52 protein-coding genes are annotated in these 56063 nt (G+C 65.4%); 25 read left to right on the top strand and 27 right to left on the bottom strand.

Annotated features, from left to right (window positions below):
• Window positions 1–93 precede the first annotated feature (93 nt).
• Window positions 94–1614, top strand: a complete 1521-nt coding sequence (locus ARC23_RS06650; protein ID WP_057496515.1) for a tetratricopeptide repeat protein — start codon at window positions 94–96, stop codon at window positions 1612–1614.
• A gap of 98 nt (window positions 1615–1712) precedes the next feature.
• Here the strand turns inward: ARC23_RS06650 and ARC23_RS06645 are convergent, their stop codons facing one another.
• Both ARC23_RS06645 and cycA read right to left on the bottom strand, forming a co-directional pair.
• Window positions 1713–2489: a lytic transglycosylase domain-containing protein gene (locus tag ARC23_RS06645; RefSeq protein ID WP_057496514.1), complete on the bottom strand. Its 777-nt coding sequence runs from the start codon at window positions 2487–2489 to the stop codon at window positions 1713–1715.
• 215 nt (window positions 2490–2704) lie between these two features.
• Complete coding sequence (gene cycA, locus ARC23_RS06640) at window positions 2705–4078, bottom strand: D-serine/D-alanine/glycine transporter (protein WP_057496513.1); 1374 nt, start codon at window positions 4076–4078, stop codon at window positions 2705–2707.
• A 228-nt stretch (window positions 4079–4306) separates the two neighbouring features.
• Between cycA and ARC23_RS06635 the strand changes: the two genes are divergently transcribed.
• Window positions 4307–5923, top strand: coding sequence for an EAL domain-containing protein (locus tag ARC23_RS06635; protein ID WP_057496512.1), 1617 nt, complete (start codon window positions 4307–4309; stop codon window positions 5921–5923).
• Between the two features lie 79 nt (window positions 5924–6002).
• Here the strand turns inward: ARC23_RS06635 and ARC23_RS06630 are convergent, their stop codons facing one another.
• Both ARC23_RS06630 and ARC23_RS06625 read right to left on the bottom strand, forming a co-directional pair.
• On the bottom strand, window positions 6003–7187 hold the full coding sequence (locus ARC23_RS06630) for an MFS transporter (RefSeq protein WP_057496511.1): 1185 nt from the start codon (window positions 7185–7187) through the stop codon (window positions 6003–6005).
• The gene (locus ARC23_RS06625; protein ID WP_057496510.1) at window positions 7184–8362 is read right to left on the bottom strand and encodes a serine hydrolase domain-containing protein; all 1179 of its coding nucleotides are present in this window, start codon (window positions 8360–8362) and stop codon (window positions 7184–7186) included. The genes ARC23_RS06630 and ARC23_RS06625 overlap by 4 nt, the downstream gene beginning before the upstream one ends.
• Before the next feature lie 227 nt (window positions 8363–8589).
• On the opposite strand from ARC23_RS06625, the gene ARC23_RS06620 reads away from it, so the two are divergent.
• Entirely contained in the window at window positions 8590–9489 is a 900-nt protein-coding gene (locus ARC23_RS06620; RefSeq protein WP_057496509.1) for a LysR family transcriptional regulator, read from the top strand.
• A 221-nt stretch (window positions 9490–9710) separates the two neighbouring features.
• Complete coding sequence (locus ARC23_RS06615; protein ID WP_057496508.1) at window positions 9711–11318, top strand: ATP-binding cassette domain-containing protein; 1608 nt, start codon at window positions 9711–9713, stop codon at window positions 11316–11318.
• Window positions 11319–11422: 104 nt separating this feature from the next.
• Here the strand turns inward: ARC23_RS06615 and ARC23_RS06610 are convergent, their stop codons facing one another.
• Entirely contained in the window at window positions 11423–12748 is a 1326-nt protein-coding gene (locus ARC23_RS06610) for a GTP-binding protein (protein ID WP_057496507.1), read from the bottom strand.
• A 69-nt stretch (window positions 12749–12817) separates the two neighbouring features.
• On the opposite strand from ARC23_RS06610, the gene ARC23_RS06605 reads away from it, so the two are divergent.
• Entirely contained in the window at window positions 12818–13192 is a 375-nt protein-coding gene (locus ARC23_RS06605) for a MerC family mercury resistance protein (protein ID WP_057496506.1), read from the top strand.
• 95 nt (window positions 13193–13287) lie between these two features.
• Here the strand turns inward: ARC23_RS06605 and ARC23_RS06600 are convergent, their stop codons facing one another.
• Entirely contained in the window at window positions 13288–13572 is a 285-nt protein-coding gene (locus ARC23_RS06600) for a metal-sensing transcriptional repressor (RefSeq protein ID WP_053511351.1), read from the bottom strand.
• A 49-nt stretch (window positions 13573–13621) separates the two neighbouring features.
• Between ARC23_RS06600 and dmeF the strand changes: the two genes are divergently transcribed.
• Window positions 13622–14566: a CDF family Co(II)/Ni(II) efflux transporter DmeF gene (gene dmeF, locus ARC23_RS06595; protein ID WP_057496505.1), complete on the top strand. Its 945-nt coding sequence runs from the start codon at window positions 13622–13624 to the stop codon at window positions 14564–14566.
• Window positions 14567–14654: 88 nt separating this feature from the next.
• Here dmeF and ARC23_RS06590 read toward each other — a convergent pair whose 3' ends face one another.
• Window positions 14655–14939, bottom strand: a complete 285-nt coding sequence (locus ARC23_RS06590) for a hypothetical protein (protein ID WP_057496504.1) — start codon at window positions 14937–14939, stop codon at window positions 14655–14657.
• Window positions 14940–15029: 90 nt separating this feature from the next.
• Between ARC23_RS06590 and ARC23_RS06585 the strand changes: the two genes are divergently transcribed.
• The 3 genes from ARC23_RS06585 (at window position 15030) to ARC23_RS06580 (ending at window position 17277) form a co-directional block, all read left to right on the top strand.
• On the top strand, window positions 15030–15446 hold the full coding sequence (locus tag ARC23_RS06585; protein ID WP_057496503.1) for a hypothetical protein: 417 nt from the start codon (window positions 15030–15032) through the stop codon (window positions 15444–15446).
• Between the two features lie 127 nt (window positions 15447–15573).
• Window positions 15574–16284, top strand: a complete 711-nt coding sequence (locus ARC23_RS20735) for a hypothetical protein (RefSeq protein WP_152985217.1) — start codon at window positions 15574–15576, stop codon at window positions 16282–16284.
• 150 nt (window positions 16285–16434) lie between these two features.
• Window positions 16435–17277 carry a class I SAM-dependent methyltransferase gene (locus ARC23_RS06580; RefSeq protein WP_057496502.1) on the top strand — a complete coding sequence of 281 codons (843 nt, stop codon included), beginning with the start codon at window positions 16435–16437 and terminating at the stop codon, window positions 17275–17277.
• Between the two features lie 3 nt (window positions 17278–17280).
• On the opposite strand, the gene ARC23_RS06575 is transcribed toward ARC23_RS06580, so the two are convergent.
• Together ARC23_RS06575 and ARC23_RS06570 are read right to left on the bottom strand one after the other, a co-directional pair.
• Complete coding sequence (locus ARC23_RS06575) at window positions 17281–18249, bottom strand: polysaccharide deacetylase family protein (protein ID WP_057496501.1); 969 nt, start codon at window positions 18247–18249, stop codon at window positions 17281–17283.
• Between the two features lie 65 nt (window positions 18250–18314).
• Window positions 18315–18968 (bottom strand): hypothetical protein, encoded by a 654-nt coding sequence (locus ARC23_RS06570; RefSeq protein ID WP_057496500.1) that lies wholly within the window; start codon window positions 18966–18968, stop codon window positions 18315–18317.
• Between the two features lie 132 nt (window positions 18969–19100).
• Between ARC23_RS06570 and ARC23_RS06565 the strand changes: the two genes are divergently transcribed.
• Window positions 19101–19781 carry a hypothetical protein gene (locus ARC23_RS06565; protein ID WP_057496499.1) on the top strand — a complete coding sequence of 227 codons (681 nt, stop codon included), beginning with the start codon at window positions 19101–19103 and terminating at the stop codon, window positions 19779–19781.
• 27 nt (window positions 19782–19808) lie between these two features.
• Here the strand turns inward: ARC23_RS06565 and ARC23_RS21060 are convergent, their stop codons facing one another.
• Window positions 19809–19982: a hypothetical protein gene (locus ARC23_RS21060; protein ID WP_203226344.1), complete on the bottom strand. Its 174-nt coding sequence runs from the start codon at window positions 19980–19982 to the stop codon at window positions 19809–19811.
• A 9-nt stretch (window positions 19983–19991) separates the two neighbouring features.
• Window positions 19992–20804 (bottom strand): alpha/beta fold hydrolase, encoded by an 813-nt coding sequence (locus tag ARC23_RS06560; protein WP_057496498.1) that lies wholly within the window; start codon window positions 20802–20804, stop codon window positions 19992–19994.
• A gap of 219 nt (window positions 20805–21023) precedes the next feature.
• Here ARC23_RS06560 and ARC23_RS06555 point away from each other — a divergent pair, with 219 nt between their 5' ends.
• Entirely contained in the window at window positions 21024–21503 is a 480-nt protein-coding gene (locus ARC23_RS06555) for a nuclear transport factor 2 family protein (protein WP_057496497.1), read from the top strand.
• Window positions 21504–21588: 85 nt separating this feature from the next.
• Here ARC23_RS06555 and ARC23_RS06550 read toward each other — a convergent pair whose 3' ends face one another.
• Together ARC23_RS06550 and ARC23_RS20985 are read right to left on the bottom strand one after the other, a co-directional pair.
• Entirely contained in the window at window positions 21589–22266 is a 678-nt protein-coding gene (locus ARC23_RS06550; protein WP_057496496.1) for a GAD-like domain-containing protein, read from the bottom strand.
• Window positions 22263–24116 (bottom strand): PAAR domain-containing protein, encoded by a 1854-nt coding sequence (locus ARC23_RS20985; RefSeq protein ID WP_057496495.1) that lies wholly within the window; start codon window positions 24114–24116, stop codon window positions 22263–22265. Before ARC23_RS20985 ends, ARC23_RS06550 begins: the two co-directional genes overlap by 4 nt.
• Window positions 24117–24287: 171 nt before the next feature.
• Between ARC23_RS20985 and ARC23_RS06540 the strand changes: the two genes are divergently transcribed.
• A complete protein-coding gene (locus ARC23_RS06540; RefSeq protein ID WP_057496494.1) occupies window positions 24288–25250 on the top strand; it encodes a hypothetical protein in 963 nt (320 codons plus the stop codon).
• A gap of 114 nt (window positions 25251–25364) precedes the next feature.
• Here the strand turns inward: ARC23_RS06540 and ARC23_RS06535 are convergent, their stop codons facing one another.
• Window positions 25365–26510 carry a YncE family protein gene (locus ARC23_RS06535; protein WP_057496493.1) on the bottom strand — a complete coding sequence of 382 codons (1146 nt, stop codon included), beginning with the start codon at window positions 26508–26510 and terminating at the stop codon, window positions 25365–25367.
• Window positions 26511–26797: 287 nt separating this feature from the next.
• Here ARC23_RS06535 and ARC23_RS20730 point away from each other — a divergent pair, with 287 nt between their 5' ends.
• The 5 genes from ARC23_RS20730 to ARC23_RS06510 all read left to right on the top strand — a co-directional run bounded on the left by ARC23_RS20730 (window position 26798) and on the right by ARC23_RS06510 (window position 31190).
• A complete protein-coding gene (locus tag ARC23_RS20730; protein WP_152985216.1) occupies window positions 26798–27625 on the top strand; it encodes a hypothetical protein in 828 nt (275 codons plus the stop codon).
• A 174-nt stretch (window positions 27626–27799) separates the two neighbouring features.
• Window positions 27800–28843 (top strand): McrB family protein, encoded by a 1044-nt coding sequence (locus tag ARC23_RS20725; protein ID WP_057496491.1) that lies wholly within the window; start codon window positions 27800–27802, stop codon window positions 28841–28843.
• An 86-nt stretch (window positions 28844–28929) separates the two neighbouring features.
• The gene (locus ARC23_RS06520) at window positions 28930–30150 is read left to right on the top strand and encodes an McrC family protein (protein WP_203226343.1); all 1221 of its coding nucleotides are present in this window, start codon (window positions 28930–28932) and stop codon (window positions 30148–30150) included.
• A 56-nt stretch (window positions 30151–30206) separates the two neighbouring features.
• On the top strand, window positions 30207–30422 hold the full coding sequence (locus tag ARC23_RS06515; RefSeq protein ID WP_203226342.1) for a hypothetical protein: 216 nt from the start codon (window positions 30207–30209) through the stop codon (window positions 30420–30422).
• Between the two features lie 393 nt (window positions 30423–30815).
• Window positions 30816–31190 (top strand): hypothetical protein, encoded by a 375-nt coding sequence (locus tag ARC23_RS06510; protein ID WP_057496489.1) that lies wholly within the window; start codon window positions 30816–30818, stop codon window positions 31188–31190.
• 176 nt (window positions 31191–31366) lie between these two features.
• Here the strand turns inward: ARC23_RS06510 and ARC23_RS06505 are convergent, their stop codons facing one another.
• The 4 genes from ARC23_RS06505 to aceE form a co-directional block, all read right to left on the bottom strand.
• On the bottom strand, window positions 31367–32572 hold the full coding sequence (locus tag ARC23_RS06505) for a PP_RS20740 family protein (RefSeq protein ID WP_152985214.1): 1206 nt from the start codon (window positions 32570–32572) through the stop codon (window positions 31367–31369).
• 3 nt (window positions 32573–32575) lie between these two features.
• The gene (locus ARC23_RS20360) at window positions 32576–34540 is read right to left on the bottom strand and encodes an ATP-binding protein (protein WP_080393037.1); all 1965 of its coding nucleotides are present in this window, start codon (window positions 34538–34540) and stop codon (window positions 32576–32578) included.
• Window positions 34537–35616 (bottom strand): DNA cytosine methyltransferase, encoded by a 1080-nt coding sequence (locus ARC23_RS20355; protein ID WP_080393038.1) that lies wholly within the window; start codon window positions 35614–35616, stop codon window positions 34537–34539. The genes ARC23_RS20360 and ARC23_RS20355 overlap by 4 nt, the downstream gene beginning before the upstream one ends.
• Before the next feature lie 205 nt (window positions 35617–35821).
• Window positions 35822–38509, bottom strand: coding sequence for a pyruvate dehydrogenase (acetyl-transferring), homodimeric type (gene aceE / locus ARC23_RS06495; RefSeq protein ID WP_057496486.1), 2688 nt, complete (start codon window positions 38507–38509; stop codon window positions 35822–35824).
• Between the two features lie 545 nt (window positions 38510–39054).
• Here aceE and ARC23_RS06490 point away from each other — a divergent pair.
• Complete coding sequence (locus ARC23_RS06490; protein ID WP_057496485.1) at window positions 39055–39615, top strand: PadR family transcriptional regulator; 561 nt, start codon at window positions 39055–39057, stop codon at window positions 39613–39615.
• 60 nt (window positions 39616–39675) lie between these two features.
• Complete coding sequence (locus ARC23_RS06485; RefSeq protein WP_057496484.1) at window positions 39676–40473, top strand: siderophore-interacting protein; 798 nt, start codon at window positions 39676–39678, stop codon at window positions 40471–40473.
• A gap of 130 nt (window positions 40474–40603) precedes the next feature.
• Here ARC23_RS06485 and ARC23_RS06480 read toward each other — a convergent pair whose 3' ends face one another.
• Window positions 40604–41437 (bottom strand): hypothetical protein, encoded by an 834-nt coding sequence (locus ARC23_RS06480; RefSeq protein WP_057496483.1) that lies wholly within the window; start codon window positions 41435–41437, stop codon window positions 40604–40606.
• A 210-nt stretch (window positions 41438–41647) separates the two neighbouring features.
• Here ARC23_RS06480 and ARC23_RS06475 point away from each other — a divergent pair, with 210 nt between their 5' ends.
• Window positions 41648–42049 (top strand): hypothetical protein, encoded by a 402-nt coding sequence (locus ARC23_RS06475; protein WP_057496482.1) that lies wholly within the window; start codon window positions 41648–41650, stop codon window positions 42047–42049.
• Window positions 42050–42293: 244 nt separating this feature from the next.
• Here the strand turns inward: ARC23_RS06475 and ARC23_RS06470 are convergent, their stop codons facing one another.
• Together ARC23_RS06470 and ARC23_RS06465 are read right to left on the bottom strand one after the other, a co-directional pair.
• A complete protein-coding gene (locus tag ARC23_RS06470; RefSeq protein ID WP_080393036.1) occupies window positions 42294–43010 on the bottom strand; it encodes a YceI family protein in 717 nt (238 codons plus the stop codon).
• An 85-nt stretch (window positions 43011–43095) separates the two neighbouring features.
• Window positions 43096–43686, bottom strand: coding sequence for a malonic semialdehyde reductase (locus tag ARC23_RS06465; RefSeq protein WP_057496481.1), 591 nt, complete (start codon window positions 43684–43686; stop codon window positions 43096–43098).
• Between the two features lie 126 nt (window positions 43687–43812).
• On the opposite strand from ARC23_RS06465, the gene ARC23_RS06460 reads away from it, so the two are divergent.
• The 4 genes from ARC23_RS06460 to ARC23_RS06445 all read left to right on the top strand — a co-directional run bounded on the left by ARC23_RS06460 (window position 43813) and on the right by ARC23_RS06445 (window position 46963).
• A complete protein-coding gene (locus ARC23_RS06460) occupies window positions 43813–44772 on the top strand; it encodes a mitochondrial fission ELM1 family protein (protein ID WP_057496480.1) in 960 nt (319 codons plus the stop codon).
• A 155-nt stretch (window positions 44773–44927) separates the two neighbouring features.
• Window positions 44928–45776: a DUF2145 domain-containing protein gene (locus ARC23_RS06455; RefSeq protein ID WP_057496479.1), complete on the top strand. Its 849-nt coding sequence runs from the start codon at window positions 44928–44930 to the stop codon at window positions 45774–45776.
• A 35-nt stretch (window positions 45777–45811) separates the two neighbouring features.
• A complete protein-coding gene (locus ARC23_RS06450; protein ID WP_057496478.1) occupies window positions 45812–46327 on the top strand; it encodes a hypothetical protein in 516 nt (171 codons plus the stop codon).
• A gap of 75 nt (window positions 46328–46402) precedes the next feature.
• A complete protein-coding gene (locus tag ARC23_RS06445) occupies window positions 46403–46963 on the top strand; it encodes a queuosine precursor transporter (RefSeq protein ID WP_057496477.1) in 561 nt (186 codons plus the stop codon).
• Between the two features lie 168 nt (window positions 46964–47131).
• Here ARC23_RS06445 and glnE read toward each other — a convergent pair whose 3' ends face one another.
• Window positions 47132–49927, bottom strand: coding sequence for a bifunctional [glutamate--ammonia ligase]-adenylyl-L-tyrosine phosphorylase/[glutamate--ammonia-ligase] adenylyltransferase (glnE, locus tag ARC23_RS06440; protein ID WP_057496476.1), 2796 nt, complete (start codon window positions 49925–49927; stop codon window positions 47132–47134).
• Between the two features lie 373 nt (window positions 49928–50300).
• Between glnE and ARC23_RS06435 the strand changes: the two genes are divergently transcribed.
• Window positions 50301–51815, top strand: a complete 1515-nt coding sequence (locus tag ARC23_RS06435; protein ID WP_057496475.1) for an acetyl-CoA hydrolase/transferase family protein — start codon at window positions 50301–50303, stop codon at window positions 51813–51815.
• A gap of 131 nt (window positions 51816–51946) precedes the next feature.
• Here ARC23_RS06435 and hglS read toward each other — a convergent pair whose 3' ends face one another.
• The 5 genes from hglS to ARC23_RS06410 form a co-directional block, all read right to left on the bottom strand.
• Complete coding sequence (hglS, locus tag ARC23_RS06430) at window positions 51947–53308, bottom strand: 2-oxoadipate dioxygenase/decarboxylase HglS (RefSeq protein ID WP_057496474.1); 1362 nt, start codon at window positions 53306–53308, stop codon at window positions 51947–51949.
• Between the two features lie 164 nt (window positions 53309–53472).
• On the bottom strand, window positions 53473–53961 hold the full coding sequence (locus tag ARC23_RS06425; protein ID WP_057496473.1) for a hypothetical protein: 489 nt from the start codon (window positions 53959–53961) through the stop codon (window positions 53473–53475).
• A gap of 31 nt (window positions 53962–53992) precedes the next feature.
• The gene (locus ARC23_RS06420; RefSeq protein WP_057496472.1) at window positions 53993–54745 is read right to left on the bottom strand and encodes an HAD family hydrolase; all 753 of its coding nucleotides are present in this window, start codon (window positions 54743–54745) and stop codon (window positions 53993–53995) included.
• A 95-nt stretch (window positions 54746–54840) separates the two neighbouring features.
• Window positions 54841–55251, bottom strand: a complete 411-nt coding sequence (locus tag ARC23_RS06415) for an EF-hand domain-containing protein (RefSeq protein ID WP_057496471.1) — start codon at window positions 55249–55251, stop codon at window positions 54841–54843.
• Window positions 55252–55483: 232 nt separating this feature from the next.
• Entirely contained in the window at window positions 55484–55855 is a 372-nt protein-coding gene (locus ARC23_RS06410; RefSeq protein WP_057496470.1) for a hypothetical protein, read from the bottom strand.
• Window positions 55856–56063 lie beyond the last annotated feature (208 nt).

Raw genomic sequence — 56063 nt, 5'->3', positions numbered from 1 at the left:
AATTTTGCGCTTGAACACCAGAATCCGCTTCCTCGCGCTTGTTCTCGCTGGCTGCAGCGGGTTCAATGCGGTTCCCACGGATGGAGAATCTCCATGCCCCGCCTTCTCCCGCTCACCGCCCTGCTGCTGGCCGCAATGGCCAGCGCACCCGCCGCCGCCTCGATCACGGTGGTTCCGCAGAAGCCGTCGGCCACCGCCAATGCCGTACACGCGGCGTACGCCACACGCTGGGATGAAGCCATCCAGCAGGCACGCGGCGGCAACACGCTGGGCGCGCTGATCAGCATGGAGCGGCTGATGGAAGACCCGCTGCTGGACGACTTCGATGCCGAGCATCGTGGCCGCGCCGCGCAGGTCGCCGGCTGGACCGCACTGATGCAGAAGAAGCCGGCACTGGCCCGCCGCTACCTGCAACAGGCGCAGGAGGCGCTGCCGGAGGATGCACAGATCCTGCTCACCCAGGTGTCGGTGGAACTGTCGGACAACCAGCCGGCCGCAGCGACGACGTTCCTGGTGAAGGCGCTGAAGCATGCCGAGGCACCGCTGCCAGTCGATCACCACGCCATCAATTACCTGCAATACCGCCTGCGTGACCAGCCGCAGCAGCGCATGGACCTGCTGCAGGCACTGTTCGACAACGGCTGGAAGAGCGGTGGCCTGGAGCCGACCGGGCTGTGGCTGGCGCTGGCCACGCTGCAGGCCGACCATGGCCGCGGCGACAGCGTTGCAGCCACGCTGGCACGCATCGACAGCCCGGCCGAGATCATCCGCCTGCGCAGCGACAAGCGCTTCGACCGCTATGTCGACCGCAGCGACGCGGGTTTCGATCCGGTGCAGGCGGCACAGCGCCACCTCGATGAACTGCGTGTCTCGGGCCTGCTCGACCGCGCACTGGACGCGCGCATGGCCGAGTTCAGCACCACCTTGCTGATGCTGGACCGCAACGAGGAAGTGCTGTCGTTGACCGAGGGTATGGCCCGTGCGGCAAGCAACGGCGAATCGCCTGCCGCCGCAGAAGCGGAATGGGTGGCCTGGCTGCTCAACAGCCGGCTCACCGCGCTGCGCCGGCTGGGCCGCGCCCATGAGGCACTGGCTACGGCGCAACAGGCCGCACGCATCGGCGCGCTCGGCCCCGATGGAGCCGAGCACCAGATGAATGTCGGCTTCGTGTTCAGTTCGCTCGGGCGCATGCAGGACGCTGCGCAGGCCGTGAATGACATGCCGGGCCTGGCCGGTTACGGCAAGGCCGCGCAGGCGCTGCTGCAGTTTGCCGCCGCCGGTGAGCGCGGTGATGCCAAGGCGCGCGAGGCGGCACGCGCGGTGATCCTGGCCCAGCGCGATGACGCCCGCCTGTTCCATCGCGAAATGTTGCTGGAAGAAGGCAACCTGGACGGTGCCGCCGCCGTGCTGATCGAACAGCTGCGCTCGCCGATCGAACGCGGTGAAACCCTGGCCAGCCTGCAGGACATGCGCACCTATGCATCATGGCCGGGCGAAGTGCGCATCGATGCCGCATGGCGTGCACTCAAGCAGCGTGCCGACGTGCAGGCCGAGGTCGCCCGCGTCGGCCGCATCGAGCGCTACGAACTGGTCAGCACCTCCACCTCGCGCTGAGCGGCTTTTGTGTAGAGCCGAGCCCATGCTCGGCTGCAATTGGCGCAACCGAGCGTCGGCTCGGCTCTACAACGCCACGTGCAGGAAGCACCGCCCGCCTAGCGTGCCGGCACCTCGGTACGAATGCCCATCGCCTCGCGATAGCGCGCATACAACGCCATCACCTTGTCCACATAGGCCAGGGTCTCTGCATACGGCGGTACGCCCTTGTAGCGGGTGACCGCGCCGATGCCGGCGTTGTAGGCGGCTGCGGCCAGTGGCCGGTCACCGTTATAGCGGCGCAGCAGCGCGCGCATGTAACGTGCACCGCCATCAATCGACTGCTGCGGCGAGAACGGATCACGCACGCCGAATTCCTGCGCGGTCTCGGGCATCAGCTGCATCACGCCCTGTGCGCCCTTGCTCGAGACCGCCAGCGCATCGAAGTTGCTTTCGGCATGGGCGATCGCGCGCAGCCACGCATCGTCGACGCCGGTGGCCTTGGCCGCGGCCTTGAACTGCTTGGCGTGCTGCGCCAGCTGCGGCCTGCCGACCTGGCCCAGGCCTTCGTGGGCCGGTTCCCCCGGCGGGGTGGCCACGGTGAACTTCAGGAACACCCGCGAGCCGGGCAGGTTGCGGGTCGAGTACACCAGCGCACCGTCCTGCTCGCGTTCGTACAGCACGCCACTGAACACCCCCATGTTGCCCCACAGGTTCGGGGTCTGGATGGCGTTGTCGTCGATCTCCTTCGGTGTGCAGCGCGAGCCCGGTTCCGGCGCCGTCGCCAGGCTGACCGTGTTGCCCTGCACGCAGCGGTAGACGGTGCGCGCGCTGGCCAGCCCGGGCCAGAGGCCGGGCAGCAGCAACAGGGCAAGCAGAAGGGGGCGGTGGGTCATGGCGGCCGGATGATCCAGCCGCGGCCGCTAACGCCAAGTGAATGGGGTCGGCAGGGCTGCGCCCTGCACCCGTGGTAGTGCCGGCCGCTGGCCGGCAACCTCAACGCCGGGGTGGGTCCCGCGACCTGCCGGGGTCAGATCCCGTTGCTGAGCAACGGGATCTGGCCCCACTTCAGAGAGATGCCTGGATCAATCAATGGAACGCAGACGTCGGATCACTTCGCGGCCCTGCGCCGCACCCAATAGCCCAGGCCCAGCAGGACGAACCACGCCGGGCTGGCCATCAGCGCCTGGCGGGTATCACCCTGCAGGCTCAGCAGCACCAGCACGCCAGCGAAGAACAACAGGCAGGCCCAGCACATGGCCACGCCGCCGGGCATCTTGAAGATCGAGGCAGCGTGGCGCTCCGGGTAGCGGCGGCGATAAACCATGTACGCCACCAGGATCAGCGACCAGACGAAGATGAACAGCACCGTGGCCAACGTGGTCACCAGGGTGAAGGCGGTCACCAGGTTGGGAATCAGGTAGATCAGCAGCGTGCCGCCCAGCAGGCACAGGCAGGAGAACAGCAGTCCGCGCGCCGGCACCGCCGCGCGCGACAACCGCGACAGCCCGCGCGGTGCGTGGCCTTCTTCGGCCAGGCCGTACAGCATGCGGCTGGTGGAGAAGATGCCGCTGTTGGCCGACGAGGTGGCCGAGGTCAGCACCACGAAGTTGATCAGGCTGGCGGCGGCGGGAATGCCGGCCAGCACGAACAACTGCACGAACGGGCTCTTGTCCGGCACCACCTGACGCCACGGAGTGACCGCCATGATCGCGACCAGCGCCAGCACGTAGAAGATGATGATGCGCACCGGAATCGAATTGATCGCCTTGGGCAGGTTGCGCTCCGGGTCGGCGGTTTCGGCGGCGGTGGTGCCGACCAGCTCGATGCCCACGAACGCGAACACCGCAATCTGGAAGCCGGCGAAGAAACCGACCAGGCCCATCGGGAACATGCCCCCGTCATTCCACAGGTTCGACAGCGAGGCGGTATGCCCGCTGGGCGAAGTGAACCCCCACGCCACCAGGCCAGCGCCGGTGATGATCAGCGCGCAGATCGCCACGATCTTGATCAGCGCGAACCAGAATTCCATTTCGCCGAACAGCTTCACCGTCACCAGGTTCAGGGCCAGCAACAGCAGCACGCAGGCCAGCGCCGGTATCCATGCATCCAGCCCGGGGAACCAGAACTGCGCGTAGGCCGCGATGGCGATCACATCGGCAATGGCGGTCACGATCCAGCAGAACCAGTAGGTCCATCCACAGAAGAATCCGGCCCAGGGGCCGAGCAGATCGGTGGAAAAATCGATGAAGGACTTGTACTGCAGGTTCGACAGCAGCAGTTCGCCCATCGCGCGCATCACGAAGAACAGCATCGCGCCGATGATCAGGTAGACAAATACAATGGACGGCCCGGCCAGGCTGATGGTCTTGCCCGAGCCCATGAACAGGCCGGTGCCGATGGCACCGCCGATGGCGATCAGTTGCAGGTGGCGGTTGGACAGGCTGCGGCGCAGGTGCTCGGGGGACGATGCGGGCTCGGTCATGGGCACGGGAAGGGACGGGCGAAGCATTCGACGGTAGTCCTCCCCGGCCCGGAGCGCCAGCACCAGACCGGCCGGTAACGTCATACAGGTTCGCTTTCACCACAATGTGACCCAATACCGTATTGATCCCATTCCGTCCGGCCCGGCACCGTGTTCAGATAGCCGCACCTGCCCAAGGACCGGCCCGACCATGTGCTCTGCCCCGACCGCCCTGCCGGAGCCCCGGCCATGAGCCGCCTGCGCGTCATCATCGGTGGCACCGCGCTGGCGCTGCTTGCCGCAGCCGTGCCCATCGCGGTGATGGCCTATGCCACCTGGGACCGGGCGGTCAGTGTCGAGCAGGAACGCCTGCGCGATATCGCCGGGCGCACCCTGCGCCGCTCGGACCTGTCCTACCAGGAAGCGCTGGCCGCATTGAAGTCAGTCCAGGCCGGCGCCCACGTGCCGTGCAGCGCCGACCACATCCGGCGCATGCAGACGCTGGTGATGACCACCTCGTCGATCGAGCAGATGGGGTACTTCGAAGGCGGCAAGCTGCGCTGCACGTCCTGGGGGCCGTTCCTGTCCGACGTGGACCAGCCCAAGCCCGACCATGTCACCAGCGACGGCGCCGGCATCGCGGTGGACGTGCGCCCGGAAGCAAGCGGGCGCCGCCAGATGCTGGCCGTCCTGTACGGCTCCTACGACGTGCTGGTCGACCCACGCCGCTTCGTGGATGTCATCGCCGATCCGCACGTGCGCCTGGCCCTGGCCAGCCCCGATGGGCGTCTGCTGGCCAAGCAGTCCGGCGTGGACCCGAAGCTGCTGCTGGCACTGCTGCGCGATCCCGGCCAGGGCCTGGACCAGAACACCCTGTACGCCACCTCGCGCAACGAGGAGTGGCTGGCGATCGCCACCACGCCCCGCACCGCATTGGCCGCCACCTTCCGCCAGCAGGCATGGCTGTATGTCCCGCTGGGCCTGTTGCTGGCCGCGGCCGGTGCCGGCCTGGTGATCTGGCTGTCGCAGCGCCGGCTGTCGTTGCGTGGCGAGCTGGCCACGGCCATCCGCCGCCGCGAGCTTTACCTGCACTACCAGCCGATCATCGAACTGGACACCGGCATCTGCGTCGGCGCCGAAGCGCTGGTGCGCTGGCAGCGTCCCGATGGCACCCAGGTGCGGCCGGACCTGTTCATTCCGCTGGCCGAAGAGGCCGGCATGATCGCCGACGTCACCGACCTGGTGATCGAGAACGTGGTGCGCGACATGCGCGAACTGCTGGTGGCCGACCGCAGCGCGCACATCGCCATCAACCTGGCCGCCGAAGACATCAGCAGCGGCCGTGCGCTGAAGATGATCTCCAGGCATATGGCCGGCAGCGGCATCCTGCCGCAGCAGATCTGGATGGAAGCCACCGAACGCGGCTTCCTCGACCTGGATCGTGCACGCACCATGCTGGCGGCAGCGCGGCGCGCCGGGCACAGCGTGGCCATCGACGATTTCGGCGTGGGCTTCTCAAGCCTGCAGTACCTGGAACAGCTGCCGCTGGATGCGCTGAAGATCGACAAGTCCTTCATCGATGCGATCGGCACCGAAAGCGCGACCAGCCCGGTCACCCCGCACATCATCGACATGGCCAAGGAACTGGGCCTGTGGGTGGTGGCCGAGGGCGTGGAGACCGAGGCGCAGCTGGCCTACCTGCACAGCCGGCACGTGGAATTCGGGCAAGGCTGGCTGTTCTCGCGGCCGTTGCCACGCGACGAGTTCGTGGCATTCCATCACAAGCGGCAGCAGCAGTATGGCGCCGCGCGCGAGCACATGCAGAACCCGCGCAGCGTGCCGATCGAGCAGGCGCCGAAGGAGTAGAAGCGCCGGCCGCAGCGCCGAGCCCACGCTCGGCGGCGGTGCCGGCCGCTGGCCGGCACCCAACTGCCGTGATCGTCGTCTACAGCCACGCCTGCGGCCGCGCCAGCAGCCACCCTGCACTGACCACCAGCAGCAGCAACGGCAACCACCCCAGCACGCCAGCGCCGCCGGCCTGCAGCAGCACGCCACCGGCCACACCGCCGGCAGCGATGGCCAGGTTCCAGCCGGTCACCAGCATCGACTGCGCCAGATCGGCCGCCGCCCCGGCCCGGCGCGCCAGCGCAGTCTGGAACAGCGTCGGCACCGCACCGAAGGCCACCCCCCACATGATCGTGGCTGGAAGCAGCGCGCCCGGTTCACCCGGCCACAGCAACAGCGCCAGCACCGGCAGCAGGAAGCCCACCACCGCCGCCCAGACCAGGCGGCGCAGGTGACGATCCACGCCCCAGCCGGCGATGCCGATGCCGACGATCGCCGCCACGCCGAACGCCAGCAGCAACCGGTCCAGCCACGCACCGGCGCCAGCGTCCACCGCCAGGGGTTCGATGTAGGTGTAGAGCACGTTGTGCGCCAGCACGTACAACGCCATCACGGCCAGCGCGCTGCGTACCCCGGGCATGCGCCACACCGAGCCCAGCGATGTGCGCTGTCCGGCCCCGGCAGCGGTCAGCGCCGGCAACGCCCAGCGCGCGTAGGCCAGCAGCCCGACGCCCAGCACGCTCATCAGCGCGAATGCCCAGCGCCAGCCGATCTGCTGGCCGAGCAGCGTGCCCGCCGGAACCCCCAGCGACAGCGCCAGCGGTGAACCGACCATCGCCACCGCGATCGCCCGGCCCTGCAACGACGGCACCACCATGCGCGCGGCGTAGCCGGCCACCAGCGACCACAGCAGGCCACCGCAGACGCCGGCCAGGAAGCGTGCGGCCAGGATCAACGGATAGCTGCTGCTCAACGCGGTCAGCGTGTTGACCACCACGAAGCCGGCAATCGCCGCCAGCAGCAGCGGCCGTCGCGGCAAGCGCTGGGTCAGCGCGGTCATCGGCAACGCCGCCATCACCGAGCCCAGCGCGTACACGCTGACCAGCTGGCCCACCGCGGCATCGCTCACGCCCAGGCTCTGCCCCATCGGCCGCAGCACGCCGGCCGGCAGGGTCTCGGTCAGCAGCGTGATGAAACCGCCGCCGGCCAGCGCCAACAGGCCCGCCCACGGCAGGCGCGTGGCCTCGCCGGCCGGGCTGGCCGCATCGAGGGCATGACCACTCATGGGGTGGCCTCCAGATCGGCATACACGGCATCGCGCAGCGCATCGACAAAGGGACCATCCATGCCTTCGTAGAGGGTGTTGGTCAGCGCCACCACGCTCAGCCCCCGCGCCGGGTCAACGAACCAGCTGTGGCCATAGGCACCGCCCCAGCGCCAGGTACCCACGCTCTGCGGTGTCCCACTGGCGGCGGCATCACGCAGGACCGCAAAGCCCAGCCCGAAACCCCAGCCGGCCGGCTCGGGCGGTCCCTGTTCTCCCACCTGTGGCGTGCCCATCTCTGCCACCAGTGCCGGCGGCAGCAGCCCCGACGCCCGCACATCACGCAATGCCTCCAGCACCGCCATCACCTCGTCGGCGGTGCCCACCAGGCCGGCGCCGGCTGACGCGAAGCGGCTCGCATCGGTGGCGCGCGCCAGGCTGTAGTCGATGCCCACGGTGCCCTCGAACGGCGCCACGACCTCCCCTTCGCGCAGGCGATGTGGTTGCACCGTATCGCTCACATAGGGCGTGGCCAGGCGAGCCGCATCACGCGTGGCGAACGCGGTGTCGCGCAGGCCCAGCGGCGCGGCCAGCAATCGCGCGAACAGGGCCTGCAAGGTCTCGCCGGTTGCCGCCTCGGCCACCGCACCGGCCACATCCACACCCAGCGAATACAGCCACTGGCTGCCCGGCGCGAACAGCAGCGGTACCTGCGCGATGCGCTGCACGTTGTCGGCCAGGGACAGCGGGTTGGCGTCCATGCCGTCACTGACACCGGCGCGTGCGTAGGGGCCATCCGCATCGGCTTCCAGGAAGCGATAGCCCAACCCGCTGCTGTGGCTGAGCAGCTGGCGCAGGCTGATCGGCGGCGTGCTGCCGTCGGCCAGCGCCGGGCGGAACTGCGGCAGCCAGCGCTGCACCGGCGTATCCAGGTCCAGCACCCCGTCCGCCACCAGGCGCAGCAACACCGTGGTCAGCAGCGGCTTGCTCACCGACGCCAGCCGGAACAGCTGGTCAGGGCGCATCGGCGTGGCCGCTTCGCGATCGGACAGCCCGGTGGCACTGGCATGGCGCAGCACCCCGTGCTGGCGCACGCGCACCACCGCACCGACCAGGCGCTGTGGGTGCACCTGCTGCAACAGGCGCAGCACCGAGGGCAGGGTCGGCGCGGGTTGAAGAGAATGAGCGGCATTCATCGCAGTGATCCGTGGGGAGAGGCCCGCCACGTTAGGCAGCACGCTGCGCCGCAAAAAGCGGGGTACCGCTCCGCGCATCGTGGACCGTGCAGTCCGCAATCGGCATGATGGCCGGAACTGCGAGGCCGCAACCGCCCGCGCCCCGTCACGCACCACAGCGTTGCGGTGGCCACGCCGCCGCCAGTGCCCCTCTCCCCTACCCTGCCGCTTTCATCGCCCGCACGCCCATGTCAGTCCTGGACAACCTCGCCAACCTGCAGACCTTCGTGCACGCCGCCGACACCCGCAGCTTCGTCGAGACCGGGCGCCTGCAGGGCATCTCCGCCTCGGCCGCCGGCAAGTGCGTGGCCCGGCTCGAACACGCGCTGGGCGTGCGCCTGTTCCACCGCAGCACGCGCAGCATCACCCTCACCGCCGAAGGCCAGTTGTTCCTGGCACGCTGCCGGCGCATCCTCGACGAACGCGATGCGGCCCGCACCGAACTCGCCCAGCCACATGCCACGCCCAGCGGCACACTGCGCATCAGCCTGCCGCTGGTGGGCGACCTGACCCTGCCGCTGATGGCCGAGTTCATGGCGGCGTACCCGGACATCCGGCTCGATCTGGATTTCAGCGACCGCCTGGTCGATGTCATCGAGGAAGGCTTCGATGCCGTGCTGCGTGTCGGTGAACCCAGCGACTCGCGCATGAACGCACGACGCCTGGGGGTATTCCCGCGCCGTGTCATCGCCTCGCCGGGCTACCTGCAGCGTCGCGGGGTTCCGCGCACGCCGGCGGAACTGATGCAGCACACGCTGCTGCACTATCGCTTCCCCACCACCGGCAAGCTGGAGCCGTGGCCGATCCACTGGCCCGACGATGAAACGCCGCAGGAGCTGCCGGTACACATGGTGGCCAATACCATCGAAGCGCGCGTGGCGCTGGCGCTGCGCGATGTCGGCGTGGCGTTCGTGCCGGTGCATTCGGTGCGTGATGCGCTGGCCGACGGCCGGCTGGTGACCGTGCTGGAAGAACACGTGCATTCCTGCGGAACCTTCCATCTGCTGTGGCCCTCCGGCCGCCACGTGCTGCCCAAGCTGCGGGTGTTCATCGACTTCGTCGGCGAGCGCTTGGGAACCGTGCCGTAGATCCACGCCATGCGTGGATGCTTCTTCGAGCGAAGATCAGCCGAGCGTGGCTCGGCTCTACAGCTGCACGCAGCCATTCAGCCAGCCCCGCTATACTGGCCCCCTCATTCCTCCCAGAGGCTCGCGACCAATGCGCCATTGATGCCGCCGTCTTCCCACCAGACGGCCTGACTCTTCCCGCCCCTGCGCGCAGGGGAGAACCCGGCATCCATGGAGGTCGCATGACCCCGCATTCCCTCACGCTCGATCGCGTGTCGTATCGATTGGCCGACGGCCGCCCGCTGTTTTCCGATCTGACGTTTTCCTTCGAACCGGTCGCCACCGGCCTGGTCGGTGCCAATGGCGCCGGCAAGAGCGTGCTCGCACGCCTGCTGGCCGGACGGTTGCTGCCCGACACTGGCCAGGTGCGCGGCAGTGGCCGCGTGTTCCTGTTGCCGACGCCCGGCTATCCACCCGCCGGCACGGTCGGTGAACTGGCCGGCGTCGGCGCGGAACTGGCCGCACTGCAACGCATCGAAGCCGGCAGCGTGGACGAGGCCGACTTCGCCTGCGTCGGCGACCGCTGGGATCTGCGCGAACGCCTGCAGCAGCAATGGCGGGCGCTTCGGCTTCCCGACGACCTCGATCCCGCCCAGCCGGCCGCGCGCCTCAGTGGTGGCCAGGCCATGCAGGTCGCGCTGTCCGGTGCTTGGGCCAGCGGTGCCGATTGGCTGATCCTGGACGAACCCAGCAACCACCTCGATGCACGCCATCGCCAACAGCTGTACGAGCAGTTGCAGCAGTGGCGCGGTGGCCTGCTGGTGATCAGTCATGATCGCGAGCTGCTGGCGCACATGCAGCAGATCGTCGAACTCGATGGGCGCGGGCTGCATCGTTACGGCGGACCGTGGCAGCACTATGCCGATGCGCGCGCCGCCGAGCGCGAAGCTGCCGCCGCCCAGCTCGACCATGCGCGCGCCCAGCACCGCCAGCAGCAACGCAGCGCGCGCGAACAGCACGAACGGCAACAACAACGCCAGGCGCGTGGCAACCGCGATGCGAAGCAGGCCAACCAGGCCCCGATCCTGCTCGGCCGGCAGAAGCAGCGCGCCGAGGCCAGCCACGGCCGCGCACAACAGGTGCAGGCCGAACTCCTGCAGGCCAGCGCAGAGCATCTGCGCGCAGCGGCATCGGCGGTGCACGCGGCGCCGGAACTGGCACTGTTCGCCGGTGCGGGTGACCGTGGCAGCATGCGCCTGCTACAGGCCGAGGCGCTGGTGCTGCCACATGGCTGCAGTGCACCGTTGCAGCTGGAGATCCGCCGCGGCCAGCGCATCGCCGTGGTCGGTGACAACGGCAGCGGCAAATCGACCCTGCTGCGTGTGCTGGCCGGCCAGCTGCCTGCACGCAGTGGCGCCGTGCAACGGCATGCGCCACTGGCCCTGCTCGACCAGCAGCTGCTGGGGCTGTCCGGCGAGCGCAGCATCCTCGACACCGTGCAGGCCGCCAACCCGGGCGCGGACCCAGGCGAGCTGCGCACGCGGCTGGCCCTGCTCTGGCTGGATGCAAAGCGCATCCAGCGGGCAGCCCACAGCCTCAGCGATGGCGAACGCGTGAAAGGTGCGCTGGCCAGCGTGCTGTACGCCGATCCCGCGCCCCAGCTGTTGCTGCTGGACGAGCCCGGTAATGCGCTGGATCTAAGCGCCTTGCAGGCGTTGGAGGAACTGCTTGCGGCGTGGCCGGGCGCGCTGGTGATGGTCAGCCACGACCGGCACCTGCTGGAGGCATTGCGACCGACCCACGTGCTGCAGGTAAGCGCCAACAGCTGGCAGTGGCGTGACAGTCTGTAGAGTCGAGCCATGCTCGACTCCGCCATGCATCCATCCGCGCATGGCGTATCGACCAGGGGGAGTGCCGGCCGCTGGCCGGCAACCCATGCATCCTCAGTGCACCGTCACCGCTTCCACACCGGGAACGCCTGCGGCAACTGCTGCCACAGCATTGGCCCGGCACGCAGCTCCTGGTCGTTGAGCAGGCAGGCATCCAGCTCCGCGCGTACCATACGCTCATCCATGTGCACGCCGATCACCACCAGCTCCTGGCGGCGATCCCCCCACAACGGGTGCCACAGCCGCTGCATCGCCGTGTGCGCGGCCGGATCCGGGAATTCCTCGAGCCCCGGCAGCGGCGCGCTCCAGCAATCGGCCTGCTGCCTCGCCCAACCCAGGTCGCTGTAGGGCAGCGGTGTCGGCGGCAGCAGCGGCGTGGTGTCTTCCTGGCCGGCACGCACGCGCTGGCGCGCCGCATACCAGAACCCGGCGGCCTGGGTGCGGGTGGCCGCGCCGACGCTGTTCAACTCGCCCACCCAGTCCATGCGGTTGGCCAGCCAGAACCAGCCCTTGCTGCGGATCACGCCCGGCATGCCCGACCGCAGTGCCCGGGCGAAACGCGTCGGATGGAATGGACGCCGCGAGCGGTAGACGAAGCTGCCGATGCCGTACTCCTCGGTTTCCGGCGTGTGCTCGCCGCGCAGCTCCTTGACCCAGCCGGGTGCACGTTGTGCACGCTCCATGTCGAAGCGACCGGTGTCCAGCAGTTCGCTCAGCGGCACATCGCCGAAGCTGGACAACAGCAGCTTGGCTTCCCGGTTCAGCCCGCGCAGTACGGCCAGGGTGTCCTGCAGCACTTCGTCGTCCACCTGGTCGACCTTGCTGACCACGATCACATCGGCAAATTCCACCTGCTCGCACAGCAGGTCGACCACGCCGCGATCGTCATCCGGCCCGGCCTGCTGGCCACGCTCGGCCAAGCGCAGCGTCGAGCCGAAGTCGGCCAGGAACGCGCTGCCATCGACCACCGTCACCATCGTGTCCAGGCGCGCGATGTCGCTCAGGCTGAAGCCGTGCTCGTCGCGCACCGCAAAGGTGGCGGCCACCGGCATCGGCTCGCCGATGCCGGTCGATTCGATCAGCAGGTAGTCGTAGCGGCCGGCATCGGCCAGGCGCCGCACTTCCTGCAGCAGATCGTCGCGCAGGGTGCAGCAGATGCAGCCATTGCTGAACTCCACCAGCGTCTCTTCGGTGCGGCGCAGTTCGGCCCCACCCTCGCGCACCAGCTGCGCATCGATGTTGACCTCGCTCATGTCGTTGACGATGACCGCCACGCGCAGGCCCTGGCGGTTGCGCAGGATCTGGTTGAGCAGGGTGGTCTTGCCGGCCCCGAGGAAGCCGGACAGCACGGTGACCGGAAGGCGACGGTCGGCGCGGGAAACAGTGTTCATGTCGGAGCGGGTTGGCTGCGGAACGGAAATGTTACTGTATAACATCTGTTACGCAAGGAACCGCCGCCGATGAAGTCGCCCTCCGCCGCCCTGCTCGATGCTGGCGCGGTCGCCCTGTCCAGCCTGTGCCTGTTGCATTGCCTGGCGCTGCCGCTGCTCGCCGCCACGCTGCCGCTGTTCGGCGCCTGGGCCGAAGCGGAATGGGTGCACCTGCTGTTCGTGGCCATCGCCCTGCCGCTGACCGGCTATGCGCTGTGGCGGGCCCAGCGCCGTCGGCCGCTGCCGGTGCTGGCCTGGGCCGCCGCCGGCATGGGCCTGGGCCTGCTGCTGGCCGGCGCGCTGGCGCTGCCCTCGCACGACTGGGAAACCCCGCTGACCGTCACCGGCAGCCTGCTGCTGGCCGCCACGCATCTCTGGAACGCACGGCACCGCCACGCAGGGTAGAGTGGACTGTTAGTCGACTCTCGCGCGAAGCGCGGGATCCCATGCCGCCTGGGCGAAGAGCAGCCGACTAACAGTCGACTCTACCCCCCCTCGGCCTATTTGCCGTAGCGGCGCAGCAGCTCCACCAGCACCTCGGCCTCGGCGGCGCGCTGCTGCGGGTCTTCCGCCCCTACCACATGCTCCTGCAGGTGCTCGTGCAGCAGCTCCATCAGCAGGCTGTGGGCGGCACCGCGCACGGCGGCGACCTGCACCAGTACGTCCGCGCAGTCGCCGGCTTCACCCTCGGGCCTGTCCAGTGCCTGTTCCAACGCCGCCACCTGGCCGCCGATACGTCGTACCCGGGTCAGCAGCTGCTTTCGATTCTTGTGTACATGGGCCATGCCCGTATCGTATACCCTATGGGGGTATCCTTCCACCTCTGGTCTCCCCATGCACCTGGACGCCCTCGCCGCCGCCCGTCGCCACGACCACCGCTTCGACGACGGCAACCCGCTGGCCGAACGCAACACCCGCCGTGCCCTGTGGCTCACCGTCGGCATGATGCTGGTGGAGATCGTCGGCGGCTGGTGGTTCAACTCCATGGCCGTGCTCGCCGACGGCTGGCACATGAGCTCGCACGCGTTGGCGCTGGGCCTGTCGGTGTTCGCTTACCGCTGCGCGCGCCACTACGCGCACGATCCGCGCTTCGCCTTCGGCACCTGGAAGATCGAGATCCTGGCCGGCTACACCAGCGCCATCGCCCTGCTCGGCGTGGCCGTGCTGATGGCGGTGCAATCGCTGGAACGGCTGTGGGTGCCCGCGCCCATCCACTACAACGAAGCCATCGCCATCGCCGTCGTCGGCCTGGGCGTGAACCTGCTGTGCGCGTGGTGGCTGCACGACCGCCCGGGGCATGCGCACCACCACCACGGGCATGATCATGATCACCACGATCACTCGCACGGCCACGACCTCAACCTGCGCTCGGCCTACGTGCACGTGCTGGCCGACGCCGCGACCTCGGTGCTGGCCATTGTCGCCCTGCTCGGCGGCAAGCTGCTGGGCCTGACCTGGCTGGACCCGGTGATGGGCCTGGTCGGCGCCGTGCTGGTCACGGTGTGGGCGATCGGCCTGCTGCGCGACAGCGGCCGCATCCTGCTCGACGCGCAGATGGACGCGCCGGTGGTGGCCGAAGTACGCGACGTGATCGAGCAGGGCCCGTGGCCGGCGCGCCTGGCCGATCTGCACGTCTGGCAGGTGGGCCGCGGCAAGTACGCGGTCAGCGCCAGCGTGGTCACCAGCGACGCCACGCTGGATGCCGATACCGTGCGCAGCGCGCTTGCGATCCATGAAGAGCTGGTGCACGTCACGGTGGAGATCCACCGCAGCGCGTGACGCGCATCCGGTAGTGCCTGCCGCTGGCCGGCAACCTCATGGGCTCCGGAAGCAATCCAGTGTTGCCGGACAGCGGCCGGCACTACCGTCAGAGCTTCAGCATCATCCGCAGCAGGTACATCAGCAGCGGCAGCGCGCTCACGACCGCACCGGCAATGCCGACCCACGGCCAGCGCTCGCCGCGCACGCGCGAGGCCACGGCAAAGCCGGCACCCACGAGCGCCGCACCCAGCACAGCCACGCCCATCCCCGCGGCCAGGCCATTGCCGCCGGCCGCCACCGCCGCCTGTGCAGCCAATGCACCCGCGCCCCAGCCGACCACCATGCCCAGCCAACTGGCCACGCCGCACCACGGTGCCTTGCCCTGCGCCATCCGAAAACCCCTCTGACCTTGCCGAATTTCTGTACGGGCCACGCCCGCGTGCTGCCTACACTAGCCGCACCTGCCCTGTAGGGACATCCCATGCGCGCGCTCCGCCTGCTGCTGCCCGGTGCCCTCCTGCTGCTCGCTGCCTGCGGCGACGATGCGCGGCTTCCCTTCTCCGCCGACCCATTGCAGGGCTGCTTCGCCACCAGCGCGCGCAAGCCCGCCGATTTCCGCATCGACAAGGAAGGCGGCCAGTACTTCGTTTCCTTCGGTCGCGATGGCCAGTGGCAGCGCGAACCGAACGCCCTGCACAAGGCCAGCAACAGCGAGATCGGCCGCTACTTCCGCGATGACGCCGACCAGATCGACAGTGCGCTGATCCGCATGGCCGGCGGCTTCGGCATCTTCCACTTCAACAAGGGCGCGACGCTGAAGGGCAAGGCCAGCGACAGCGACTACATGGCGCTGATGCTGATCGGGGCCGGGCCGGTGTATGCGGTGAAGTGCGATTGAGCGATGGATCAACATTCAAACTAGCAAGAAAAGTTTGAAATCTGGTCAAGTACGGTGCGGGTCACAATCTGAAAACTGAACATTGTTGAGCCTAGTGTCTCCGCAGCCGAAGAACGGAGACTCGCAGATGAGTAATCGCACACTGATCCTGTGTCTGGCAATCGCCACGGCCTCGCCTGCATTCGCAGAAACACCATTGAGTGTCGACAGAACGGAGCTCAGCGCCAAAGGAGAGATCATCATTGTTCGCCGTACAACTTGGCCAGACTTCGATGGAGGGCAGATTCAAGTTGATCAGCATCTGAAGCCTGATGGATTTGGACGACTGATCTATCGATACAGCGACCAGTCGGAGGCGACTAAGCTCTACCACCAAGCTTTCTGCGCTTCCATGGATATGGAACCATCTCAAGGGGAGGGGACGATTGAAGGGCCGGCAGCAGGCTGGGCATGCACTCGTGAAAACACCCCAGGGAATCCAACCTCAAAATGGAGTTCGAAGAGTATTGACTGGGTTACGGCAACTGCGCCGAATGGACGTGTTCCTGTGGGCGTGTCCTATTATTCAACAGGCCAGATGAACGCAGAGAGCTCCGTCGCGGGAGCCCGAACAGCCAAGATCGGCATTGACAACGGCAGATGCTATTTTAGCGATACACGTCATTATTCATCCCCCTTCTATCTCAGCGAGGGAATTGGCGTCGTCTGCACCATAATGGAGTCACGATTCGTGAGCACCTCGCTGGACGTGTGCATACCAAGGCAATGCGCATCCAATCGCGGAACTCAGTTCGCCCAGCAGGCAACTGATCTTAGGCGGCTTTCAGCCTTTCACTGAAGGCCGCGTCGCGGCATCCCGTCATACTGAGATTAGTTACACATGCCCCATAGACCGTTGTTCTCAACGACCATGGTCAAAAATCACTCTTTCAACCCATCATGAGCCCTGCGGTACCATGCCCTCCCCCGAACCGCCCCGGTACCCGCCGTGCCCCACTACACCGGCCCCCTGCTGACCCGCGACAGCGCCGACACCCTGCGCCGTGCCCATGACAAGGGCGCTGCCGACTGGCAGGGCTCGCTCGACCTCGGCCGCAGCCAGGACAACGTGGCGCTGGATGCGGACGGCTTCCACTTCCGTGGCCAGCCCTACCCCTGGCCGGGCAAGCTGAAGGACCGCACGCTGTACTACTGGGACGGCGAGGACTTCGCACCGATCTCGCGCTATAGCGGCTCGTTGATCAAGCTGGTGCCGACCGAATGGGGTGCACCGACCTTCGAGATCGACGGCATCAAGATGCTGCCGACCTCCAAGCTGTCACCGTTCGAGGATGCGCGCCGCAAGGTCGAGCTGGTCGCCCCGGCCGGCAAGGTCATCCTCGACACCTGCGGTGGCCTGGGCTACTTCGCTGCCTGTGCGCTGGAAGCCGGTGTCGGCCAGATCCGCTCGTTCGAGAAGAACGCCGACGTAATGTGGCTGCGCACCCTCAACCCGTGGTCGCCGGATCCAGACTCGGCCGCGGCCGGTGGCCGCCTGCAGTTCAGCCACGGCGACGTCTCGCAGCAGATCGAACAGGTGGCCAGCAACAGTGTCGACGCGATCCTGCACGACCCGCCGCGCTTCGGCATCGCCGGCGAACTGTACTCACAGGTGTTCTACGATCACCTCGCCCGCGTCATCCGCAAGGGCGGCCGCCTGTTCCACTACACCGGCGCACCGAACAAGCTGACCAGCGGCCGCGATGTGCCGCGCGAAGTAGCCAAGCGGCTGGAAAAGGCCGGCTTCAAGGCAGAGCTGGCACTGGATGGGGTGCTGGCCGTCAAGCGCTGAGCTTCACTCCGAATCCACCTTCGCCAACTGCATCACCCACCTCGGCACCACCGGCTCGCCGGCATAGAAGTCCTTCGGCTTCTTCTCCGCCATTGCCCAGCGGTGCAACCAGCTGGGGCCGTAGCGGCCGTTGTAGCCTTCGGCGCCGCGCGCGTAGGCCGGATCGCGCATCGCCTCGTCCAGTGACACGAAGCGATAGCCACGGCGCTTCGTCGCCGCCACCAGTTCGGCGAACGTGGCGGCATTGAGCTCGTTGGCGTGCATCAGCCACACCTGCGGCAGCGCATAGCCCAGCAGCGCCTGCGACTGCTTCTCGTAGTAATCCAGCTTGTTCAGCATGTACGGCACATAGCCCTTGCGCAGCTGTGCCAGCGTGGCCTCGCGTGCAGGCGAATCGGGGTGTTCGTTCATCACGTTGGCATAGGCGAATGCCCACACCCACTCACCGTTGTCGACCGTCACCGGTGCCACGCGGTAGCCGTGCGCCTTGAAGAACGCATCCATCTGCACGCGCTCGTCCACGGTACGGCCTGCGCGCAGGTAGGGATGGCGCATCCACTGCGGCACCTGCCCATGCTCGGCCAGCAGCGGCCGCAGCACCGTCTCGCCGCGCAGGAAATCCTGCTGGAACGTCGGCACTCCCTTGGCATTGAGGTCCATGTGCGAGTAGGTGTGATTACCCAGCACATACCCGGCCTGCAGCCAGTCGCGCAGCATCTGCACGCGCGCCGGCTGCACCTGCCCATCCACCTCCAGCTTGTTCTCGTTGACGAAGCCGACCACCGGCACGTTGGCCTGGTGCAGCTGCGCCATCAACGCGGCATGCCGCGCCTGCAGATCGGCCGGTACGATCTCGTCCACCCGCGCCCAGGGCAGGTCATCGATGGTCACCGCAATGCGACGATCAACCCCGGCAGCCTGCACGGCCAGTGACAGCAACAGCAACGGCAGGGCTCGCAACAACGCACGCATCGGCACTTCCTTGTCGGGACACTGCGTGGACTGTAGCGCGAATGCAGGCGTTCGCCGAGATGGGCTCAGCCGTCAGCGAACGCACCGCCGCGTGCCGCAGCGCGCCACAGCGCAAGACTGGCGACCATTGCCATCAACAGCAGCATGGCCAGCACCAGGGCCAGATCGTCCGGGTTGCGCTGCAGCGGCGCATGCTCGCGGGTGAGAATGTGGAACACCACCTGTTGCGCCTGCGCCAGCGGCACCTTGCCGTGCTCGGTCAGATCCACCAGGCATGTCGCAGGGGACAGGCTGGCCAGACTGCTCCAGGCGTTCTCATACAGGTGCAGCGTCCAGCTCGCCAGCGCCAATGCGGCGCCGTGCAGCAGCGCCAGCGATCCGCCCGCCGCACGCCATCGTTGGGGCATGCGCAACGCCCGGCTGGCGCACAGCGTCATGGCGCCCAACAGTGCCAGCACGATGCCCATCAGCGGAATCCAGCGCAGCGGTTGCCAATCGTCCAGCGCCTCGGCGCGGGCCATCAGCTGCTCGGCCACCTGCAGCCGCGCCACCGGATCCGGCCCGCCGCAGGCCGTGCTGAGCGGCTCCAGCAGCAGCGCCACGCGATGATGGAAGTAGCCGGCCTCCAAGCCCAGCGCCAGCAGCGCGAGCACCTGCAACAGGAACAACATCAACGCTGGCCCGAACAGGCGGCCAAGACGGGAGGCAGTCGCGGGCATGGGTACCTCCTTGCAACGGGGTGCCATGCTAACCAAGCGTACCGGCGCTGTCGGCTGGCAGATGCGACATACGCAACGTGTACCGGTAGGATGGCTAGCCGGAAAGACGCGAGCGTGCAGGGAGTGCGCAGGATGGTGACGCTGTACCTGGCGGTGCGCACGCTGCTGCCGCTGTTTACATTCGCACTGGTGGCCTGGCTGCTGTCACGCCTGATCAACGCGCGTGCAGCGCGCCTGCCGCCGGTGCCGCTGAACCTGCCCGCGCACAGCAGCAGCCCCCGCAAAAAGGACCGCCGCCTGTACGCGCGCGCACTGCGCCGCCGCCCCGGCCTGCGCAGCGCAATGCGCCCTGCCAGCGCCCCGCGCCGCTGGTACTTCGCCGGTACGATGGTGGCGCTGGGTGCGCTGGCGGTTACGGTGGTGGCGATGCCCGATGGTGCACGCTTCCAGGTGATGGTCGAGAGCCTGCGCGGCTACCCGGTCACGATCGCCGAAGTCCGCGTTCCGGTGGCGGCGCAGCCCGTGGTGCTGCAACGGTGGCAGCCCGCGTTGGTGCCGCTGGCACGCCCGGTCGTGATGCGCTACCCGATCGGCCGCTTCGGCGGCGACCACGAAGCGCGCGCACAGCTTCCCGTGCAGATCCGCCATCTTGGCGATCGATTGCAGGTGGCCATTCCCAATGCCGTGGATGCGGTGGCATTGCAGGCCGAGCTGGCGCAGCTGGCTGGCCTGCCCGCCGACGCGGTATCGGTGCGGCAGGCGGACGTAGCCCCGTGGAGGGACACCGGCTGGTCGCCACTGATTGAGAGGTAGAGCCGAGCCCACGCCCGGCTCCCGATATCAATCACCGCGCGGCAGCTTGGCCGCCCACATGTTGTCGACCAGGTTCGGGTACGGGCGACCATTCTCTTCCGCCCGCTGCCGGGCCGCGTCCTTCTGCGCCGGCGACAGCGGCTGGGATTTCTGGCCCTTGGGGTTGGGCTTCTTCCAGGGTGGCGTTGCAGTTTTGCGCATGGCGCCAGTTTACTTCTTCAGGAAGTTCAGCAGCGCCAGATTGAAGTGGTCGGCATGGCTGGTATTGCAGCCGTGCGGCGCGCCTTGCAGGATCACCACCTCGCTGCCCGCAATGGCCTGGTGCGTGCGCTCGCCCGAGCCTTCAAACGGCACGATGGCGTCGCTGTCACCGTGCAGGACCAAGGTCGGCACGGTGATCTTCTTGAGGTCATCGCGGAAATCGGTGGTGGCGAAGGACTGCATGCAGCCCAGCGCGGCGGTCTGGTCGGACTGATGGCACAGCGCGATCGCGGCCTGGCGCTGATCTTCGGTCACCATCAGTTTGCCGTCAGCGCTGAAGAAATCGCGGGTGAAGCCATCGAAGAACGCCTCGCGATCCTTCTCCAGGCCGCGGCGCATCTCATCGGCCTTGTCCTGGGTCAGCGGGCCGTCCGGATTGTCGTCACTCTTCAGCAGATACGGCGGCACGGCGGCGGCGAACACCACGCTGTGCAAGCGATCCTCACCTTGGTTGGCAACGTAGCGGGCCACCTCGCCACCGCCCATCGAGAAGCCGACCAACGTCACCTCGCGCAGGTCGCGCTCTTCGATCAACGCCGCCAGGTCCGCCGCCAGGCTGTCGTAGTCATAGCCGTCGGCGGGCTTTTCGGAGCGGCCGAAGCCACGACGGTCGTAGCTGATCACCCGGAACTGGGCATCGCGCAGGATTGACACCTGAGGCTTCCAGGCGTCGGCCGACAGCGGCCAGCCATGGATGAGGATGACCGGGCGGCCATCGCCGCCGGTGTCTTCAACGTGCAGGCGGATACGGGAAGCGGACATGGGGGCTCCTGTGGAAGGGCAGAGTTGCAGGCTAGAGCCCCATCCCTATGCCGCCCGTGAGGGAATCGCGGCGCACTGTGACACGGCGTGCACAGGTGGCCGGGTGGCCGTGCCGCCAAGACCGGGTTTCATCGCGCCCGGCGCCGGTTTCGTCGCAGCACGGCAGCGGGGCGCAGCGGGCCGTGCCAGCCTGCGTGAACCACCTCCGGGAGATTGCCCATGCTGCTGTTCACCCTGCCCCTGCTGGCCGCCGGCCTCGCCGCCGCCCCGAGCGCGCCCGACACCCTGCGCGAACAGATCCGCCAGGCGGATACACAGCTGTTCGCCGCCGCGTTCGAAGACTGCGATGCCGACAAGGCCGCGTCGATGACCACCAGGGACATGGAGTTCTTCCATGACAAGGACGGCAAGTCTGCCAGCAGCCGCGACGACTTCCGCCGCAGCGTGGCCGCGCTGTGTGAACGCACCCGCGCCAACCAAATCCGCCTGCGCCGTGAGCTGGTGGAGAGCTCGTTGCAGGTCTTTCCGCTGCACGATGAGCGGGCGCTGGAAATCGGCGACCACCGCTTCCACGAGCGCGATGCGAAGGGTGTGGAGCATTGGACCGGGCAGGCGCGCTTCATCCAGGTCTGGCGGCGCGTGGATGGGCAGTGGCAGGTGGAACGGGTGATCAGTTACGACCATCGGCCGGCGGAGTGACGAAACCGCTGCGTGGCGTCATGTAGAGCCGAGCCCACGCTCGGCTGCAGTCCGGAGAAAGGTAAAGTCATCCTGACCCGCTGGCTCACAGACCCAGCTTCTTCGCCTCGGCCACGATGTCCACCATGACCCGACGCTCCCCCAGCTGAGCCAGGAACAACAGGTGCTCGGCGGCATTGACCTTCTTCAGGTGATCGAGCCGGCATGGCCCACCGAGTGCGAGTGCCGGGACGAAGCCATACATTTCGTCATGGTTCAGTGGGCCTAGCAGTTCTACGGCGCGGTCAAAGAGAGGAATGCCCTTGTCATCGGTCTCATTCGGATAATCGACACTCATCCCGGACAGCCACGTTGAAATCAGAGAATCCGCCTTCCCTTCCCTCATCCAGCGAGATTTGTCGGTAGGAAAGATCATTGCCCATGCGCAGTTGATGGTTAGGCTACGCCCGGTCCTGGTTCCCCACAGTGTCAGGTTCCCGAAGGCGCTGCGGCCGATGACGTAGTAGTGATCCTTCCCATAGAACTCAGTTCCATAGAGCCAGGCATTGAGGGCTTCGGCGTAGTCATCCGGATCAGTTATCCAGAAGATCCCTTTTCCGTAACCAGCAAAGCCGTACGCCCGCCAGTATTCCAGTAGCTTGTCTGGGATCTTTCCCCGGTAGTACTCCAACTTCGATTGCGATACCTGTCTTGTGTCAACGGCGGGGCCAAAACCCTTGTCTGAGTGGAAGTACTCATAGTGCTTGTCGAGCATCTCGATCATCTGCAGCGCTCCAATCCGCCGTTCATCTTTGTGGTGCGTCGCTCGTCCACCGGGACTTGTCTTGCCGCCGCATCCAGGTCCTGGATGCGCGTGGTCTGGTCCTTTCTAGCATGGCTCCATTGACGACCGATGGTGTGATTGACCTCTGCGTCGCCGAAGTCGGCGATTGTGTTCTGGCCCCCTGCCACAAGGTCGGGATTGTGCAGGGCGTTCAAGGCCTTCATCGTTGCGTCTGCATGCTCCGTTGCCAGACGCTCCGCAACTTTCGGATCATCCACCTCGGAAGCGAGCTCGTCATACTTTTCATTCTTGATCTTTTCTTTAAAGTCTTCTCTTGCCTTCCTTGCGGCCGCCCTGTCGCGATTGTTCGGGTCAAACGCCGCCCGTGCACTGAGGTAATCCTCAACGCTCATATCGTTCAGCCCCTGCTCCTGTCCCTTCAGCTGACGATCCATCTCCGGGTACTTGGATGCAGGCAGCTTTTGAGGACTGAAGCAGGGCAAGTCTTTGCGCGGCATCCGTTTGGGTATCCGTTTCGTTTCCACCTTCCGGCTGCCATCCGGCGTGCGATTGCCATCGGCCTGCCGGCGCTTGCGGTGCTTCAGCGTCTTGGCCAATCCCTTGAACGCGTCCTCGACCTCTTCCATCAGATGCAGCAGGCGCGAGCCGATGCGGGTCGCCGTTCGCCCAGCCTTGGCGGCCGCGTAACCGAATCCCGCTGCGCCACCCAGCTCCACCGTCACCGCGGCCAGCAAGATGGAAACCACTGCATCCATCATGATCTGCGCGCCGAAACGTGCCTGCAGGTTCTCCTGCTCGTCCGGCGGCAGCGCATCCCACCAGGCCACGGCGAAGGCAGGCAACTGTTGGGTGATGGCCGGGTCCTCGATCAGCAGGTTGAACAGCTCCTTGGCCTCGCTGGCAGCCGCCATCACCGTTTCGCCCGCTGTGCGCATCGCGGCGATCTTGCGATCCATCGCATCGCGATCACCTGTGAGCAGCAGGCGGGTCCACTCCCTGATCTCGCGGTCTGTCTGGTACATCAACACCGCCATATCCACGGCGGTCTCGACCGTTCCCACCACGTAGTCCCAAGCGCCCTGCCCGGTGCCCAGCGCCTGGTTGCCGCGCTGCAGGCCCCAGCGTTTGAGCGGGCCGGCCTCGTCCCATTGCTGCCATGCCGAGGTCATGTCGTTGCGGGTCTGCGCGACGATGGCGTCCAGTGCCGCCTTGAGTTTTGCGCGCGCCGCGAGGATCGGCGCATCGTCGTCGTCGCTCAGCTCGGGTTGGAACAGCACCTGCGGTGTCTGCACGGGGCCGACTGTCACGTTCGGAATGCGCGCGCGGCCCGTGTCGTCCAGCCGGCCGGTCACCACCCGGTCGTCAGGCAGCGTCACCTGGTAGTCCACACCGCGTACCGGAGTTCGGTCGAGATCGCCGTAGTGGTAGTGCAGCAGGATGTCCTGCCTGCGCGGTGACGCGGCGTCAGTCGCACGCGCGGCGGTCCCGGCGGGCACGAATCCGGCTGGTGATGGCGTGGTGCTGGCTGGTGGCGATGCCGCCTGCGCCGCAGCGCCGCCGCCCGCTTCCACTGTCACCATGCTCTGCCGCGAGGCAAGCAGTCTGCAGCCGCAGGCCAGCGAATCGCCATGGCGGGCCAGCGGGAGGCCATCGATCATGAAGGTATGGTCACCGGTGACGATGGCGAAGAAGCCACCGTGCTTCGGGCAGCTGGCCTTGTCGCCCACGCGGGCAACGGCGATGTTGTTGATGAAGGTGCTTGGCGCACCGGTCAGCACTTCGCCACCGCCGGTGGTGCGGTCACCGACGACGATCACGACCCGCTGCATGTGCTCTCCCTCGCCCGGCTCTGGCGGGAGAAGGTAGTGGGCATCCAGCTGCAGGCCGCTGCGCGCCTGTTTTTCAAACAATTCCTAGGTGGGCATAAGATGCCGGACTGAACTAAGATCCTGTGCAGCGGAGCGCACCGCTCTGGGACAGCAGAAGGGAATCAAAGAGCCATGGCATCAAAGAACACCCTACGGGAACTGATCAAAGAAGACATCGATGCGCTCTCAAGCAGGCACTCGGATCTTGTGGACGATTTTCAAAGGCGCCGTCCAGCGATGGTTGGATGGTACGAGGATGACGAGCCCTGCCGCCGCGGCTACGGTTTCATCAGTACTGCTGGGAATTCGGCGTCGGGAATCGGCCCTCAGCAAGCCATCCACGAATCGTTCAAAGTGCTGGATATTTCGCTTTGCCGAGCAATTGAGCACGCAACCGGCGAAGAGGCGCCTCTGCAGACCAAGCAGAAGGCAGAGAAACTGCGCGCCCAAGATGACTCATCCCTTATTGAGCCCTTCAAAGGAAGGGACTGGCTGATGCCGCGCCTGCTTTTAATCTATGAGCACCTTGGACCCATCAGAGGGAGCGGCCAGCACGGAGGGGCGCACGACTATGACAATGGTCGGTACACAATTCATCCCAGCGAGCGAAGATTGAGCAAGGGGGAAGCGAGTACGTCGATCAGCCTCGACGAAGTATCGCCGATCGAGAGGCTGGCGCTCTGCATCGGCATGGCCTGCATGGACCCTTGCCTGATCGATGAGCTTTGGGAGAAGCACGTCAAGCACCTCCTGGGCCGGCTGTTCAAGCTGCACAATATCCGGGCCGATCCACAGATGCTGCCCGAGCGAGGCCGCGTCGATCTCCGATTGAATAGCCAGCTGGAAACGCCCTTCGACTACCAGCAGCTGAAGGATGATTTTGACTATCCATCGTCATACGAGATCTACAAAGAGCTGGTGCTCGACGTACTGTTCATCAGTGAGGACGGGAACTACTACCTGGTTCCGGCCAGCAAGGTAAGGGCGCTTCCTTCGAGCGTCACCGAGCAATCACTGATGGAGTTCAGATGCGAATCTGCGCCTGACTTCGTCTCACTGAAGATCAACCAGGAAATTGCGGCCGAGGGCGGTTGATGCCCACAGAGGTGTTCAGCATCTTGGAACATCTTCCGCCTGCAGAGAATTGGCTGGCATGCAATTGGGAAGGGACAGGTCGATGCCTGCCCCTTCCTGTCGCAGCTGCAGCACTTACAACTGAATCCGCGCCACGCTCTCGTCAGCGCCCTTGGCATCCTTCTCACCGTTCTTGATGCTCACGAACAACACGTTGTTCTTCGCATCCAGCGCCAGGCTGTTCGGGTGGGTCGGCACGGTGTAAGTCGCCACCTTCTGGTAGCTGTCACTGTTGTACGCCGTCACCGTGCCCGCTTCGCGGTTGGTCACGTACAGGCGCTTGCGCGGTGCGTCCAGCAGGATGCCCAGCGGGCCAGCGTCGGTGGGGATGCTGGCCAGTTCCTTGCCGTTGCTGCGGTCCAGCACCAGCACGCGCTGGCCCGGATGCTTGCTGACCAGGCCGCTGCTCTTGGCCTGGTAGCCACGCAGGAATTCCGAGCCTTGGTCGGTCACGAACAGGCGCTTGCCGGCCGGGTCGAGCGCGATGTTCATCGGCTGCTCGGCGGCGATCTTATGCTGGGCCACCACCTTGTTCGAGTCGGTGCCCACCACTACCAGGTCGGCCAGCAGATTGCTGGTGTAGACGCGCTTATTGGCCGCATCCAGCGCCAGGCCCGGGGCCTTGGCATTGCCCAGGCCGTCGATGGTGTTGATCACCTTCTGCGTGGTGGTATCAATCACGAACAGCACGCTGCTCACGTCCGGCTGGCTGCTGTGGCCGGTCACGTACAGGCGGTTGCCGGCGCTGTCGACCACCAGCTCGCGCAGGTCGTGGGTGTAGGCGGCCTTGCCGTCCTTGCCGGTCTTCTTCTCCATCAGCTGGATGGTGCCGATAGCCTTGTTCTGCGCGGTGTCGACCACGGTCACCGACAGGTCCACGGTGTTGCCCACGTACAGGCGGTTGTGGGCGTCGTCCAGCACCACGCCGAACGCCTTGCGCTCGAGCGGGATGCGGGTTTCCACGGCCAGCGTGTACGGGTTCAGGCGCAGCACCTGGGCCGGGCGGGCGTCATCGCCGAAGCCGCCGGACGAGGCGACGAATACGGCGTTCTGTTTCGGACTGTAGGCCAGCTCGTACAGGCCCTTGGCCACGGCCTGGCGCTGCACGGCGGTGGTGGCGCTGGCGGCCGGGGCGCTATCGGCGAAGGCGGCGGGCGCGCCGAGGCTGAGCGAGACGGCAAGGGCCAAGGCGGCCGAGCGGAAAGCGGAATGACGGAACATGCGAGCATCCTTGAAAGGGCACGGGAGGGTGTCCTGGCTCGCTGGGCCGTACGGAGACGGCCGTTCCGGCGGTCTGCGCACGGAAAGGCTGGCTGGGGTAGCGGGGGGAATGGTAGCAGGAGACGGGGAGGCGGGGTGGGATGCTGTACCGGGCGCCCGCGCAATCCCTGCCAAACGCCCAGGAGCCCGCCCTAAAGTTCCGCCCGTTGCTGCCGCCTAGCACTAGGTGCTGCAATCACCCCAAGGCGGAATGAGTCCGCCCGCATCGTCAAGGAATGGAAGGCCCGATGTCCGAATTCTTCACGCAAGAACATTTCAACCTGCTGCAGTCGCTGCAAGGGAAGAAGTTCGATCAAACCGATGCCGCGCATGAGGCCGCGTACAAGAAGCTGCGCCAGGCCTACGATCTCACCCTCGAATGGGCGAAGCGCATCAAGCACTCGATGTTTGAAGAGGGCCGCGTCAACGCGCGCCGACGCCCGACCAACCAGGGCAACTACTTCCTGTCCTACAACTGGGCCAAAATCTATCCCGATCCGGACTCGCCCACCTCGCTCGCCTATACCGTTGGACTCAACGGCAATGAAGGCTTCGTGGTCAAGATCGACACGGTGAAGCTGCAGCAGGGCCACCCTGTACGCGACGCCTACCTGGACCTGCGCGGCCCGAGCCATGCCTCCCCGATCGTGGCGGTGCTACCGATCGACAAGGGACTATCCATGAGTCTGGACGAACTGGTTGAGTGGAGCAAAGACGCCATCGGTAAGTTCTCGCTGGGTTACGAGCAAGTCGCACATCGGATCGGCGTGACTCGAGACGTGGCACCGGATGCTATCCTCAAGCACTTCGACGTCAACGAAGAGTTCCGCGCCATGCGCAAGGGTTGGTCTGCGGCCGAGACCGACCAGTTCTGCCGATTGGCCCGATTGGTTCACGATGCAGGCATGGACTGGTGGTTTGCCGGCAGCCGCACCCATCTGCGCTTTGGCCGGAAGAATGCCGGAAGCGCGCGCGCCGTCTCGGTCGTGGGCCTGGTGATGGGCAGCCGTGCCTGCCAGGTGACCTGGCGTCACGAGTTGCAGAGCATTTCCCGCTTCGTGCGAAAGGGCATTTAAGAGAAGATCGTCGATGACATCGAGGCCGCGCTGGATGCCGACGACGAAGTCCTGCAGGAGCTGATCCGCACCGATGAAGAACGTGACGGCTTCTGGCCGGCGCAGGCCGGTGACGATGTCTCGGCCACATCGGAGCTGCTGGAGGCTGACGACGATGCCAGCGAGCAGCCCGCAGTGCAGGACGCGATTGCGGCGGAGCTTGCGTTCAATCGCATCTACTTCGGCCCGCCGGGCACCGGCAAGACCTACCAACTGAAGTTCCTGCTGGAAGATCAGTTCACCGCCGGTGATGGCGACGAATCGGCTGCGCAGGGCGAGACCCAACGCTACAGCTTCGTCACCTTCCACCAGTCCTACGGCTACGAAGATTTCATCGAAGGGCTGCGCCCGGTCATCGAGGAGGGCGCGCAGGGCCAGGTGCGCTATGAAGTCCGTCCGGGCGTGTTCCTGAAGCTCTGCGAGCGCGCTCGCAAGTATCCCGATGAGATGTTCGCCATCGTCATCGACGAGATCAACCGCGGCAACATCAGCAAGATCTTCGGCGAACTGATCACGTTGATCGAGCTGGACAAGCGGACCGGCATGGAGAACTGCCATTCGGTCACCCTGCCCTACTCGCAGCGTGCCTTCTCCGTCCCGCGCAACGTCAGCATCATCGGCACCATGAACACGGCCGACCGATCCCTGGCAACGCTGGATACGGCGCTTCGCCGCCGATTCGAGTTCGTGGAGGTTCTGCCGGACGCCAAGGACGAGGGCCGGGCGCCGCTGGCGGGCCTGCGCGTCAACATGGAAGGCGTGTGCATCCATATTCCGAAGCTGCTCACTGCCATCAACCAGCGGATCGAGGCACTTTACGATCGTGACCATCTGATCGGCCACGCCTACTTCCGGCCGCTGAAGCATTTCAAGGATGGCAGTGAGCGTATGTCCGCGCTGATCGCCCTCTTCGACAAGCAGATCCTCCCGTTGCTGGAAGAGTACTTCTACGACGACTGGCAGAAGATCCGCCTCGTGCTGGGCGACAACCAGAAGCTTCCCGACCTGCAGTTCGTGCGGGAGAGCAACGGCGATGACCAGACACTGGCACGGCTGTTCGGTTCTGCGGCTGCGGCCGAAGGACATGGTGCACGCACGCGCTTCAGCCGCAATGCCAAGGCGCTGCACTCCCCTGCCGCCTACGTGGGCATCTACAGCACGCTGCTGGGCAACGAGTGAGCACGGCGGCCACGCTCACACTGCACGAGTACGACGTACTCGTGCCGGCCTCATCATCGGACCCAGTGCCCGGTGGTGCACATGTCGTGCCCGATGGCGTTTACCGGTGGCTGGAACGGCAGTCGTTGGAACTGATCGACAGCAAGCTGTCCCCGTGGGTGCGCCGTTGCCGCCGAGGGGTTCAGGTCACCAGCCATGTGGGCGTGGTCATGGCGCCAGGCGGCCTGCAGATCGAGATCCTGCCCAAGGTGGGCAAGGCGCTGGATGCCGGCGCTGGCGAGGCACGGGCGCTGCTGCTGAGGATGCTACGCTGCCTGCAACAATTCTCGCACCTTCGATTCGGCGATGCGCAGCTTGCCACCGACAGCATGCCATTGCTGGAGGTGTTCGTTGGCGAGTTCCTGCGCACAGTGGTGACGGTGACCCGCAGTGGGCTGCGCGGCCAGTACCAGACGAAAGAGGATGATCTGCCCGCGCTGCGCGGAAGGCTGCTCGTTGCCCAGCATCTACGCCGCAATCTGGTTCGTGCCGATCGCTTCCACACCGCCCACGATGAGTTCAGCATGGACAGGCCAGAGAACCGGCTGATCCACTCAGCGTTGCGGAAGGTACTGGGCGCAACCCGCGTGACCGACCATCAGCGGCTGGCACGGGAACTGCTGACCGTCTTCGCCGAGGTACCGGTCAGCCGCGACCCGGACCAGGACATGCAACGGGTGCAGCTGGACCGCAACATGCGCACCTATCGCGAAGCGCTGGATTGGACCCGTCTGATCCTGCAGGGGCTTTCGCCTACGTCGTCGATAGGCGCGCAGCAGGCACCATCGTTGCTGTTTCCGATGGAAAGGCTGTTCGAGGCCTACGTGGCGAGGCACTTCCAGAAGCAGCTACCTGCGCATCTCGCGCTGGATACCCAGGTCAGGCGGCATCATCTGGTGAATCACGGCGGTGCAAAGTGGTTCCAGCTGCGCCCGGATATGGTGGTGAGCCGGCAGAAGACAGACGTATTGGTACTGGACACCAAGTGGAAGCTGCTGGATGCCGGCCTGGCCAACGGCACCCACAAGTACGGCCTGCAGCAGGATGATTTCTACCAGCTGCATGCCTATGGGCGCAGCTATCTGGGCGGACAGGGCGTGGTTGCGCTGGTCTACCCGCGTACCGACAAGCTGGATCAGCCGCTGCCGGTGTTCGACTTTCCGGGCAGCGAAGGGTTGCAGTTGTGGGTGCTGCCGTTCTGCCTGAAGCGGGCGGAAGTGCTGCTGCCGGAGGGGTGGGAATGGCCGGAGGACGGTGTGGCGGGTTGAATCCAACGTCTTGAGACGAGGACGCGTCATCTTCCCCGCCCCACTGGAGGATGACCATGACCCGAATCGACGCCGCGTGGCTAGACGCCTTCGACAATGAGCTGCTGTGCCTGTTCGCCATCGACCACAACGATGCCGGTATGGATGAGTATCTGCTGGATTGCTACGCGGATCTGCCACCACGCGAAGCGGCGCTGGCATTTGGCAGCGACTACGACTTGGATCGTGACGACGCCTTGTGGCTACGGCCGGGCGTAGCGCCGAAGCGTTAAGCCGTGTCGCAATTGGCACACCTCGCCTGCCGACGCTTTGAGCTGGGTGTCGCTTTTGGAACCGCGGGCGGCGGCAAACCGTGCTTTTAGGAGCGCATTCGGGCGGTAACTTAGCAACGGCCGAGACCGCTGCACCGCAAGGGTTCCGCCGTGCGCCTGCCATGCAACAATGCCGTAAGCGTCAACACCTGCGGCCCATGCGGCCTGGTGTTTGCGCTTGTCAGCCGGCGCCACCTCTGCGTGGCGCCGGCTGGCAATCCGTTCGCGGTCCATGGCGGACGGTGCGTGGGGGTCTTCGGACCCGCCGGATTGGTTGTTGACCGGTTTTCGAGCCTCGCATCGTCCGCCACTTTTATCGGTGGCGCTTCTATCTGTCCTGTACGGAGCATTGCCATGAGCACCTCGGATTTCCGTTCCCTGCACGCGCTATACGATCCGGACAACGCCCACGCCGACGTCGAACGCGAACCGTTCACCGATCCCAGATCTTTCGTCGCCACGCTTCGCTGCATCGGAACCGGTGCGGCTGCGGATGGCCAGCCTTGGCCGGAGCGGCATCAGCTGCCTGGGCGTTGCCTTCAGCTGGCAGACGCGGATTGTGCTGCGGCCGGGTTACGAGTGGTCGCGGAGTTGATGCTGGCTGCGGAGCGGACGCGGCAGAACGGCGCGCCCGAGGAGTACCTGGGGGATCGGGTGATGGAGGGGTTAAAGATGGCCTGTTTGGCGCTGACTGCGCAAGTGGCTGAGCGGTTGCAGGGCCATCGATAGAAACTAAATTGCCCAGCCTTATCGAGAATCGCGGGCCCGTGCTTTGCATGCAAGTCATAGGCGCATCGCATAATCTCCGCAGTGAGAGGAAGATCGGCGGACAACCTTGAGAATCGCTCAGCACACGAATGAGAAGTGCGGACCCTGCTTGAATCCGCACAAGATCGAGGCGACGCTTATGCCACCTGAGTGACCTCAATATCGTCGGCGTTGGGCGCCGCCCCAACCACCCATCTCATAAACTGATTTCGATCATACCTTGCTAGCTCGACCAGATCAGCCATATCGCTTGTCACCTCACTAAGGAGCGCCGCGTCGCCCGAGAGAATACCGTCCACATCCTTCATGGCAGCGACTCTCTGAATTGCGCTCACCGCCAATACAGGCTCGGATATTTGCTCTTCTACGCGACCAGCGAGCCCCAAAGGATCGGGCAACCCCTGATGGGCTGGATCGAACCTAAAGGCCAGCGATACTAAATCTGCGCAACTTGATTTTCTTGCAACTTGGTAGCCCATTACACTCTTCAATTTAACAGACGTGGGAGGACGCCCTTGAAGAGCCAGGGAGATCAGCCACTTTGCGAGCCCCGTGAGGAATACCTGCACATGTCCTAGCTCGGCCGCCATCTTTTCCCTCAACGTCTGATCGTCGAGAATCCCAAACAGTTCTGATGATTTCGACGCAAACTGCTCACTATCATTAAGATTGTTGAGATACTTCTCAACGAGCTTTTCAAGCGCCCGTTCATTCACGCTATCCTTATCAACTCTTGTAGTTAAGAACAAAAGCCAAGGCCGATCGTATCTGGCCTGGAGAGCCAATAGCGAGGAAAGCGAGTCATAGTAGCTACCATTCTCTCGCCCGGGTTGGTGAACACCGAATCCGTCGCACAGATCTAGATTAATAACATCAAACGGGCCGACGTCACGGGCGCGCCTATACGCCACCGATTGCGTTCTGGACAAGAGAGAGAACTCGTCAAGAATCACATCAGACCTTTCGTCGATCATTTCTAAACTCTTAACTTCCGCCAAGGACAAGTTCATTTCAAACTCATCGTCCTTATTGCTTCTGGCCGCAGAGTTAAAACCCAGAAAATAGAGGCCACAGCCACGGACACTACATATTTTTCTATGAAAATGCCGGAGATCAAGCAAGTCATTTCCCGGCAAACCAAGATAGGTCAAAGGCTTACCATCACGGAGCGGGGAAGCGTCCAAGAGACGATCGACCTCACCCACCCATTGACGATCTCGAACAAACTGTTTTCTTGGTCTATGCCACGGCAGGAACTTTCTCTCCCTGCTTGGAACTGGTGCTTCGTAGTCAAAATTGCCATCAAATATGTCGTCAGCAATTCCTGATGGTTGCTCATCCATGAGTTAGTTACCCCCTGACTCAACAATTTGATAGATCGCCCTCAGCAGCTCTTCCTGCTGTGACTTGGATAGAACATCGAGCAGATCGAAGGCTGCAAGAACTTGCGCAATTGCCCGAACCTTTTCCTCTGCCAGCCTGGATTCGATCGTGGACTTGGAGACAAATGCCTCATCCAAGACCGGAGATAGAACTACCGCTCGACTGAAAACGTAGTCGGCTTTCTCGCCCTCGCCATTCGCATGCCCATCTGAAAGTCGAATAGCCGGCGGCTCAGTCGCGCGTCCGACATTCTTTTTATCCCAAACGCGATCAGCGATAGCCTGAACCCTAGAGTGAGATTCTCTCTCTCTAATTTCTCGAACACTCCCCCTCACCTCCGCCGCAACTCTCTTTTGAGCAGTTGCAAGCTGACGAAGTGCACTATGGACCCACTTTGTTATGTACACCGCATGCGGATGAGCCACATTGAACGACTCCCGGTCAATATTGAGTGCACTGTCCAACCCGGACTTAACAAATATCTCGCAGGTTACTTGCTTCAATCGCTGTATTTCTTGCACCTGATAACGCATGAATGTTGGGTCAAACAGGGTTCCGCTCGCACCATTAATTCTGACCAAGGCCCCTTGATGCTCAACGGGGGCAATCTTGGGGGACCAGAATAGATATGCCTCAAACTCCAATGGACCGCCACTCAACTCGAATGGAACCTTCGAGAACGGCTCCGACACCTTGCCCACAAAGACCAGCGGCTGCTTCAGTGCAGAAGACGTTGTTGGAAGGTCTCGGTACTGAAGCGGATGAGAAAGCTCGATCCCATCAAGTACAACTCCGAAATCCTCCGTATCGCCAGCAGAAAGCCCGAACAGTTCGCGAATTGAACTTTCCCCAGCTTCTTCCGCCTCTATAGCCCTGCCCTTCGGGCTATTAGACAAAAGAAAACTTCGGGTCCATCCGGATGCTGGCTCGTCAAACAGGTGGCCCGCTACATAGGACAATGGAATGGCCAGAGACAATTGCCAAACCATTCTCAAGTAATAGTCAAATAGGGTTTCCAACTTAGGGTTCGAATTCCCCTCATCCACTTCCCGCCAGACGCAACTTACAAGCTTTCTAAATCGCTCATGAGGCCGATCACCTGAGGCCCAAGGCAGCGCTGACGTCTCACCCTCAACTGACCTCAGCATTTCCCCAGACCGGTCAGTGCGTCCGATATGATACTTGGGAGGATCTAGCTCAACCTTCTCATCTTCGAGTGCTGCCTCATTTTGCTCAATCACCGACCATACATCATCACTTCTGAGCGTATCCCTGGCTTGCCGCCTAATATTGCTCAGAACGATGGTAGTGCCTTGACTATCAGTATCCAGAGCAACTTCCCGCCATATTCTAACCTTGCCAGACTCGAATTCTGCTTGGTCATCACCCACCTTCCCTGGCTCGTCTGAATACTGCCGCATCACAATAGAAGCGACAGTTCGAAATCCGTCGCCTTTCGTCTTTGTGATTATTTGGAAAGTGTTAGTGAGCTGTGCTACAGAGAAAAGACCGATGCCGATTTTCCCAATCAACTTGCGTCCACCAGGACTAAGCGAAGGATCAGAGGACGACGTCATCCCAAGTCCAGACCCCTCCCCCCTGCGTTTGGCGCTACCACCGATGTTTTGTATTAAATACGCCAGCGCCTCTGGCGCCATGCCGTGACCATCGTCCTCAACAACAATTCTTTCGAAACGAGGCGCGTCCGTATGCACCACGACGCGCGTCGCATCAGCGTCATAGGCATTTGAAATCAACTCTCTGATTGCAGACGAAGGTTGTCTATATATTCCGTCGGTAACCCTAGCAATTACTCTTTCGCTAGTCCTAAGTGTTGTCTCAACAGAATTGTCCGAGCCAGTACTGGCTCGTATAGACGCACTAAGGTCAGGCTTATCCTCGCCTGGCAAAGAATTTATCCCTTTCATATATTCTCCATTGCTCTGCAAATCGCCTCTGCCACTCCCTTTGCAAGAGGAGGCGGCACTGCATTTGAAACCTGGGTAACTTGCTGAGAGAGATTTCCCTTTAGCACAAAATTCTTCGGAAATCCCTGCAACAGCATAGCTTCGTAGATGCTAATGCGTCGGTGACCATCAGGATGAACATGAATCTCTCTATTTCCAAACGCTATTGTCGGACTCGGCTTATGCCAGTCCAGACATTTGAAGCTTCGACGTTTGGATGATGGTCTCACAGCCTGAGAGAAACGATGCGACTTAGGCCGCATTGTCCAGTGATTCACATGCTCAGGAAAATCGGCACAGTCGGCTCCTTTCGAGAAAAGAACCGGCTCAGCAAGATGCCCAATAACATCTCTAACGGTTAGCACCTCCTGAGAAGATTGCACCCGCGGCTCTGCGTAACCACGTTGCTTATTCATCCCAACCAGGATAACTCTATTCCGCCTTTGAGCGACTCCAAAATTGGTAGCGCATAGAACCCATTCGTTGACTTTGAAACCGGATTCGTCAATACCTGATACCAGTTCTGCGTATGTAGCAGCGTGCTTTTTGTCGCGTATGCCCAGTACATTCTCGACCACCAGGAATTCGACTATGTACTCCCGCTGTAATGCCTGCACTATCTCCAGATAGAGCTTTGGAAGGCTATTCCGCGGATCGTCAGTCTCTGCCGAGATGTTGGCTCGTGAAAAGCCCTGACACGGTGGGCCTCCGATAACTCCGATTGAGCCACCTTTAGGCACCCGCTTCCGTACGAGATCCAATACGCCGTCAGGACCCATCTCGTTTAGGTCAGCCACGTGAGCAAGGGCGCTTTTGAAATTGTAAGAATAGCTATCAATCGCCGCCGCGAATCCATCGATGGCTACGGCCAACTCAAATCCAGCCTGATGGAAACCCAGGTCCATCCCCCCGGCGCCACTGAACAGACTCACGATTTGAGTATTTTTCGCACATGTGGAGCCCCCATCTGCTATGGGACGGCTCACATCTACCGCTCCCGTCGACGTCGAGCAATCCTGGCAAGAATCAAGTGTCATCTGTTCCTCCATTCTCCAGCCACAGGCGACGGACGCACACAACTAGAGCATTACTATATATCACGTGCTGGACTGTGATCCCGCGCTTTATGCTGAGGCTGAGACAACTAGAAAGGGCCGGATCCCTCAGACCCGGCCCTTCCGTTGAACACAGCTAGGCAGTCCAGAGTTAGCCTCTCAGCCCTCTGGAAATCCTTAGCGAACTTCAAACCCCAACAGGATTAGCCTTCTCCGGATCAATCTTGTACTGCTTGATCGCCCGGGCCACATCCTTCGCGGTCATCTTCCCTTCCTTCGCCAGCGCTGCAATCGCGGCGTGCGCGATGTAGTACCGATCCACCTCAAAGAACCGGCGCAGGTTCGCACGCGTATCCGAACGGCCGAAACCATCGGTACCCAGCACCGTGTACGACATCGGCACGAACGCACGGATCTGGTCCGCATACGCACGCACGTAGTCGGTGGCGGCAATCGCCGGGCCCTGGCGGCCTTCCAGCAGCTCGGTCACGTAGGCCTTGCGCTGCTCACCTTCCGGATGCAGGCGGTTGGCACGTTCCACGTCGAAACCATCGCGACGCAGTTCGTTGAAGCTCGGGCAGCTCCAGATGTCGGCGGTCACGCCGAAATCCTTGTCCAGCAGCTCGGCCGCAGCAATGGCTTCGCGGAGGATGGTGCCCGAACCCAGCAGCTGCACGCGCAGCTCGCCCTTCTTCGGCTTGCCGGCGTCGGTCAGCAGGTACATGCCCTTGACGATGCCTTCGGCCGCGCCTTCCGGCATTTCCGGGTGGGTGTAGTTCTCGTTCATCAGGGTGACGTAGTAATACTCGTCCACCTGGTCTTCCATCATGCGCTTGGTGCCGTGCTGCAGGATCACCGTCACTTCGAAGCCGAAGGTCGGGTCGTAGCTGCGCACGTTGGGGATGCCACCGGCCACCAGATGGCTGAAGCCATCTTCGTGCTGCAGGCCTTCACCGTTCAGCGTGGTGCGGCCGGCGGTGCCACCCAGCAGGAAGCCGCGGGTACGCATGTCCGCCGCCTGCCAGGCCAGGTCGCCCACGCGCTGGAAGCCGAACATCGAGTAGTAGATGTAGAACGGCAGCATCGGCACGTTGCTGACCGAGTAGCTGGTACCGGCCGCCATCCACGAGGCGATGGCACCCGGCTCGCTGATGCCCTGCTGCAGCACCTGGCCGCTCTGGTCTTCGCGGTAGAACATCAGCTGGTCGGCATCGACCGGCTTGTACTTCTGGCCGAACGGCGCGTAGATGCCGATCTGGCGGAACAGGCCTTCCATACCGAAGGTACGGGCTTCGTCGGCCACGATCGGCACGATATGCGGGCCCAGTTCCTTGTCGCGCAGGGTGATGTTCAGGCTCTGCACGAAGGCCATGGTGGTGGAGTAGCTGCGCTCGCCGCTGCTCTTCAGCAGGCGCTCGTAGGCGTCCAGCTTCGGTGCCACGAAGGTCTTGTCGGCCTTGCGGCGGCGCTGCGGCAGGTAACCGCCCAGTGCGGCACGGCGTTCCTGCAGGTACTGTACTTCCGGCGAATCCGGGCCCGGGTGGTAGAACGGCACCTGGCCGTCGGCCAGCTGCGCGTCGGTCACCGGAATGTTGAAGCGGTCGCGGAAGTGGCGCACCGCTTCGTCGTCCAGCTTCTTGGTCTGGTGGGTCGGGTTCAGCGCTTCGCCGGCGCTGCCCATGCCGTAACCCTTCACGGTCTTGGCCAGGATGACGGTCGGCATGCCCTTGGTGTTCACGGCCTGGTGGTAGGCGGCGTACACCTTGTGCGGGTCGTGGCCACCACGGTTCAGGCGCCAGATGTCGTCGTCGCTCAGGCCGGCAACCATCGCAGCGGTTTCCGGGTACTTGCCGAAGAAGTGCTCCCGGGTATACGCGCCGCCGAAGGCCTTGCAGTTCTGGTATTCGCCGTCGACGGTTTCCATCATCAGCTTCTTCAGCACGCCGTCGCTGTCCTTGGCCAGCAGGGCATCCCAGTAACCGCCCCACAGCAGCTTGATCACGTTCCAGCCGCCGCCACGGAACACGCCTTCCAGTTCCTGGATGATCTTGCCGTTGCCGCGCACCGGGCCGTCCAGGCGCTGCAGGTTGCAGTTCACCACGAAGATCAGGTTGTCCAGGCCTTCACGGCCGGCCAGCGCGATGGCGCCCAGGGTTTCCGGCTCGTCGCTCTCGCCGTCGCCGATGAAGCACCACACCTTGCGGTCGGACTTCTCGATCAGGCCACGGTTTTCCAGGTAGCGCATGAACTGCGCCTGGTAGATGGCGGCCAGCGGGCCCAGGCCCATCGACACGGTCGGGGTCTGCCAGTAATCCGGCATCAGCCACGGGTGCGGGTACGAGGACAGGCCACCGCCGTCCACTTCCATGCGGAACTTGTCCAGCTGCTCTTCGCTGATGCGGCCTTCCAGGAAGGAACGCGCGTAGATGCCCGGGGCGCTGTGGCCCTGGATGAACAGCAGGTCGCCCGGGTGGTTCTCGCTGGGGGCGCGCCAGAAGTGGTTGAAGCCCACGTCGTACAGGGTGGCACCGGAGGCGAACGAGGCGATGTGGCCGCCCAGGTCACCCGGCTTGCGGTTGGCGCGCACCACGGTGGCCATCGCGTTCCAGCGGATGATCGAACGGATGCGCCATTCCAGCTCGGCATTGCCCGGGCTCTTGGCCTCGAGCTGCGGCTCGATGGTGTTGACATATTCGGTGGTGGGAGAGAACGGCAGGTAGGCGCCCGAACGACGGGTCAGTTCCACCATGCCTTCCAGCAGCTGATGCGCGCGCTCGGAGCCCTCGACATCAATAACGGCCTTCAACGACTCGATCCACTCCTGGGTTTCCACAGGATTCGGGTCGTTGTTCAGCACCTCGTTCAACCAGTTCATTAGCGCTCCCATAACCGCACGCACGCGCGCGACTGTTGTATAGATTTCTAGACCGCAAAGTGTAGCGCACCAAGGGCTTTCGTCACTTGGCTACGCTGGCGTATGGATGCAAGCGGCCAGTGTCCGCAAGGGGCTCGCCAGCGCCCTTGATGGCCCTGCGGCGGGCCTTGGCGGCTGCGTGGGCTGTCGCGTGCGGGCCGCTGCGCCCATGTGCAGGACGCAGTGTTACCGCTGCCGATGACGGTTGTGGGGCAACTCTTCTGGCGCTGTCGGCACGTTCCGGGCGCGGGGACTGAACCGGCGACAACATGTCGCATCTGCCTCTGGATGAGGCCCCCACGCGGCGGCACGGTGGGGGCGAGTAGGCCCTTCGCGGTCTGGCTCCCTTCCACAGCAGTGCCCGGGGGCGCCTCGCAAGAGGCGCCCCTTTTGCCGTCCGCACGGCCGGCCGTGGCCCAAATCACCCCTGCTTGTGGCCGGATCGAGTGTTGTCGCTTTCGACATATCGATATATCGTTTGCACACTCGTTTACCGATATATCGAAATGAGCCGTTCCCCTTCTCCCCGAGCCCGTTCCACCGATCCGGCGGTGCCGCGCCGCAACGGCCAGCCGCGGGTGCTCAGCCGCGGTGACCTGCGCCTGCTGGTGCTGGCCCTGATCGGCGAGCAGCCGCGCCATGGCTACGAGCTGATGCAGCTGATCAGCAACCAGTTCATGCAGGCCTACACGCCCAGCGCCGGCACCATGTACCCGCTGCTGGCCAGCTTCGAGCAGGCCGGCTGGATCGAGGCCGAAGAAGTGGATGGCAAGCGGATCTTCCGCATCACCGCCGCCGGCGAGTTCGAGCTGAAGGTGCAGCGCACCCAGGTGCGGCTGGCGCAGCGACGCGCCTTCGACCGCGCCCGCGAGATCACCAAGGCCTCGCTGCCGCCGCCGCTGGCCGGTGCCCTGCGCGAGTTCAAGCGGGCGCTGGTGCACCACCACGGCCGCTGGGCCGAGGGCGAGGCGGACGAGGTGGCGGCGCTGCTGACGCGGGCCTCGGCCCTGCTGAACGGTACTGCCGGTAGCGAGGCATCACCGCTTTCAACGACCCAGCCAGACTGATTCCCGCCAGGTCCTCCCCCATGCCGCGCGCCCCCGCGCGACCCATTTACAGGTATCCCCATGACCGAACACAACAACACGCGCCTGCGCCTGGATGTGCGCTTCCGTGAACTGACCGTGCTGCGCACCGAGGAAGTCACCCCGCACATGCGCCGCGTGGTGCTGGGCGGCGACGATCTGGCCGGTTTCGATTCGCCTGGCGCCGACGACCACATCAAGCTGTTCTTCCCCAATACCCACGGCGAGACGGTGCTGCCGGTGCTGACCGCCGAGGGCCGCAGCTACCCGGAGGGCAAGCAGCCCTCGCCAGCGCGCGACTACACCCCGCGCTGGTGGGACCACGAAACCGGCGAGCTGGCCATCGACTTCGTGCTGCACGACCAGGGCATTGCCGGGCCGTGGGCCGAGCGCGCGCAGCCGGGCGACACCCTGGTGATCGGCGGCCCGCGCGGTTCCTTCGTGGTGGCCGACAGCTTTGATGCCTATGTGCTGATCGGCGATGAAACCGCACTGCCGGCCATCGCCCGCTGGCTGGACGTGCTGCCGGACGGTGCCGAGGTGCAGGCCTACATCGAAGTGAACGATGAAGCCGAACGCCAGGACCTGCCGCAGTACGAGAACGTGCGCATCCACTGGCTAGAGCGCAACGGCTTCCCGGCCGCCAGCAGCACCCTGCTGGAAGACATGCTGACCGACTTCGAGGCACCGGACGGCGATGTCTTCTACTGGATCGCCACCGAATCGCGCCGGGCGCGGATGATGCGCAAGTTCATCGAAGGCCACTTGGGCGTGCCGCGCGACTGGATCCGTTCGACCGGCTACTGGAAGGCGCACCCGGACGAAACCGACGGCGACTGACCGGCTCGGGGTCAGGTCCCTTTTCCTGTGGAAAAGGGATCTGACCCCATGCACCAGAACCTGCCTGGTGGGTGCGGACCGTTGGTCCGCACGCCCTCCAATGGGTAGTGCCGGCCGCTGGCCGGCAACCTCATGAACCTTCGGCGGGAACCTGCAGCTGACGGCCAGCGGCCGGCACTACCGCGCTGGGCGCCACCTGCCGCGTCCACCCGAAGCGGTGCGCGGCCCAGATCTCCAGCGCCACCAGCAGCAGGATCAACAGCCACGGCAGCAGCAACCCGAAGTACACGCCGGGCATCATGCCGTTGATCTGCGCCTTCACCAGCCGCAGCACGCCACGGGTGTGCAGCAGCTCATCGACATGCATGGTCAGCGCCTCGCGCACCACCTTCGGCTCCACGCCCAGTGCGCCCGCTTTGTCCACCGGGGTGTCTTCCACCAGGCCGCGCAGCACGCCTTCGCGCACCTTGCCGATCACCCAGCCCGTGGCGCGTGCCAGTGCGCCGTCGCCCAGGCGATCCAGCGCCGGCAGCGGGTGCTCGCTGAGGTAGGCCGAGGCCACCGCATCGGCCACGTCGCCCACCGTGCCCTGGCTGCGCAAGGCTTCACGCATGCGCGGGTCATCCAGCGAATCAGTGAAGCCGTGGCTCCATTCGGCCACCAGGGTCTGCAGGTGCGGCTGGAAATGGTCCAGCTGCTTGAACAGCGCGCGGTGCGCACCGGCGGTGAAGCCCAGCTGCAGGCCGAAGAAGGCGGTGGCCAGCGGCAGCAGCACCATGTAGCTGGCCAGCAGCCAGTGATGCCAGCGCTTGCGCCGCTGCAGCCAGCCGCGGCGGTGCAGGCCGTACCACACGGCCAGACCGGCGATGAGCCCCAGCAGCGTGCCCAGCACGCTGCCCAGCGCCAGATCGAGCACGCTCAAGCCGGCCCAGAATTCGTTCAACCAGTACTGCGCCTCCTGCATGGGTCTTCCTTCCGTGAATGAAACAGCGGCCCATTGTAGAGCCGAGCCCACGCTCGGCTGCTTTTCGTTCCGCCTTCGCAGAACCCTCGCGCTGCGCGCGATGAGCCGAGCATCGGCTCGGCTCTACAGGGATTGCGCCACCCGGTTCCAAGGCATCAGCCGCCAAGCAATGCGACAATCGCGCTCCTTTCCTGCAGCAACGAGGCCCACATGGCCAAACTGACCCTGGCCAGCGTGGACGCGCTGCGCACCCGCTTCGCCGATGACGCCGCCTGTGACGCGGCACTGGCTGCTTTCACCGACACCGCCGCACTGCGCGCGCCGCTGCGCGAGCTGGTGGAGGCGCAGCACCGCTACCTGCAGGCCGAGTTCGAAGTTGCGCAGGTGGCCGATGTGCTGCGCCGCGACCAGAAGTACGCGCCGGTGGGCCGCCCGTCGGTGCACATCGTGCAGCTGCGCAAGCAGCAGGCCGCGACCAGGCAGGCCGCGCTGATCGCCCGCCAGGTGGTGGCGCAGGCGGCGCAGACCTTCGTGCGCGTGAGCGGGCTGACGGTGAAGGCCAAGCAGAGCCCGAGCGAGGCGTGTGTGGCGTGGATGGGCGCGTTGCGCTGAGCTCGCTGCGCACGATGTGATGGAACCGACCAGCGGTAGAGTCGACTGTTAGTCGACTGCTCTCGGCGCGGTGCCTGAAAACCCAGCGCTGCGCGCGATAGTCGACTAACAGTCGACTCTACCAAGGCAGGTTTTCCGCGCAGTGCGGAGTTCCCACGCGCCATCGACGCGGATTGCTTTCCCAAAAAAAAGGCCCGCTTTTCAGCGGGCCTTCTGCCTTCTCACGACGAGTGAGCAGGGTGCATCAAGCGGCCGGCTTTTCGCCGGTGGCTTCGGTGGTGATGCGGATCTTCACTTCATCGCTGACGTTCGGGGCATAGGCGCCGACGCCGAAATCGCTGCGCTTCAGCGTGGTGGTGGCATCGAAGCCGGCGGCCGGAACCTTGGCCATCGGATGCTCGCCGCCGCCGTTGACGGTGACGTCCAGGGTGACCGGCTTGGTGATGCCCTTGATGGTCAGGTCGCCGGTGACGGTCAGCTTGTTGGTGCCGGCCGCTTCCACCTTGGTGCTCTTGAAGGTGGCATCGGCAAACTTGGCGGCGTCGAAGAAGTCGGCGCTCTTCAGGTGCTCGTCGAACTTGGCGGTGAAGCTGTTCAGGCCGCTCAGCGGCAGCTTCACTTCCACGGTGGACTTGGTCACGTCTTCGGCGTTGTACACCAGGGTGCCTTCAACGTTGCCGAAGTGCGCGCTGGGGTTGGAGAAGCCGAAGTGGCTCCACTGGGCCAGCACGTCGGTGTGGCTCGGGTCCAGCTTGTAGGTGCCCGAGGCGATCTTGATCGCTTCGGCGGCCGGGGCAGCAGCAGCGGCATCGGCAGCCGCAGCAGCCGGGGCAGCGGCCTGTTCGGTGGTGGCCGGGGCGGCGGCATCGGCGGCCGGGGCAGCGGTGTCGGCCGGCTTGGAGCAGGCGGCGATGGCCAGGGTCAGGGCCAGCGGCAGCAGCAGTTTACGGGTGGCGCTCATCTGAGGAACTCTCCGGATCGTAGGGTGGGTACAGGTGCAGCAATGGCCCGCCGCGGAACAGCGGGCCCGGAACCGATACAGCGACTTATGCGATGCGCGCCGCTTCGTCGAACGACAGGCGCGGCAGGCGCGGGAACAGGCCCGCCGGATCACCGTAACCCAGGTTGACCAGGAAATTCGACTTGATCGAGGTGCCGGCGAAGAAGGCTGCGTCGACCTTGGCCGGGTCGAAGCCGGACATCGGGCCGGCATCCAGGCCCAGCGCACGCGCGGCCAGGATCAGGTAGGCGCCCTGCAGGCTGCCGTTGCGGAGGGCGGCTTCGTGGCGGCCTTCCTGCGGGCCGTCGAACCAGGCCTTGGCATCGGTGTGCGGGAACAGGTACGGCAGCTTCTCGTGGAAATCCAGGTCGAAACCGATGATGACGGTGACCGGGGCGGCCATGGTCTTGTCATGGTTGCCTTCGGACAGGGCCGGGGCCAGCTTGGCCTTGGCCTCGGCCGACTTCACGAAGACGAAGCGGGCCGGCGTGGTGTTGGCCGCAGTCGGGCCCCACTTCACCAGCTCGTACAGTTCCTGCAGCAGGCTGTCGGGCACCGGCTTGTCGAGGAAGGCGTTCTGGGTGCGGGCGGTACGGAACAGCTGGTCCAGGGCGGCAGCGTCGAGCGCGTGGGACATCGGTGGATCTCCAGGGCGGCGAAGGGAAGTCAGTGCCCGCGGGCGGCGCGGGGCGAATCGACGAGCCGCAGTGTAGAGTGTCGCGACTGTTGCAACACCCAGCAGGGCTGAAACGAATTAATGCCAATGGTGAAACGATCGAGTACGCCCTGGACGGTCACGGACGGCCGTGCAGGCAATGTCCGCCAGGCGGTCGCGCTGGCCTCGGCGCTGCGCCAGGGCACCCATCGGCCGCTGCTCCTGCAGCCGCGCGCGCCCTGGCGCTGGCTGTCGCCACGGCGCCTGCCCGGTGATGTGAACGGCTATGGCGAGGCCTTCGCAACGCTGGCGCGCGAGGCACCGGCGCTGGCGATCGGCTGTGGCCGCCAGGCCGCCGGTGCCCTGCGCGTACTGCGTACGCGCGGCAGCCAGGTGGTGCAGATCCTCGACCCGCGCATCAGCGCCCGCCATTGGGATGTGGTGGTGGTGCCCGAACACGACGCCCTGCGCGGCAGCAACGTGCTGACCCTGCTCGGCAGCCTCAACCCGGTGGACGATGACTGGCTGGCCTGGGGCCGCGCCGCGTTCGCCGGCTTCAGCACCCTGCCCGGCCCGCGCACCGCGCTGCTGGTGGGCGGGCCGACGCCGCTGGCACCCTGGGACGAGACCGCGATGGTGGGCGTGTTCCAAGCGCTGGCCGAGCAGATCCGCAGCGAGGGCGGCAGCCTGCTGGCCACCACCTCGCGACGCACGCCGCCGGCCTTGGCCGATATCCTGCGCGCGACCTTCGCCCACCTGCCCCACGTGATCTGGGGCGATGGCGGCGACGGGGTGAATCCGTATGGCGGCCTGCTCGGTTGGGCCAACCGCGTGGTGGTATCGCCCGATTCGGTGAACCTGCTCTCTGAAGCCTGCGCCACGCGCATGCCGGTGATGGTGGCGCTGGCCGATACCGTGCAGGGGCGGCTGGCGCGCTTCCAGCAGCAGCTGCGCGAACGCGGGCGCCTGCAGCCGAAGTGGCTGGACTGGCAGTACGACCGCATCGAACCGCTGCGCGAGACCGCGCGGATCGCTGCGGAAGTGAAGCAGCGCCTGGCACTGGGGTAGTGCCGGCGCTTTCTGAACATCTCGTTCCGGCTGCGCCGCTGGCACCGATCAGCCAGGCTTGCGACAGGGAGCTCAAGCGCAAGGGTATGGACCGCCCGCTGCGCTGAGCGGCGTATGATCGGCACGCGGCCCTGACCGCCTATGGAGCTGTCCACATGGATCGTCGTTTCCACCTGCCGGCCGCGCTGCTGGCCATGGGCCTGCTGGCCACCGCACCGGCGCTGGCCGACAGCGGCACCTGCCGCGAGCGCTACCCGAGCGTGGCGGCGCAGGCGGCAATCCTTGACGTGGCCTGGTCCACCGCCGAGCGCCTGGATGCGCTGCCCGACGTGGAGGTGGTGATTGCCGCGCGCGGTGGCCAGGACCTGAGCCGCTACGGCCTGCGCCACAGCCACCTGGCCTTCCTGCTGCGCGAGGACGACGGCCGCTGGCGCGCGATGCACCTGCTCAACCGCTGCAAGACCGACAGCTCGCAGCTGTACCACGAGGGCCTGGGCAACTTTGTCGGTGAAAGTGCGGGGCATACCGATGTGCGCATCGGCATCCCGTCGCCGCCGCTGCGTGCGGCGCTGAAGGCGATGCTGGCCGCACCGTCGATCCAGCCCAGGGCGCTGCACGAAACGAAATACAACGTGGTGGCCTATCCGTTCGCCACCGATTACCAGAACTCCAACCAGTGGGTGCTGGAAGTGCTGGCCGCGGCGATGGCCCGGGCCGATGGTGCGCCGGCCATCGTCAAGCGCGAACAGGCCCAGCAGTGGTTGCGCCAGCACAAGTACCAGCCCAGCGTGCTGCACATCGGCCTGGGCAAGCGCGTGGGTGCGCGCCTGTTCGTGGCCAACGCCACCACCACCGACCACCCCGCCGGCGAACGCATCTCCGGCAACTACTCGGTGGTGACGGTGGAATCGGTGTTCGACTTCCTGCACCAGCGCAGCCAGCTGCAGCAGGAACTGGTGATTGCCCATGTGCCGGTGGCCGGTGCTGCCGCCGCCGCACCCTGAGTCCTTTCCTTTTCCCTCGCTCCCTGGAGGTCTGCATGTTCCGTTGCCTGCGTGTTCCCGCATCTGCCCTGCTGCTGTCCGCACTGCTGGTCCCCACCGTCCATGCCGGTGCCGCACCGCAGTTGAACAGCAGCCAGGCCAGCGTGATCGTCACCTCGTTCGTGGTGCTGTCGTTGCCGCTGGCGGCCTCGATGGGCCTGTCCGAACTGTCCAGGGCGCCGTTCGAAGCCAGCGAGCGCAACGGCAAGGCCACCCGCACCAAGGCGGTGCCGTTGCCGCCGATGGAGGTGAAGAAGGTGGAGACCACGCCGCAAGGCGAGCGCAAGGTGCAGCTGCAGGTGCCTGACAAGGCCGACCAGACCGCCACGCTGCATTGGCCGGTCACGCCGAAGGACGAAGACCCGACGGCAGCGTTCGTGGTCGGCCAGCAGGTGCGTTTCGAGCCGACCCCGGCCGGTGCCGGCTGGAACGTGAAAGGCGCGCAGGGCCAGACACTGGCCTACGTGCCCACCGCCTACGCCGCTGGCGATGTGATGAGCGAAGCGCTGTAAAGCTGAACGACCGGTTTTGGCTTTGCCGGGGGCCGGGCGGATAATGGACGATTCCCCTGGTCCCTCTCGCTCGCCATGTCCGTGCGTCCTGCCCCCGTGTTTGCCCCGCTGACTCCACGCGCCCTGGTGCTGGCGGTCCTGGCGATGGGCGCGGTGGTGCTGCTGTCCAACGTGCTGGTGCAGTACCCGATCAACGACTGGCTGACCTGGGGTGCCTTCAGCTATCCAGTGGCGTTCCTGGTCAGCAACCTGATCAACCGCCGTTTCGGCCCGGGGCCGGCACGCCGCGTGGCGTGGATCGGCTTCCTGGTGGCGGTGGTGCTGTCGGTCTGGGTGGCCACGCCGCGCATCTCCATTGCCTCGTGTTCGGCGTTCATCGTGGCGCAGCTGCTGGACATCACGGTCTTCGACCGCCTGCGCCGTGGCAGCTGGTGGCGCGCACCGATGGTGGCCACCACCTGCAGCGCGACCGTGGACACCACGATCTTCTGGTCGATCGCGTTTGCCGGTTCCAGCCTGCCATGGGTGAGCTGGGCCGCGGGCGACTTGGCGGTGAAGCTGGCGATCGGCGTCTGCCTGCTGGCCCCGTTCCGCGCGTTGTTGTGGAAGATGGCGCCGCTGCGCGCCACCAGCTGACCCTGCATGCTCTGGTAGGTGCCGACCGTTGGTCGGCACGCTCCTTCAGAGTTCATCCCTGCCGGCAGATTGTGCCGACCAACGGTCGGCACCTACCAATAGCAGGCCATCGCCGGGCCATTCCTACGATCGGCACCCACCCAAGGCTGTTGCAGCATCTGCACCCGCTCAGGCGAACGGCAACGCTGAAGCTCTGCACGCGACGGTGATCGCTGCACACGCGTCCTCAATGGCAGGCGTGGTGACCGCCAGCCGCGGCCGCCGGTCCAGCGTGCAGGCCAGGCCGACATCCAGCAGGGTGGCGTGCGCCGCATGCAGCGCCTGCGCGGTCTCTTCCGGCAGGAAACCGGCAACCGCCAGTGCGTCGATCAACGATGGTGTGTCGCGCGGCTGCAGCAGCGCCGGATGCTGCGCGCTGCGCGCCAGCACGCCGGTCTGCAGCAGGAATTCCAGGTCCACCACGCCACCGGCGCCCTGCTTCAGGTCCAGCCGCGCGGCATCGCTGCGGTCCAGTTCGGTGCGCATGCGGCCGCGCATCTTCAACACGTCGGCATACAGCGTGGCCGGATCGCGCTCACGGCCCAGCGTCTGTGCACGCACCTGTTCGAAATCGGCCAGCAGGCTGGCATCACCGGCCACGCCGCGTGCGCGCACCAGCGCCTGGTGTTCCCAGGTCCATGCGCGTTCGCGCTGGTATTCGGTGTAGCTGGCCAGCGAAGACACCAGCGAACCCTTGCCACCGTCCGGGCGCAGGCGCACATCGATGTCGTACAGGCGGCCGGCGGCGGTGACCGCGCCGAGCAGGGCCATCACCTTCTGCGCCAGCCGCGCATACCAGCGGCCCGGCTCCAGCGGGCGCGCGCCATCACTGGCCTCCACGCCGGCCGGGTTGTCGTGCAGGAACACCAGGTCCAGGTCGGAACCGAAGCCCAGCTCAAGCCCGCCGAGGCTGCCGTAGCCGATGATCGCGAAGCGCCCACCGGGAATCGCGCCGTGCGCGGCGCGCATGTCCGCCTCGGCCATCGCCAGCACCGTGACCACCACCGCCTGTGCGAGCTCGGCCAGTTGCCGGGTGCTGTCCACCGCGCCCTGACGGCCATCGAGCGTGGCCATCGCCATGCGGAAGCTGAGCGCCAGCCGCGTCTCGTTGAGCCAGCGCAGTGCCGATTCGGGATCTTCGACCGCCAGCACCTGCTGGCATTCGGCCAGCATGCCGGCGGCATCGGGCATCGGACCGGACACGCGCACATCCAGCAGTTCGTCCAGCAGCAGCGGATACGCCGCCAGCCGTTCGGCCAGCAGCGCGCTGCGCGCCAGCACATCGACCAGCCGCGCCAACGCGCTCGGTTGTTCGTCCAGCAGCGCGAGATAGCTGGTCCGGCGCAGCACCGCCTGCAGCAGGCCAAGCACGCGCTTGAGCGCGGCATCGGGCTGCGGCGAACGCGTGGCCGCATGCAGCAGCGCCGGCAGCACGCGGTCCAGGCGTGCACGCGCAGCGTCGGACAGCGACTTCACGCCGGTGCCCTGGGCGAAATCGCGCAGCGACTGATCGGCACCATTGGCGTCGAGGAAACCCGCCTCGGCCAGCAGCGGTGCGTTGCTGCCCTCGGGCAGGCTGCGCCAGTAGTTGGCCAGCGCGTCGGGCGCGGCCTGGCCCTTGCGCGGGGCCAGCAGCGCGGCGAATTCGGTACTGACCCGCTGCTGCTGCACGGCCAGCGCCGCGCGCAGCACGTCCCAGTCCGGGTAACCGAGGCCGACGGCGATGCGCTCGCGGTCCAACGCGTCGCCGGGGAGCACGTGGGTCTGCGCATCGCGCAGCATCTGCAGGCGGTTTTCCAGGCGACGCAGGAACAGGTAGGCCTCGCGCAGCGCAGCGCCATCGTCCGGCGCGATCTGTCCGGCGGCGACCAGCGCGTCCAGCGCCACCAGCAGGCGGCGCTCGCGCAGCGCCGGCTCGCGGCCGCCACGGATCAGCTGCAATGCCTGGCACAGGAACTCGATCTCGCGGATGCCACCGGCACCCCGCTTGATGTCTTCATGCAGTTCGCGGCGCGCGACCTCGGCGGTGATCGCCGCCTTCATCTCGCGCAGGCCATCGAGCGCGGTGAAGTCCAGGTAGCGGCGGTAGACGAACGGGCGCAGGGTCTGCAGCCATGCTTCACCGGCGGCGATATCACCGGCCACCGCGCGCGCCTTCAGCCATGCGTAACGCTCCCAGTCGCGGCCTTCGCGCTGGAAATACTGGTCCATCGCCGCGAACGACAGCGCGACGCGCCCGGCGCTGCCGAACGGGCGCAGGCGCAGGTCGACGCGGTGGCTGAAGCCATCGACGGTGGTTTCGTCCAGCAGCTTGGCCAGGCGCTGGCCGAGGCGGGCGAAATACTCTTCGGCGGCCAGCGCGCGCAGGCCATCGGACTCGCCGCCGTGCGGGTAGGCGTAGACCAGGTCGATATCGGAACTGAAGTTGAGTTCGCCGCCGCCCAACTTGCCCAGGCCGAACACCACCAGCTGCTGCGGGTTGCCCACGGCATCGCGGACCATGCCGTGGCGCTGCGCGAACTCCTGCTGCAGGGCGTCCAGTGCCAGCCGCAGGCAATCTTCGGCCAGGGTGGTGGCGCCGGCCAGGGTCTGCGCCACATCGTCCAGCCCGGCCAGGTCGCGCCAGATCAGTCGCGTGGACATCGCCGCGCGCCAGCGCCGCAGCTGCGCCGGCCAGTCACTGGGCTGCAGCGGGTCGAGCACCGGCGCCGGGATCGGCGGGCAGCCGGGCGCGGCCAGCTGCGCCAGCAGCGCCGGTTGCCGCACCAGGGTGTCCAGCGCGAAGTCGCTGGCCACCGCCAGCCGGGTCAGCAACGGCAACAGGTCGGCCGGGACGGGCTCGGGCAGGACCTGGGCCAGGCGCGCCAGCGCGCGGTCGACAAGGGGCTGCAGGGAGGTGGGCAGATCGGCGGGGGCGAGGGTCATGCATCGATTCTCGCGGGGTCGGATCCCTTTGCCAACGGCGAAGGGCTCTGACCCCAGATTGCTGGCACTGCGCGGGTCAGAGCCTTCTGCCCGTGGCGAAAGGATCCGACCCGGTGGTCGCGCGCATTCATACTGGGTGAGCGGCAATAAAAAAGCCCGCTTGCAGCGAACTGCCAGCGGGCTCTGCTCCCTCCCCCACGTCGGGATGCAGGGCCATCGTGCGGGCTGCGAAAGCAGTTTGCACGCTGCACTGCAAAACAAAACCGGTGGGTATGGTTGAGGCCTGCGGGGAAAAGCCATTCCACGAAGGTAGAACCCCCCGTACGGATGAGGATGGCCGATAATCGGCTTTCCCCCCTGAAACACTGTCGTCATGTCTGTTGATCGCATCGCCAACGCGCGTCTTCGTGACCGCGTGGTCTCTGCCGAGGCCGCAGCCGCGCTGATCCAGCCCGGCGAAACCGTGGCCATGAGCGGCTTTACCGGCTCCGGGTATCCCAAGGCCGTTCCCGTCGAACTGGCCCGCCGCATCGAAGCGGTGCACGCCCAGGGCAATCCCTTCCAGATCAAGCTGATGACCGGCGCCTCCACCGCGCCGGAGCTCGATGGCGCGCTGGCCAAGGCCGATGGCATCGCCATGCGCATGCCGTTCCAGAGCGACCCGGACGCGCGCAACCGCATCAACGAGGGCAAGCTGGATTACATCGATATCCACCTCAGCCACGTCGCCCAGCACGTGTGGTTCGGCTTCTACGGCGAGATCGATACGGCCGTGATCGAAGTCTCGGCCATCCGCGAAGATGGCTCGCTGGTGCCCTCCACCTCGGTCGGCAACAACAAGACCTGGCTGGACCTGGCGAAGAAAGTGATCGTCGAGGTCAACGAATGGCAGCCGGCCGGCGTCGACGGCATGCATGACATCTACTACGGCACCGCGCTGCCGCCGCACCGCAAGCCGATTCCGCTGGTGAACGCCAACGACCGCATCGGCGATACCGCACTGCGCTGCGACCCGGACAAGATCGTGGCGGTGGTGCGCACCAATGGCCCGGACCGCAACAGCCCGTTCAGCCCGATCGATGCGACCAGCGAGCAGATCGCTTCGCACCTGATCGAGTTCCTCAAGCACGAGGTGAAGAAGGGCCGCCTGCCGCCGAACCTGCTGCCACTGCAGTCGGGCGTGGGCAATATTCCCAATGCGGTACTGGCCGGCCTGGCCAAGAGCGGCTTCCGCGACCTGGCCGCGTTCACCGAAGTGATCCAGGACGGCATGCTCGACCTGCTGCGCGACGGCGTGCTGAGCTACGCGTCGTGCACCGGCTTCGCGCTGAGCCCGCAGGCGAATGAGGCGTTCAAGGAGAACATCGATTTCTACCGCGAGCGCATCATCATGCGCACGCAGGAAATCTCCAACCATCCGGAACTGGTGCGCCGCCTCGGCTGCATCGGCATGAACGGCATGATCGAGGTGGACATCTACGGCAACGTCAATTCGACGCACGTGATGGGCACGCGGATCATGAACGGCATCGGCGGTTCCGGTGACTTTGCCCGCAATGGTTTCCTGTCGGCGTTCCTGAGCCCGTCCACCGCCAAGAACGGCACCATTTCGGCGATCGTGCCGATGGCCAGCCATGTCGACCACACCGAGCACGACGTGTCGGTGATCGTCACCGAACAGGGCCTGGCCGACCTGCGTGGCTTGACCCCGCGCAAGCGCGCGCAGGTGCTGATCGACAACTGCGCGCACCCGGATTTCCGCCCGCAGCTGCAGGACTACTTCGACCGTGCCAGCCGCGAGAGCTACGGCAAGCACACCCCGCACCTGCTGCCGGAAGCGCTGTCGTGGCACCAGCGTTGGCTGGATACCGGCACGATGATGGGCTGAAACCCGTTTTTGCAGAGGCGAGCCATGCTCGACTGCTTTCCTCGGCAGCCGAGCATGGCTCGGCTCTACAAAGGGCAGCTCCGCAGAATCAATGTAGAGCCGAGCCCACGCTCGGCTCCACGGCAAGCGGTTTACCCGCGCAGCGCCGCCAGCGACTCGGCCTGCAGCCGCTCGTAGATCTCGAATTCGTCATTCACCGCCACGCCCAGCGCCTGCTCGAAGGCCTCGCGGTTGGCATGCGCGGCATAGGCGCGCTGTTCTTCGCCACCCAGGTTCGACTGGAAGATGCCCGCGGCACTGACCGGCAGGAAATCCTCATAGACGATCGGGTCGGCCGTGGCCAGGCCGGCGGCCACCAGCACTTCGGCGGGCAGATCGGCCACGCGTTCGGGTGCGGCGCGGCCGGCGTCGGTCAACTGGTAGCGGTAATAGCCCAGGCCTTCCTGGCGCAGGGTGTCGTGGTCATCCGGGAAGCTGGCAAACACCGCCTGCAGGCGCTGGCCGTAGTCACCGCCCGTACTGCCTTCGCCACCGGCATCGCGTGCCTGCGACAGCAACTGGTCGTACAGCGCGCGGCCCTTCGGGGTCAGCGCCAGGCCGCGTTGTTCGATCTCGCCGAAGCGCGCGGTATGGGTGCCGGCATCGCCACCGTCCGCATCCGGGAAATGCACGGCTTCCTCCAGCGCCTTGAAGCTGGTCTGGCGCAGCAGGATCGGGCAGGCGCGGCGCGGCGGACCTTCGATCACCGCCTTGGCCGCCATGCCGTGCTCGATCATTGCCGCCTGCGCAGCGTCGATATCCAGCGTGCGCGGGGTCAGATGGTTGATGTGCGGGCCGCGGAAACTGACCACGTCGGCCACCAACCGGTGCGCGTTGTGCAGCGCGTGGTAGGTCGGCAGGTCGACCGTGGCGTCGCCGTGCCAGCGGAAGGTCTCCAGCGCCTCCTGGACGAAGCGCTCGGCATCGGCCTGCGACAGGCCGCCGTCTCGCTCGACCTGGTCGATCAGCGCCAGCGCGCCGTCGGTGAAGATGCGGCGGCGTGCCAGGATCTTCGCCGATTCGGCACGCAGGCCTTCGTCTTCGATCAGCTCCAGGCGCAGCAGCGAGGTGAACACGCGGAACGGATTCTGCGCCAGCGCGGCGCCGGTCAGCGGGCGGAATGCGGTCGAATGCACCGGCACGCCGGCCACCGACAGGTCGTAGTAGCCGACCGGGTACATGCCCATCACCGCGAACAGGCGGCGCAGCGTGGCCAGTTCCTGCACAGTGCCGACGCGGATCGCGCCATGGCGCTCTTCATCCAGGCGCGCACGCTCATCGTTGCGCTGCAGCTGCGCGGCCAGCGCCGGGTCCTGCGCAAGCACCTGTGCATTGATCCGCTCCACCAGTTCCACCAGCGTGCCGTACAGCGGCACTTCGGTGCGGTACATGCGGGACATGGCCTGTGCGAACAGGCGGCGGATCACATCAGGCGAAACGAAAGAGGCGCTCATCAGTCACTCGATTACGGGAACGGGGAACAGCTCGGACCCGTATTGTCGCCGGAGCGGGGGGCGGCGGCGATATGCAGAGCAACATGAAACAGATCGGTAGTGCCGGCCGCTGGCGGGCATCCACTGCGAGCGGGTATCCCCAGGTTGCCGGCCTGGGGCCGGCACTACCGCTTCAACTGGCGCTTCAGGGTGGCATCCAGGGTGATCGGCCGGTCCCAGTGCTGGTAACTGGCCACGATGGCATGGCGCACGGCGCGGTAATGCAGGTTGTCCGGCTTGGCGGGCATCCGCTTCACCACGGCCTCCCAGCCGCCGTCCGGGTCCTGGCTGAAGGCGCGCACGCTGTCGCGGCAGGTCTGGCCACTGGCCTCGGCCCAGAAACACGCGAAATAGATATCGCCGGCCTGCCAGCCATGGGTGGTGAACAGCGCATTGATGTAACCGCGGGGGACATCGGCGTAGCGCGACACTTCGTCGAGGAAAGCGTCCGGGTAGCGTTCGGCGTAGTGGTTGATGTCCTGCAGCTGGGCATCGACCCAACTGTCGCCGGTTTCCACCTCATAGGCCGCCGAACGCTCGGCGGTCTGCTGGGCCAGCACGGTGGCCGGCGCCAACAGCAGCGACAACAACAGCGCGTGCAGTCGGACGTTCATGCCCCGATTCTGCCGCAGCCGCCGCCCCTTGTCAGGCCGCCGCCGCAGCCTTGGCCTCGATCGCCTCCAGCGCGGCTGGCCAATCGTGGGCGCTGTCGGCGGTGACCATGCGCGGCTCGTCATCGGCCACGCCGTGCTGGGTCTCGTGCGCCCAGGTCACCGCGTACGGCGTGTGCACGCCCCAGCCACCCAGGGTGACCACCGGCTCGATATCCGAACGCAGCGAGTTGCCGACCATCACGAAGCGCTGCATCGGGAGGTCGAATTCGGCCAGCACGCGGGCGTAGGTTTCCGGGTCCTTCTCCGAGACGATCTCGATGCGCGGGAACAGCTCGGCCAGGTTAGCGACCTTGATCTTCGCTTCCTGGTGGAACAGATCGCCCTTGGTGATCAGCACCACCGGGTAGTGCTCGGCGATGGCCGCCACCGCTTCGCGCACGCCGTCGATCAGCTCGACCGGATGCCCCAGGGTGGCATGGCCGATATCGAGGATGCGCTGGATGTCCTTCGCTTCGATGCGCTGCCCGGTGATGTCGATGGCCGCTTCGATCATCGACAGGGTCATGCTCTTCACGCCATAGCCGAAGGTGCCCAGGTGGCGCTGCTGCACTTCCAGCAGGTGGCGCGCGGTCTGGGTGTCATGCACATCGACGTAGCGCGACAGCAGGTCAAGATAATCCTGCTCGGCCTTGCGGTAGTAGTCCTCGCTCTTCCACAGCGTATCGTCACCGTCAAAACCGACCAGGCCGATGGCGCGCGACGGCGCAGGCATGGAGGTATTCATCGGCCAAGGATACAGGGGCCATGGTGACGAGAAAAACCCGGGCGGCCGTAGCCGCCCGGGTTCCCATGCACCGGTTGTCCCGAATCAGGTATGGATCAGCGGCCCTGCGCCGCGCCGGCACCCGCGCCGGCCTGCTGGGCGGCCACGTAGGCCTTGTACTCATCGGCGCTCAGCTCGCCGTCCTTGTTGCTATCGGCCTGGTCGAACACCTGGGCCAGGCCCGCGTTCACCTGAGCCTCGGTCTTGCTGATGGTGCCATTGCCATCGGTATCGATGCTGGCCCAGGTCTGGCCACCGCCGTTGGCCTGGGCCGACGCCGATGCGGCCGCATTGGTTGCCTGGTCAGCCGCCTGGCCCGCCTGTGCCGCTGCCTGCTGGGCCTGGGCGGCCTCGTTCTGTGCCTGCGCGGCCTGCTGCTTGGCCGACTGCGCCATCGCCGGGATGGCCAGCACGCTGCCGGCGGCGACGATCAGGGCGATCAGGGGCTTGCGGTTGCGAATAGTCATCAGGGGTGTCTCCTACCGATTGGGTGGTGTTGCGCGGCGTGTTGTCTCCGCACGGCACCTACCCTGCCACCGCCTTTCTGAATCGATTTTGCGTTGCGACCGGCACCCACACGCGCGATTAACCACTGGTCCGCGCGCATGCATTAGCGCGCTGGTTAGGTCCGGGTGAGCAGCTCATAAGATGGGCATTCAGCACGCCCGGATTTAACCGGCTGCCAACGAAAAACCTGCGTCAGTCGACTGTTTTTTCCGATGACCGCGAACTGAACAACACCCAACCAAGGGCAACACCGGCGAGCGCGCCGGCGATTTCCAGCACCACCCGGCTGCCCAGTTCGTTTGGATCGTGGATGCTGGACAGGAAGATGCGCGCGTACAGCGGCGACTCCAGCCGCACGATACCCATGTAGAACAGCTTCCAGGCATCGATGCCAGCGGAGATGATCACGGCGATGACACAGGACCAGCCGATCGCGTGACCCACCGTCCAGTGCAGCAGCCGGCACAACCGCGACCACAGGAAGTACACCAGCAGGCCGACCAGCAGGGCGATGGCGCCCGCTTCCAGGGTGCCGAGCAGGCCGAAGTGCAGGGGAAGGTTCATCGGATGGGCAGGGATGAAGAGGCCGCCAGTGTAAGGGATCTGCCCCGGACCCAATCCGGCAGCCACGGTAGATCCACGCCATGCGTAGACGAATCTCCATCGAAATCGAATATCTCGACGATTGAACAAAAAAGCATCCGACGAACTAAGAGCAGCCGAGCAGGGGCTCGGCTCTACGACGGAGCGCGGGAAACTGTCGAAGGCGGGG

This window comes from Stenotrophomonas beteli (genome assembly GCF_001431665.1).
In the GTDB taxonomy this organism is placed as follows: Bacteria; Pseudomonadota; Gammaproteobacteria; order Xanthomonadales; family Xanthomonadaceae; genus Stenotrophomonas; species Stenotrophomonas beteli.
Note: the sequence above shows the minus strand (reverse complement) of the source record. Positions and strands in the feature narration are given on the sequence as shown.

Bases quoted from the DNA above. Each gene is read 5' to 3' on its own strand.
- ARC23_RS06455 (WP_057496479.1), top strand. From the start codon at position 44,928: ATGGATCGTCGTTTCCACCTGCCGGCCGCGCTGCTGGCCATGGGCCTG.
- aceE (WP_057496486.1), bottom strand. From the start codon at position 38,509: ATGAACTGGTTGAACGAGGTGCTGAACAACGACCCGAATCCTGTGGAA.
- ARC23_RS06515 (WP_203226342.1), top strand. From the start codon at position 30,207: ATGACCCGAATCGACGCCGCGTGGCTAGACGCCTTCGACAATGAGCTG.
- ARC23_RS06535 (WP_057496493.1), bottom strand. From the start codon at position 26,510: ATGTTCCGTCATTCCGCTTTCCGCTCGGCCGCCTTGGCCCTTGCCGTC.
- ARC23_RS06570 (WP_057496500.1), bottom strand. From the start codon at position 18,968: ATGCCCGCGACTGCCTCCCGTCTTGGCCGCCTGTTCGGGCCAGCGTTG.
- hglS (WP_057496474.1), bottom strand. From the start codon at position 53,308: ATGAGCGCCTCTTTCGTTTCGCCTGATGTGATCCGCCGCCTGTTCGCA.
- ARC23_RS06420 (WP_057496472.1), bottom strand. From the start codon at position 54,745: ATGAATACCTCCATGCCTGCGCCGTCGCGCGCCATCGGCCTGGTCGGT.
- ARC23_RS06575 (WP_057496501.1), bottom strand. From the start codon at position 18,249: ATGCGTGCGTTGTTGCGAGCCCTGCCGTTGCTGTTGCTGTCACTGGCC.
- ARC23_RS06505 (WP_152985214.1), bottom strand. From the start codon at position 32,572: ATGGATGAGCAACCATCAGGAATTGCTGACGACATATTTGATGGCAAT.
- ARC23_RS20360 (WP_080393037.1), bottom strand. From the start codon at position 34,540: ATGAAAGGGATAAATTCTTTGCCAGGCGAGGATAAGCCTGACCTTAGT.
- ARC23_RS06460 (WP_057496480.1), top strand. From the start codon at position 43,813: ATGGTGAAACGATCGAGTACGCCCTGGACGGTCACGGACGGCCGTGCA.
- ARC23_RS20730 (WP_152985216.1), top strand. From the start codon at position 26,798: ATGTCCGAATTCTTCACGCAAGAACATTTCAACCTGCTGCAGTCGCTG.
- ARC23_RS06625 (WP_057496510.1), bottom strand. From the start codon at position 8,362: ATGAATGCCGCTCATTCTCTTCAACCCGCGCCGACCCTGCCCTCGGTG.
- ARC23_RS06480 (WP_057496483.1), bottom strand. From the start codon at position 41,437: ATGCAGGAGGCGCAGTACTGGTTGAACGAATTCTGGGCCGGCTTGAGC.
- ARC23_RS21060 (WP_203226344.1), bottom strand. From the start codon at position 19,982: ATGCGCAAAACTGCAACGCCACCCTGGAAGAAGCCCAACCCCAAGGGC.
- ARC23_RS06465 (WP_057496481.1), bottom strand. From the start codon at position 43,686: ATGTCCCACGCGCTCGACGCTGCCGCCCTGGACCAGCTGTTCCGTACC.
- ARC23_RS06550 (WP_057496496.1), bottom strand. From the start codon at position 22,266: ATGATCGAGATGCTCGACAAGCACTATGAGTACTTCCACTCAGACAAG.
- ARC23_RS20735 (WP_152985217.1), top strand. From the start codon at position 15,574: ATGAGTAATCGCACACTGATCCTGTGTCTGGCAATCGCCACGGCCTCG.
- ARC23_RS06585 (WP_057496503.1), top strand. From the start codon at position 15,030: ATGCGCGCGCTCCGCCTGCTGCTGCCCGGTGCCCTCCTGCTGCTCGCT.
- ARC23_RS06470 (WP_080393036.1), bottom strand. From the start codon at position 43,010: ATGAGCGCCACCCGTAAACTGCTGCTGCCGCTGGCCCTGACCCTGGCC.
- ARC23_RS06605 (WP_057496506.1), top strand. From the start codon at position 12,818: ATGAAGTCGCCCTCCGCCGCCCTGCTCGATGCTGGCGCGGTCGCCCTG.
- ARC23_RS06490 (WP_057496485.1), top strand. From the start codon at position 39,055: ATGAGCCGTTCCCCTTCTCCCCGAGCCCGTTCCACCGATCCGGCGGTG.
- ARC23_RS06555 (WP_057496497.1), top strand. From the start codon at position 21,024: ATGCTGCTGTTCACCCTGCCCCTGCTGGCCGCCGGCCTCGCCGCCGCC.
- ARC23_RS06450 (WP_057496478.1), top strand. From the start codon at position 45,812: ATGTTCCGTTGCCTGCGTGTTCCCGCATCTGCCCTGCTGCTGTCCGCA.
- ARC23_RS06540 (WP_057496494.1), top strand. From the start codon at position 24,288: ATGGCATCAAAGAACACCCTACGGGAACTGATCAAAGAAGACATCGAT.
- ARC23_RS06560 (WP_057496498.1), bottom strand. From the start codon at position 20,804: ATGTCCGCTTCCCGTATCCGCCTGCACGTTGAAGACACCGGCGGCGAT.
- ARC23_RS06475 (WP_057496482.1), top strand. From the start codon at position 41,648: ATGGCCAAACTGACCCTGGCCAGCGTGGACGCGCTGCGCACCCGCTTC.
- ARC23_RS06635 (WP_057496512.1), top strand. From the start codon at position 4,307: ATGAGCCGCCTGCGCGTCATCATCGGTGGCACCGCGCTGGCGCTGCTT.
- ARC23_RS06650 (WP_057496515.1), top strand. From the start codon at position 94: ATGCCCCGCCTTCTCCCGCTCACCGCCCTGCTGCTGGCCGCAATGGCC.
- ARC23_RS06590 (WP_057496504.1), bottom strand. From the start codon at position 14,939: ATGGCGCAGGGCAAGGCACCGTGGTGCGGCGTGGCCAGTTGGCTGGGC.
- ARC23_RS06410 (WP_057496470.1), bottom strand. From the start codon at position 55,855: ATGAACCTTCCCCTGCACTTCGGCCTGCTCGGCACCCTGGAAGCGGGC.
- ARC23_RS20985 (WP_057496495.1), bottom strand. From the start codon at position 24,116: ATGCAGCGGGTCGTGATCGTCGTCGGTGACCGCACCACCGGCGGTGGC.
- ARC23_RS06425 (WP_057496473.1), bottom strand. From the start codon at position 53,961: ATGAACGTCCGACTGCACGCGCTGTTGTTGTCGCTGCTGTTGGCGCCG.
- ARC23_RS06630 (WP_057496511.1), bottom strand. From the start codon at position 7,187: ATGAGTGGTCATGCCCTCGATGCGGCCAGCCCGGCCGGCGAGGCCACG.
- ARC23_RS06415 (WP_057496471.1), bottom strand. From the start codon at position 55,251: ATGACTATTCGCAACCGCAAGCCCCTGATCGCCCTGATCGTCGCCGCC.
- glnE (WP_057496476.1), bottom strand. From the start codon at position 49,927: ATGACCCTCGCCCCCGCCGATCTGCCCACCTCCCTGCAGCCCCTTGTC.
- dmeF (WP_057496505.1), top strand. From the start codon at position 13,622: ATGCACCTGGACGCCCTCGCCGCCGCCCGTCGCCACGACCACCGCTTC.
- ARC23_RS06565 (WP_057496499.1), top strand. From the start codon at position 19,101: ATGGTGACGCTGTACCTGGCGGTGCGCACGCTGCTGCCGCTGTTTACA.
- ARC23_RS06610 (WP_057496507.1), bottom strand. From the start codon at position 12,748: ATGAACACTGTTTCCCGCGCCGACCGTCGCCTTCCGGTCACCGTGCTG.
- cycA (WP_057496513.1), bottom strand. From the start codon at position 4,078: ATGACCGAGCCCGCATCGTCCCCCGAGCACCTGCGCCGCAGCCTGTCC.
- ARC23_RS06620 (WP_057496509.1), top strand. From the start codon at position 8,590: ATGTCAGTCCTGGACAACCTCGCCAACCTGCAGACCTTCGTGCACGCC.
- ARC23_RS06510 (WP_057496489.1), top strand. From the start codon at position 30,816: ATGAGCACCTCGGATTTCCGTTCCCTGCACGCGCTATACGATCCGGAC.
- ARC23_RS06435 (WP_057496475.1), top strand. From the start codon at position 50,301: ATGTCTGTTGATCGCATCGCCAACGCGCGTCTTCGTGACCGCGTGGTC.
- ARC23_RS06600 (WP_053511351.1), bottom strand. From the start codon at position 13,572: ATGGCCCATGTACACAAGAATCGAAAGCAGCTGCTGACCCGGGTACGA.
- ARC23_RS06485 (WP_057496484.1), top strand. From the start codon at position 39,676: ATGACCGAACACAACAACACGCGCCTGCGCCTGGATGTGCGCTTCCGT.
- ARC23_RS20355 (WP_080393038.1), bottom strand. From the start codon at position 35,616: ATGACACTTGATTCTTGCCAGGATTGCTCGACGTCGACGGGAGCGGTA.
- ARC23_RS06445 (WP_057496477.1), top strand. From the start codon at position 46,403: ATGTCCGTGCGTCCTGCCCCCGTGTTTGCCCCGCTGACTCCACGCGCC.
- ARC23_RS06615 (WP_057496508.1), top strand. From the start codon at position 9,711: ATGACCCCGCATTCCCTCACGCTCGATCGCGTGTCGTATCGATTGGCC.
- ARC23_RS06645 (WP_057496514.1), bottom strand. From the start codon at position 2,489: ATGACCCACCGCCCCCTTCTGCTTGCCCTGTTGCTGCTGCCCGGCCTC.